A 57,671-nucleotide genomic window follows, 5' to 3' on the forward strand; every position below is an offset into this window, starting at 1 on the left:
AGGCTACTTTTGATGGTGGTGTAGCAATTGGTAAAGGTGCCCGTTCAGAAGCAGAAAATAGTATTGCATTAGGTAAAGATTCAAAAGCAGTCCAAGCTACTGGTGAAAGTTTCTTAACTAAACAATCCGCTCCAACTGGTGTTTTATCAATTGGCGATGTGGGAAGTGAGCGCCGTATTCAAAATGTAGCAGATGGTGCAGCAGATTCTGATGCTGCCACTATACGTCAGTTAAAAGCAGCTCGTACTCACTATGTCAGTATCAATGATAATGGCCAGCAAGGTGGTAATTTTGAAAATGATGGAGCAACTGGACGTAATGCAATTGCTGTTGGGGTGAATACTTCGGCTACTGCTCGTGAGGCAATGGCGATTGGTGCATATGCACAAGCAGCAGGTTCTGGCGCAATTTCAATGGGAAGTAGCAGTCAAACAATTGGTCGTGGTGACGTTGCTATTGGACGTAATGCATCGACTAAAGGGGCAGAAGGAACGCCATCTGGCTATAGTAATCAGTCTATTGCGATTGGTGATCAGACGAAAGCAATTGGTGATCAGTCGGTAGCGATTGGTGCCGACGTGATTGCAAAAGGAAATTCATCAGTTGCGATTGGTGGCGATGATGTTGATAAAATCGCACGTGATGCTGAATTAAGTAAAACCTATACTGAAATTACTGGTGGAGTACTTAAGGCTGGCAGTTATCCAACTACGGAAGCTAATCATGGTTCAACTGCTGTTGGTGTTCAAGCGGTGGGTACAGGAGCATTCTCTTCAGCTTTTGGTATGACCTCTAAAGCAACTGGTGATGCTTCATCTGCTTTCGGTGTGATGTCTAATGCTTCGGGTAAAGGTGCTGCTGCATTCGGTGCTGTTGCACAAGCAACAGGTGATGGCGCATCGGCTATGGGTATTAACTCCTTAGCATCGGGTACAAATTCAACAGCAATTGGCTCTGGTAATACCCCAGGAGAAGGAGCGAAAGCGACGGGGAACAGCGCTGCAGCAATTGGTAGTGGTGCACAAGCAACAGGCGATAATTCAGCTGCAATTGGTAAAGGAGCTGAGGCTACAAACGAAAATGCTGCTGCTGTAGGCGGTGGTGCTAAAGCCAAGGGTAAAAATGCTGCAGCCATTGGTGGCGGTGCTATTGCCGATCAAGAAAATGCAGTTGCAGTTGGTCAAAGTGCTCAGTCATCAGTAGAAGGTGGTGTTGCTTTAGGCGCACGCAGTAAAGTAGAAGCTAAAAATAGTGTTGCTTTGGGTCAAGATGCTGTTGCAACTGAAGCGACAGGAAGTTCTTTCCTGACCAATCGTGATGCTTCTAAATCTAATGGTGTTATTTCTGTTGGATCAGCTGGAAAAGAACGCCGTATTACCAATGTAGAAGATGGCTCAGCTGACTCAGACGCAGTAACAGTACGCCAGCTTAAAAACGTTGATGGTCGTGTCACTCAAAATACAAGCAATATTGGTAAGAATGCCCAAAATATTACAAACTTAAATCAGAAGTTAGATGGTACAAAAACTGATCTAGGTAACCAGATTACCGAGACCAACACCAAGTTAAATACGACTAAAGATCAGTTAACAACTCAGATTAATGATACCAAGACCGAGTTAAACAACACGATTGGAAATACGAAAACTGAGCTGAATAGCAAAATCGACAGTACCAAGAGCGAGCTTGAAAACAAAGGTCTAAACTTTGCTGGCAATAGCGGAGCAGATGTCCACCGTAAACTTGGTGAGAAGCTCAACATTGTAGGTGGAGCAGCTGCATTAACTCCGGCGGCCAAGACCAGCGGTGAGAACGTTATTACCCGTACTACCAAAGATGGCATTCAGATTGAACTGTTAAAAGACTCGAAGTTTGACAGTGTCACTACGGGTAACACGACTTTAAACACAAATGGTTTGACGATTAAAGAAGGTCCAAGCATTACTAAAGACGGCATTAATGCGGGTAGTAAGAAAATTACCAATGTAGCTGATGGCGTCAACGCTAAAGATGCGGTGAATGTTGATCAGCTCACCAAAGTCAAAGAGAACCTAAATGGCAAAATCACTGATACCAATAATCAGTTAAATGATGCGAAAAAAGATTTGGGTAATCAGATCGCTGATACCAACAAAAATCTGAATGATGCCAAGAAAGATCTAGGTAACCAGATTACCGATACCAACACCAAGTTAAATACGACTAAAGATCAGTTAACAACTCAGATTAACGATACCAAGACCGAGTTAAACAACACGATTGGAAATACGAAAACTGAGCTGAATAACAAAATCGACAGTACCAAGAGCGAGCTTGAAAACAAAGGCTTGAACTTTGCTGGCAATAGCGGAGCAGATGTCCACCGTAAACTTGGTGAGAAGCTCAACATTGTAGGTGGAGCAGCTGCATCAACTCCGGCAGCCAAGACCAGCGGTGAAAATGGGACTGTTCTAAATTTTGTGTAAGTACTTAATTTTCATTTATCCTTCAGAGGATAATTACAAAAGGTACTTCACATGGATGAAGCAACAATCAAAAGTATGGCTGCCGAATTGGCTAAAGGTCTAAAAACACCAGAAGACTTAAACCAAATGACAGCAGTCTTTAAAAAATTCATGATTGAAACTGCACTCAATACTGAACTTTCAGACCATCTCGGTTATGAAAAGCATCAGCCCAAGAAAGGCTCAAATAGCCGTAATGGGTTTAGTTCTAAAACCATTACAACTCAAGATGGACAACTGGCTTTAGATATTCCCCGTGATCGAGAAGGTTCATTTGAGCCACAAATTATCAAAAAGCACCAAACACGCATCACCAGTATGGATGACCAAATCCTCTCACTGTATGCAAAAGGAATGACTAATAGGGAAATTGTAGCCTTCTTCAAAGAAATGTACGATGCCGATGTGTCAGCATCTCTCATCAGCAAAGTTACCGATGCTGTGATTGAGCAAGTGACTGAGTGGCAAAATAGAGCCTTAGATAGCCTTTATCCTGTTGTCTATCTTGACTGTATTGTTGTCAAAGTCCGTCAGCACTCCAATGTGATTAACAAGTCCGTATACCTTGCTTTAGGCATCAATATGGATGGGCAAAAAGAATTACTGGGTATGTGGATTGCTCAGACAGAAGGTGCCAAATTCTGGCTGTCAGTCATGACAGAGCTAAAAAATCGAGGAGTACAGGACATTCTTGTTGCCTGTGTAGATGGATTAAAAGGCTTCCCTGACGCGATAGCCTCTGTTTACCCTCATACTGATATTCAACTGTGTATCGTGCATGTTGTACGCAATAGCCTGAGATTTGTAAGCTGGAAAGACTACAAAGCTGTTACGTCGGGTCTGAAAGCGATTTATCAGGCAAGTACAGAGGAAAATGCTTTAAAATCCCTAGACATCTTCTGTGATCAATGGAATCACCAGTATCCCAAAATTGGAGAATCCTGGCGGGCCAATTGGGAAAATATCCGAACGATCTTTAGCTATCCAGCCGAAATACGTCATGCAATTTATACAACAAATGCGATTGAGTCGTTGAATAGCGTAATACGCCATTCAACGAAGAAAAGGAAAATCTTTTCATCTGATGACTCAGTAAAGAAGGTCATTTACTTAGCAACATCAAATGCTGCGAAGAAATGGACGATGCCAATTCAAAATTGGCGTTTAGCAATGAATTGGTTTACGATTCAGTTCGATGATCGATTAAAAGATCATTTATAAAAAATGGAACTTACACAAAATAATTTACAGGCTCGTGAAAATGTCATTACCCGTACTACCAAGGATGGCATTCAGATTGAACTGTTAAAAGACTCGAAGTTTGACAGTGTCACTACCGGTAATACAACTTTAAATACGAATGGCTTAACCATTAAAGAAGGTCCAAGCATTACTAAAGAAGGTATTAATGCTGGCGGCAAACAAATTACCAATGTTGCCGATGGCGTAAATGCTAAAGATGCAGTGAATAAAGGTCAGTTAGATGATCTTGCTGCCAAGCAAAATGCAACTGATGATGCAGCAGTGAAATACGATGATGCCAAAACCAAAGATAAAGTTACCTTAAAAGGTAAAGACGGTACGGTTTTAGATAACGTGAAAGCAGGCAACATTTCATCGACTTCAAAAGAAGCGGTAAATGGTAGTCAGATCCATAATATTTCAAACAGTATTAAAAACAGTATTGGTGGAAATACAGTTGTAAACCCAGATGGTAGCCTGACGACCAATAATATTGGTGGAACAGGTAAAAACAACATCAATGACGCAATCAAGTCTGTAGATGACAAAGTCACAAACGGTATTAAAGATGTTGAAAACAAAGGCCTGAACTTTGCTGCCAACAGTGGAGCAGATGTCCACCGTAAACTTGGTGACAAGCTTAATATCGTAGGCGGTGCGGATGCTTCAACTCCAGCTTCAAAAACAACCGGTGAGAACGTTATTACCCGTACTACCCAAGATGGCATTCAGATTGAACTGTTAAAAGACTCGAAGTTTGACAGTGTGACTACTGGCAATACCACTTTGAACAACAATGGTTTGACGATTAAAGACGGTCCAAGCATTACTAAAGAAGGTATTAATGCGGGTGGTAAACAAATTACCAATGTTGCCGATGGCGTAAATGCTAAAGATGCGGTGAATAAAGGCCAGTTAGATGATCTTGCTGCCAAGCAAAATGCAACTGATGATGCTGCAGTAAAATACGATGATGCCAAAACCAAAGATAAAGTTACCTTAAAAGGTAAGGACGGTACGGTTTTAGATAACGTGAAAGCAGGCAACATTTCAGCGACTTCAAAAGAAGCGGTAAATGGTAGCCAGATTCATAATATTTCAAACAGTATTAAAAACAGCATTGGTGGCAATACAGTTGTAAACCCAGACGGCAGCCTGACGACCAATAACATTGGTGGAACAGGTAAAAACAATATTAATGATGCAATTAGTGAAGTAAAAAATACTGCGACTAAAGCAAAAACGACTGTAACTGAAGGCGATAACATTGTTGTAAAACAATCTGTTAATAAAGATGGTAGTACTAACTACGAGGTAGCGACCAAGAAAGATCTAACTTTAGATAGCGTTACTACAGGCGATAGCATACTTACTAATAATGGCTTAACCATTAAAGATGGTCCAAGCATGACTAAAGATGGCATTAATGCTGGCGGTAAGAAAATTACTGATGTCGCGAACGGTGTAATTGCACAAAACTCTAAAGATGCTGTAAATGGCGGTCAGGTTCATAACATCTCAACAAGTATTAAAAATAGTATTGGTGGAAATACAGTTGTAAACCCAGACGGTAGTCTGACCACTAGCAACATTGGTGGCACGGGTAAAAATAATATCAATGATGCAATCAAGTCTGTAGATGACAAAGTCACAAATGGTGTAAATGACTTGACCCAAAAAGGGCTGAATTTTGGTGCAAATGACCAGAAAGCAACTCAGGGTAAAGCTGTCCATCGTAAGCTTGGTGACACCATTAATATTGTGGGTGGGGCTAATCCAGAAACTGCTGAAGATAAAACCAGCGGTGAAAACATTATTACTCGTACTACACAAGATGGCATCAAAATCGAGATGCTAAAAGATGTGAAGTTCGACAGTGTAAATGTTGGTGGTCATGTCTTGAATCAGCAAGGTCTTATCATTAAAGGTGGTCCAAGTATTACAGTAAACGGCATTAATGCAGGTGGTAAACAAATTACCAATGTTGCAGATGGTGTTAATGCAAAAGATGCAGTGAACAAAGGCCAGTTAGATAAGCAAATTAATGAAGTTAAAGATCAAATTGGTAAAGATATTGGCAAACTTTCTGATCATGCGGTGCAGTATGACAAAGATAAAAATGGCAATGTCGACAAGAACTCAGTCACTTTAGGTGGTGGAGATAAAGGTACCAATCTGAAAAATGTAGCTGATGGTAAAGTTGCTGAAGGTTCTAAAGACGCCGTAAATGGCGGACAATTATGGAATGTTCAAAATCAAGTCGATAAGAACTCGAATGATATTAAGAACATTCAAAACAACATCGACAACATTTCTAATGGTAAAGCCGGTTTAGTTCAACAGCAAAAACCAAATGGTGAAATCACGGTCGGTAAAGACACAGGTGGTACTAGCGTAAATATGGCTGGTAAAGACGGTGATCGAGTTGTTCAAGGTGTCAAAGATGGCGAGATTAAAGCTGGTTCAAACCAAGCTGTAAATGGTGGTCAGATTCACAATATTTCAAACAGTATCAAAAACAGTATTGGTGGAAATACAACTGTTAATAGTGATGGTTCAATTACGACTAAAAACATTGGTGGAACGGGCAAAGACAATATTAACGATGCCATTGGTACCTTAAATCAGTCGAACCAAGAATTGGGTAATAAAATTACCAATCTGGGTGATCAGTTACAACAAGTGTTCTATGACACCAATAAACGTATTGATGATGTTGAGAAGAAAGCCAATGCGGGTATTGCTGCTGCGATGGCCTTGGAAAATGCACCATTTGTAGCAGGTAAATATACCTATGCTGTAGGCGCTGCATATCATGGTGGTGAGAACGCAGTCGGTGTGACCTTACGTAAAACATCTGACAATGGTCGTTGGTCAATCACCGGTGGTGTGGCAGCAGCATCCCAAGGTGAGCCAAGCGTTCGTATTGGTATTAGTGGTGTTATTAACTAAGAAACTGGTTAGGAGAGTAGCAATGCTCTCCTTGCTCGACAGATTAAAGAGATTATAGAAATGAATAAAACAATCCAAAGCTTGGTCGTAGCAGCTTTTGCTGGTTTCGCGGTAACAACTTATGCAAATGAACCAGCTCAGCCACAGGAAATTCATTTTCCAGTGATTGAAAAAAGTTATTTGAAACAAGTAAAACGCTATGAATACCAAGATGTTGCTCGTTTAGACCAAGGGCTGAATAAAGACCAAATTCGAGCTTTACTGGGAAACCCACAGTTTAGTGAAGGACTTTTTGCAGTAAAAGTTTGGAATTATGTATTAGATGTCCGTGTTCCTAATACAAACCAGTATCAACGTTGCCAGTTACGTGTTGATTTTAATAAGCAATACTTAGCAGACCGCTTATCTTGGAAAGGTGAAGCATGTGAAGGTTTAGTTGCTTGGGGTGAAAATAATCAGGCATCAGCACATAGCACTGTAATTGCAGATCGTACAGCAAGCGTATTATTCGCTTTTGATCGATTTGATGTTAATGCTATTGAAGAGGGTGCTGATAGCATTATCAAAATTGCTGAGCAGATTAAGAAAAGCCAAACAACAAATCCTATTATTGTTTCAGGCTTTACAGATCGGTTAGGCAAATTTAGTTACAATCAGCAATTGTCATCACAACGTGCTAATACGGTTGCTAAATTATTGGTACAACAAGGTATTGAAGCAAGCCGAATACAAATACAGGCAAATAGCCAGACCGATTTATACAAGCAATGTAGCGGTAACAATAGTTCACAACTTATTCAATGTTTAGCACCAAATAGACGTGTTAATATAAGTTGGTAAAACGGTCTGTCACGGCAAAGTAATCATCCATAGGGTGGTTACTTTTTCGTTTTTAAGAGGCTAAAAAACCAAAAAAGGATATACTTAAATTTTTATATAAAAATCATCTTTCAAAATTATAAAAGTGTGGTGAGGTTAGTAAGTCATTTAATTTTTGAATCTACCCTTCATGTTTCAAAGAATATCTTTACCAATGAGTTATTAAAAAAATTATTTATCGAAATAATTAAAATTTTTTTAATGAAGTAAAACGATAGTTTTTAAATATAAATTTAAACTCAATATTTTATTTTTATTATCTTTCTAGCCTAAAAAACACAGAACTTAATTGCAAAGTTAAATTTGTAGTAAAAAATCATAATATATTTTTTGTATTTATTTGATTATATATTGTTCTTTTTTCTTGTTTTTCATCGCATTACAGTAAATTTCTGTGATTTACCTCTCATTTTTTCTTTGATATATTTCGCGAAATTTTTCATACCTTTAGTTTTTTGAAACTTTGTGTAGCTTTAGGTAAGTATTGTCTGTTTTTTGTAAAATGCGAGTAAGTATATGAATAAGATATACAAAGTAATTTGGAATGCTTCATTAGGAATTTGGGTTGCTGTTTCAGAAATTGCAAAGGGTCATTCAAAAACTCGTAGTCAAAGAACAAATAATGCTTTGATGCCTTCTACTGAAGCCACCGATTTTCTACAGTCCTCAACTTCAATTAATTTTAAAATTAAACCACTTACTTGGGGCATATTAACTGTACTCGTTCCGTCTATTACTTTTGCTGAAGTTGGAGTTTCTGGCGGTGCTCTTGGTCCTAATGGAGCTACTAATTCTACAGCAATTTCAGCATGTACTGGGACAACATCTGGATCGACCACTGGTCAAGCTTATGTGGGGGGAGACCGATCATTAGCGCTAGGTTGCGGTGCTGTAACAGACTCAGATAGAGATATTGCAATTGGAAGCCAAGCATCTACTGCAAATCCAGCAAATGCCATCGGAAATTATAATGAATCGATTGCTATTGGTGCTGAATCCAGAGCAAGCGGATCTCAGGCTCTTGCAATAGGTGGTCAGGCGACAGCAACAGGTAATTCATCTGTAGCGATCGGTGCTGACGATATGGATAAAGTTGCTAGTACAAACCCGCCAGCTTATAACTACACACCAACTGCCGGAGATAACGCTCTATATAATAATACTGCTACAGCGGCTGCATATAAAAATTTGACAGGCGATTACTTGGTTGATTTTGAAAAAACAAATGGCGGTGCATCTGGGATAGGAAATCGTTATACCAGAGTACAAACAGGTGAAGCTGCAGTTGCAGTAGGCCCTAAGGCTACAGCTACTGATTTGGGTACAGCTTTAGGGGCAGTAGCGACGGCTGGGGCACCAATTTCAGTTGCTTTAGGTGTAAAAGCAGAAGCACAAGGGCAAGGCAGTTTATCGATTGGTTCACTGGCTTATACCAAAAATACAGGTGATGTTGCTGTAGGTGTTAACTCCGCTGCTACAGGAGGTGATTCCATTGCAATTGGTGCTGGAAGTGACTTAAAAGGCACAGCCTATGTTCAATCAGGTGCGTCAGCGAGTAAAAAGGGTGCTAGTGCATCTGGAGCAAACTCGATATCAATAGGTACTAACACTGCTGCGACTGGCACAAATGCGGTAGTTGTAGGTACGCAATCAACAGCATCAAATCTGGCTGTAGCGGTTGGTTCAGTTGCCACAGCTGGCGACCAAAGTGTTTCTATTGGTTCAAATAGTGCGGCTTCCTCTCAAACATCTGTAGCAATTGGTGTAAGAGCACAAACCTTACAAACTAACTCTGTTGCTCTAGGTATTGATTCAGTGGCTGATCGAGCTTCGGGGTCACTCGGATATGACCCTTTAACTGAAACGAGCACGACAAATACGAATAGTACTTGGAAGGCGACAGATGCTGCTGTTTCAGTTGGAAATGGAACTACACGAACTCGTCAGATTACTAGCGTTGCGGCTGGAACGAATGATACAGATGCAGCCAATGTCGCACAGTTAAAGAAAGCAACTTCTAAAGTTTTAGCCGGAACAGGTACGACAGTTGCTCAGGGAACTGATAGTAACGGTATAACGACTTATACTGTAAATGCGAATACATTTACGGTACGTCAAGGAACAACAAATAAAGCAACTATTGGTGATAGTACTACTGATAAAGTCAGCTTTATCAATGGTAAAAATACTATTGCTAAAGTAGCGGACGAATTAAATAGCAATACTGATGTTACTTTTGATTTAGCAGATGATATTTCATTAAATAGTGTAACAACTGGTAATACGACCCTGAATAGTTCAGGGGTTACAGTTAATGGCGGAGCTAATGGTCCAGTAAAATTAACGAATACTGGGCTAGACAATGGCGGAAATAAAATTACCAATGTTGCAGCTGGAACTATTTCAGCGAGTTCTACAGATGCAGTGAATGGTAGCCAGTTAAATACGACTAATCAGAATGTAACGACTGCTCAGAATACCGCAAACACAGCGGTGACCAATGCTGCTGCTGCACAAGCAACGGCAGACAAAGGTCTGAACTTTAGTGTAAATGGTGGTACAGCAGACAACGTGAAGCTGGGTGAAACGGTTAACTTTGCCAATGGCACCAACACCACAGCAGTGTATGACCCTGCCACCAATACCTACAAATACAATCTGAATGACAACATTGCATTAACCAATGCCGGTAGCCTAACAGTTGGGAATAGCAAGGTTGATAACAGTGGATTAACCATTACCGGTGGTCCAAGTGTAACGACTGCAGGCATTAATGCGGGTAACCAGAAAATTACCAATGTTGCAGCTGGAACTATTTCAGCAAGTTCTACAGATGCAGTGAATGGTAGCCAGTTAAATATCACGAATCAGAATGTAACCACTGCTCAGAACACCGCAAACACAGCAGTAACGAATGCGGCAGCAGCACAAGCTACAGCAGACAAAGGTCTGAACTTTAGTGTCAATGGTGGCACGGCTGACAACGTAAAGCTGGGTGAAACAGTTAACTTTGCCAATGGCACCAACACCACAGCAGTGTATGACCCTGCCACCAATACCTACAAATACAATGTGAATGACAACATTGCATTAACCAATGCCGGTAGCCTAACAGTTGGGAATAGCAAGATTGATAACAGTGGATTAACCATTCCCGGTGGTCCAAGTGTAACGACTGCAGGGATTAATGCGGGCAACCAGAAAATTACCAATGTTGCAGCTGGAACAGTTTCTTCTACCTCTACAGATGCAGTGAATGGTAGCCAGTTAAATACGACTAATCAGAATGTAACGACTGCTCAGAATACCGCAAACACGGCAGTTACCAATGCAGCAGCAGCACAAGCTACAGCAGACAAAGGTCTGAACTTTAGTGTCAATGGTGGCACGGCTGACAACGTGAAGCTGGGTGAAACAGTTAACTTTGCCAATGGCACCAACACCACAGCAGTGTATGACCCGACAACCAATACCTATAAATATAATGTAAATGACAACATTGCATTAACCAATGCCGGTAGCCTAACAGTAGGCAACAGCAAAGTTGATAACAGTGGATTAACCATTACAGGTGGTCCAAGTGTAACGACTGCAGGTATTAATGCGGGTAACCAGAAGATTACCAATGTAGCAGCAGGAACTATTTCTGCGAGTTCTACAGATGCAGTGAATGGTAGCCAGTTAAATACCACGAACCAGAATGTAACCACTGCCCAAAACACTGCAAACACGGCAGTGACCAATGCTGCTGCAGCCCAAGCGACGGCAGACAAAGGTCTGAACTTTAGTGTCAATGGTGGTACGGCAGACAATGTGAAGTTAGGTGAAACAGTTAACTTTGCAGATGGCATCAACACCACAGCAGTATATGACCCTGCAACCAATACCTATAAATACAATGTGAATGACAACATTGCATTAACCAATGCAGGTAGCTTAACGGTAGGTAACATCAAGGTTGATAATAATGGCTTAACCATTACTGGTGGCCCAAGTGTAACGACTGCAGGTATTAATGCTGGCAACCAGAAAATTACCAATGTAGCTGCTGGAACCAATGCAACTGATGCTGTTAATGTAAGTCAACTTGGGGCAATAACTACAGCAGCGAATACCAAGACAGATGCTTTAGGTATAAGTACGGCAGGCAATCTGGGTGGAGGAGCAGTCTATAATCCGGTTACAGGTGCAGTCAGTTCACCGATCTATAGCGTGAATGGCACCAACGTGAACAACGTTGGTGATGCGATCACTGCACTGGACAAAGGCTGGACACTACAAAGCAATGGTGCCAATGCAGGTGCAGTGAAAGCTGGTGATACAGTTGACATTGGTACGGTTGCAGGCGAAAGCAACCTGAAAGTAACTAAGACTGGTAACAAGATCCAGTATGGACTGAACCGTGATCTAAATATTGATAGTGTAATGGCAGGCGACAGCAAGCTAGACACCACTGGTTTAACAATTACCGGCGGCCCAAGTGTAACGACTGCAGGTATTAATGCGGGTAACCAAAAGATTACTAATGTAGCGGTTGGAACTATTTCTGCGACCTCTACAGATGCAGTAAATGGTAGCCAGTTAAATACGACTAATCAGAACGTAACCACTGCCCAAAACACTGCAAACACAGCGGTGATCAATGCTGCAGCAGCCCAAGCAACGGCAGACAAAGGCCTGAACTTTAGTGTCAATGGTGGGACGGCAGACAATGTGATGTTAGGTGAAACGGTTAACTTTGCTAATGGCACCAACACCACAGCAGTCTATGACCCTGTCACCAATACCTACAAATACAATGTAAATGACAGCATTGCATTAACCAATGCGGGTAGCTTAACGGTTGGGAATAGCAAGGTTGATAACAGTGGTCTATCCATTGCTGGTGGTCCAAGTGTAACGACTGTAGGTATTAATGCGGGTAACCAGAAGGTTACTAACGTTGCGGCAGGTACGATTTCATCTACATCAACAGATGCAGTGAATGGTAGTCAGTTAAATACCACGAACCAGAATGTAACCAATGCTCAAAATACTGCAAACACGGCAGTGACGAATGCAGCTGCAGCACAAGCGACGGCAGACAAAGGCCTGAACTTTAGTGTGAATGGTGGTACAGCAGACAACGTGAAGCTGGGTGAAACGGTTAATTTTGCAGATGGCACTAACACCACAGCAGTGTATGACCCTGCGACCAATACCTATAAATACAATGTAAATGACAACATTGCATTAACCAATGCGGGTAGTTTAACGGTCGGTAACACCAAGGTTGATAACAGTGGATTAACCATTGCCGGCGGCCCAAGTGTAACGACTGCAGGTATTAATGCGGGTAACCAGAAAATTACCAATGTAGCAGCAGGAACCAATGCAACTGATGCTGTTAATGTAAGTCAACTTGGGGCAATAACTACAGCAGCGAATACTAGAACAGATGCTTTAGGTACAAGTACGGCAGGCAATCTGGGTGGAGGAGCAGTTTATAATCCGGTTACAGGTGCAGTCAGTTCACCGATCTATAGCGTGAATGGCAACAACGTGAACAACGTTGGTGACGCGATCACAGCACTGGATAAAGGCTGGACACTACAAAGCAATGGTGCCAATGCAGGTGCAGTGAAAGCTGGTGATACAGTTGACATTGGTACGGTTGCAGGTGAAAGCAACCTAAAAGTAACCAAGACTGGTAACAAGATTCAGTATGGCTTAAACCGTGATCTAAATGTTGACAGTGTAACAGCAGGTAATAGCAAGCTAGACACCACTGGTTTAACCATTGCTGGTGGCCCAAGCGTGACCAAGTCTGGCATTGATGCAGCTAGTCAGAAGATTACTAACGTAGCAGCAGGTACTGTTTCTGCTACATCAACAGATGCAGTGAATGGTAGTCAGTTACATACTCTCGATAGTCGTGTGACTAAGAATGGTGATTCTATAGCCAATATTTTTGGTGGTGATGCTAAAGCTAATCCAGATGGTTCGATTTCTAACCCGACTTATAATGTTGCAGGTACAAGTGCAAACAATGTTGGTGACGCTTTAACAGCCTTGGATAAAGCAGTTACTGATGCAGGTACAGCAGCGAATGCAGGCTGGACAGTTTCAGCCAATGGTGATGCAGCGACTGCTAAAAACATCAAACCAAATGGTAAAGTGAACTTTACTGGTGATGATAACTTAACTGTTGCTCAGACTAATGAGACAGATAATGAAGGTAATATTAAAGTTGCACTAAACAAAAACTTAAAAGTTGATAGTGTCACGACTGGTACTACAGTTATCGATACGACTGGCGTAAAAGTTGGCGATAACGTTCAGTTAGGATCAACAGGCTTAATCATTGCTGGCGGTCCGAGTATCACTACTTCTGGAATTAGTGCTGGTAATAAAACGATAAGTAATGTTGCGGCAGGTGTTTCTTCTACAGATGCGGTAAACAAAGGACAACTAGATAGCGCAATCACGAACATTAATAACAATGTTGGTGCTTTGGCTAATAGTGCAGTTCAGTATGACAAAAATGCAGATGGCACTGTGAATAAAGATTCAGTGACATTCGCTGGTGGGGCAAATGGTACTGCACTTAAGAATGTAGCGGATGGTACTGTAGCAGCAGGTTCTAAAGATGCAGTGAATGGAGGTCAGTTATGGACTGTTCAACAACAGGTCGACAAAAATACGGGCGATATCTCGAACCTTCAGACTGACATCAGCAATATTAACAATGGTAAATCAGGTTTAGTTCAGCAAGCTAATAAAGATGCTGCGATTACTGTTGGTAAAGATACTGGCGGCACTCAAGTGAATGTTGCAGGAACAGCAGGTGACCGTACGGTAACTGGTGTTAAAGCGGGAGCCGTTACGACGACTTCAAAAGATGCAGTAAATGGTTCTCAACTTAATACCACAAATCAGGCACTTGTAAACTACTTAGGTGGTGGAGCAGGTTATGACAATATTACCCAAAGCTTCTCAAATCCGACATATAACGTAGGTGATAAATCTTACAACAATGTTGGTGATACGATAGGTGCATTGAATCAGGCTGATCAAACATTAAATACCAAAATTGACAGTGTAACCAATAAGCTTGAGCAAGCATTCTATTCGACAAACCAACGTATCGACAAATTAGAAGAAAAAATGTCTGCGGGTATTGCTGCAAATGCGGCACTTGAAAATGCGCCATTTATTCCAGGAAAATTAACGATGGCGGTTGGTGCTGCTTATTACAATGAGCAAAATGCTGTAGGTGTGACCTTACGTAAAACTGCTGATAATGGACGTTGGTCACTTACAACAGGTGCATCGCTTGGAAGTCAGGGTAGCCCATTAGTTCGTGTTGGCGTAAGTACAGTAATTGACTGATTGCCTAGCTAAGGAGAGTTTATCTCTCCTTTAAAATAATATTGTGAGTATGAAAATGAAGCAAAATATTCAAATTTTGGTAATGGGCATCTTGGTAAGTTTAAGTATTACTGGATTTACGGATACTGAAGTAGCAATTCAAAGAAATGAAGTAAAATTCCCAGCAATTGAAAAGAGTTATCTTAAACAAATAAAACGTTATGAGTATGATGACGTTGCACGTTTGGATAAAGGATTAGATAAAGATCAAATTCGAGCTTTACTAGGCAATCCACAATTTAGTGAAGGACTATTTGGAGTAAAAGTCTGGAACTATGTATTAGATATACGTATACCAAATAGTAATCAATATCAACGCTGTCAGTTACGCATTGATTTTAATAAAAAATATTTGGCAGAAAATTTATTTTGGAAAGGTGAGGCATGCGAAGGTTTGGCTACTTGGGGAGGTTATAATCAGTCGCCAGAGCATACTAATTTAATTTTTGAGCGGGCAGCAAGTGTGTTATTCACCTTTGATAGATTTGATAATAATGCTATTGAACAAGGTGTTCATAGTGTGCAGGAAATTGCTGAACAGATCAAAAAAAGCCAGACAACAACACCAGTTATTGTTTCAGGTTTTACCGATCGATTGGGTAAATTTAGCTATAATCAAGAATTGTCTTCACAGCGTGCTAATACAGTTGCCAAGTTATTGGTTCAACAAGGTATTGATCCTACACGTATACAGATACAGGCGAATAGCCAAACTGATCTATACAAGCAATGTTCAGGAAAAAATAATTCACAGCTTATTGAATGTTTAGCGCCAAATAGACGTGTCAATATAAGTTGGTAAATGATCTACCACATAAAAGTAATCCTATTAAAAAGGATTACTTTTATAGATTATAAAAAAATAAGAAAAATTATAATTAATATTTTTATCTATTTGAATTTTTAACTATTTTTATTTGAATTTTCTTATTTACAACTCTGCCAATATTTATATGAAAGATATTAATGCATTGAAAATATTAGAATTTGATCATAAAAAATTGTCTAAATATATCTTATACCTACGTAAAAGTAGAATAAAAATATAAATATCAATAGCTTAAATTTTTTATGAAATAATTAATGAATTTAAATGACAAAAAACACCTTAATCGTAAAAAAATGTAACAAAAGCGTTTTTAATTTTTAACGTTAAGAAAAATTAAAAAATTGATTAAATTACTATTTTTTTCTAAGTATAAAAAAAGTTAACAAAATTTGGCAATTGTTGTGACTTTGTTTGATTTTGATATTTTAAAATGTGATTTACTTCTCAAAATAAAAAAGATATTTTCACAAAAAATAAGCAATTTAACTATTTTGATTGCAAAACTTTACAAATGTAAGCGTCAAGTTTACGGGTGGGATTATGAATAAGATATACAAAGTTGTATGGAATGCTTCTATTGGTACATGGACTGTTGTATCAGAATTGGCTAAAAGTAAAACGAGAACTGGTTCTGTTTCATCATCTTCTGAAATAACTAGTTCACAAAATGAGATCATTTCTAGAGAAAAGAAATTTAGACCTAAGGCCCTTGTATTATCTATCATCTCCTGTTTAGCCGCTTCACATGTGTGGGCTGACTACACAAATTTGTATGGTTCAATTATTGATACAAGCCCAACCATCAGTAATGGTATTGCCATAGGTGCAAACACCGGTACTCCGGCTACTGCAAATGATTCTAACGGATTAGCCGTTGGTTCAAGAGCAAATGCCAGCGCAGCAGATTCAACTGCATTAGGAAATTATGTAAATGCGACAGGGGTAAACTCAACAGTAGTTGGGGGACAAGCAAGTGCTGCTGGCGCGCAATCAATTGCACTTCAAAATAACAGTGATGCAGATCTTGTTGCAGAAGGCTTGGCAACGGGATCATCTTTTACAGCAGTTGATAGTGCTTCTAGTTACAGTGTCGCAATTGGTGCGATGAGCCAAGTTGTTGGTTCAACAGCAGCAATGGCGATAGGAAAAAATGCTCAAGTTAACAGTGGGGCAAATAATGCTACTGCAATTGGTAATACAGCGACGGTAGATACAAACGCCGTTGATGGTGTTGCTATAGGTACTAATAGCTTAACCTCAGCAGCAAATAGTGTATCCCTTGGGCCTAGATCAACCGCAAGTGTAACGAATTCAGTGGCTTTAGGCGCGGGTTCTACAACTACGGTACAAAGTGGTAATTCATATATAACAAATGTTGCAGCATCTACAACCAATGGTGTTGTTTCGGTGGGCTCAGCAACAAATACTCGACGTATTCAAAACGTAGCCGATGGTGCTGCCGATTCAGATGCGGTTACGGTTGCTCAGTTAAAGGATGTAAATAATCGTGCTGTAGGCAATACGACCGCATTGGGTGGTGGTGCAGCATATAATCCTGCAACAGATGTATATACGGCCCCAAGTTATACGATCACTAAAACAGATGGAACAACTTATACTCCTGTTAATACAGTGTCAGGGGCCTTAACTAATCTAAATAATGAAGTTGTAAAACCTATTACTTTCGCTGGTAATACAGGAAGTTCAGCAAATAATTTAGGTACAACACTTAATATCACTGGAGCAGGCTCAACTGCTGGAACCTATTCTGGAAATAACTTAAAAACGGCTGTGACTGGTAACACAGTTAATATTCAGATGGCGGATGCGCCTGTTTTTTCTGGTACTGTCACAGCGGGTAACTTAACGACTGGCGGCTCATTAAATGTTACTGGCGCAAGTAACCTAAATGGCGGCGCTAACCTTAATAATCAAAAAATTACCAATTTAGCAGCCGGTACGATTTCTTCTACCTCTACAGATGCAGTGAATGGTAGCCAGTTAAATACGACTAATCAGAATGTAACGACTGCTCAGAATACCGCAAATACAGCAGTAACGAATGCGGCAGCAGCTCAAAATACTGCAAACACGGCAGTCACCAATGCAGCAGCAGCACAAGCAACGGCAGACAAAGGTCTGAACTTTAGTGTCAATGGTGGCACAGCTGACAACGTAAAGTTAGGTGAAACAGTTAACTTTGCCAATGGCACCAACACCACAGCAGTATATGACCCGACAACCAATACCTACAAATACAATGTGAATGACAACATTGCATTAACCAATGCGGGTAGCCTAACGGTTGGGAATAGCAAGGTTGATAACAGTGGCTTAACTATTACTGGTGGCCCAAGTGTAACGACTGCAGGTATTAATGCGGGTAACCAAAAGATTACCAATGTTGCAGCTGGAACAGTTTCTTCTACTTCTACAGATGCAGTGAATGGTAGCCAGTTAAATACGACTAATCAGAATGTAACCACTGCTCAGAACACCGCAAACACAGCAGTAACGAATGCGGCAGCAGCCCAAAATACTGCAAACACGGCAGTTACCAATGCAGCAGCAGCACAAGCAACGGCAGACAAAGGTCTGAACTTTAGTGTCAATGGTGGCACGGCTGACAATGTGAAGTTAGGTGAAACAGTTAACTTTGCCAATGGCACCAACACCACAGCAGTGTATGACCCAGCAACCAATACCTATAAATACAATGTGAATGACAACATTGCATTAACCAATGCGGGTAGCTTAACGGTTGGCAATAGTAAGGTAGATAACAATGGATTAACCATTACTGGTGGTCCAAGTGTAACCACAGCCGGTATTAATGCGGCTAACCAGAAGATTACCAATGTTGCCGCAGGAACTATTTCTGCGAGTTCTACAGACGCAGTGAATGGTAGTCAGTTAAATACCACGAACCAGAATGTAACCACTGCTCAAAATACTGCTAATACAGCGGTAACGAATGCGGCAGCAGCACAAAATACTGCTAATACAGCGGTAACGAATGCGGCAGCAGCACAAAATACTGCTAATACAGCGGTAACGAATGCAGCAGCAGCTCAAAATACGGCAAACACGGCAGTCACCAATGCAGCTGCTGCCCAGGCGACAGCAGACAAAGGCCTGAACTTTAGTGTCAATGGTGGCACAGCAGACAATGTGAAGTTAGGTGAAACGGTTAACTTTGCAGATGGCACCAACACCACTGCCGTGTATGACCCTGCCACCAATACCTACAAATACAATGTGAATGACAACATTGCATTAACCAATGCGGGTAGCCTAACAGTTGGGAATACCAAGGTTGATAACAGTGGATTAACCATTACAGGTGGTCCAAGTGTAACGACTGCAGGGATTAATGCGGGTAACCAGAAGATTACCAATGTAGCAGTAGGAACTATTTCTGCGACCTCTACAGATGCAGTGAATGGTAGCCAGTTAAATACGACTAATCAAAACGTAACCACTGCTCAGAACACCGCAAACACAGCAGTAACGAATGCGGCAACAGCCCAAAATACTGCAAACACGGCAGTTACCAATGCAGCAGCTGCACAAGCAACGGCAGACAAAGGCCTGAACTTTAGTGTCAATGGTGGCACGGCTGACAATGTGAAGTTGGGTGAAACGGTTAACTTTGCAGATGGCACCAACACCACAGCAGTGTATGACCCTGCCACCAATACCTATAAATACAATGTAAATGACAACATTGCATTAACCAATGCGGGTAGCTTAACAGTTGGGAATAGCAAGGTTGATAACAGTGGTTTAACCATTACCGGCGGTCCAAGTGTAACGACTGCAGGGATTAATGCGGGTAACCAGAAGATTACCAATGTTGCAGCTGGAACTATTTCTGCGACCTCTACAGATGCAGTGAATGGTAGCCAGTTAAATACCACGAACCAGAACGTAACCACTGCTCAGAACACCGCAAACACAGCAGTAACGAATGCGGCAGCAGCACAAGCGACGGCAGATAAAGGCCTGAACTTTAGTGTCAATGGTGGTACAGCAGACAATGTGAAGTTGGGTGAAACGGTTAACTTTGCAGATGGCACCAACACCACTGCCGTGTATGACCCTGCCACCAATACCTACAAATACAATGTGAATGACAACATTGCATTAACCAATGCCGGTAGCCTAACAGTTGGGAATAGCAAGGTTGATAACAGTGGATTAACCATTACAGGTGGTCCAAGTGTAACGACTGCAGGGATTAATGCGGGCAACCAAAAGATTACCAATGTTGCAGCTGGAACTATTTCAGCGAGTTCTACAGATGCAGTAAATGGTAGCCAGTTAAATACGACTAATCAGAATGTAACCACTGCTCAGAACACCGCAAACACAGCAGTAACGAATGCGGCAACAGCCCAAAATACTGCAAACACGGCAGTTACCAATGCAGCAGCTGCACAAGCAACGGCAGACAAAGGCCTGAACTTTAGTGTCAATGGTGGCACGGCTGACAATGTGAAGTTGGGTGAAACGGTTAACTTTGCAGATGGCACCAACACTACAGCAGTGTATGACCCTGCCACCAATACCTATAAATACAATGTAAATGACAACATTGCATTAACCAATGCGGGTAGCTTAACAGTTGGGAATACCAAGGTTGATAACAGTGGTTTAACCATTACCGGCGGTCCAAGTGTAACGACTGCAGGTATTAATGCGGGTAACCAGAAGATTACTAACGTTGCAGCTGGAACCAATGCGACTGATGCTGTCAATGTTAGTCAGCTTGATGCGTTAAGCACCTCAAGCAATAACAAGACTGATGCCTTGGGCAACAGCACCGCCAACAATCTGGGCGGTGGGTCAAGCTATGACAGTACAACAGGTGCGGTAAGCTCACCGACCTATACCGTAAATGGCAACAATGTGAATAACGTGGGCGATGCGATCACAGCACTGGATAAAGGCTGGACCTTACAAAGCAATGGTGCCAATGCCGCTGCAGTAAAAGCTGGAGATACGGTTGATATTGGTACGGTTGCAGGTGAAAGCAACCTGAAAGTGACCAAGGAGCCTGTAAATTATTTTGTGTAAGTTCCATTTTTTATAAATGATCTTTTAATCGATCATCGAACTGAATCGTAAACCAATTCATTGCTAAACGCCAATTTTGAATTGGCATCGTCCATTTCTTCGCAGCATTTGATGTTGCTAAGTAAATGACCTTCTTTACTGAGTCATCAGATGAAAAGATTTTCCTTTTCTTCGTTGAATGGCGTATTACGCTATTCAACGACTCAATCGCATTTGTTGTATAAATTGCATGACGTATTTCGGCTGGATAGCTAAAGATCGTTCGGATATTTTCCCAATTGGCCCGCCAGGATTCTCCAATTTTGGGATACTGGTGATTCCATTGATCACAGAAGATGTCTAGGGATTTTAAAGCATTTTCCTCTGTACTTGCCTGATAAATCGCTTTCAGACCCGACGTAACAGCTTTGTAGTCTTTCCAGCTTACAAATCTCAGGCTATTGCGTACAACATGCACGATACACAGTTGAATATCAGTATGAGGGTAAACAGAGGCTATCGCGTCAGGGAAGCCTTTTAATCCATCTACACAGGCAACAAGAATGTCCTGTACTCCTCGATTTTTTAGCTCTGTCATGACTGACAGCCAGAATTTGGCACCTTCTGTCTGAGCAATCCACATACCCAGTAATTCTTTTTGCCCATCCATATTGATGCCTAAAGCAAGGTATACGGACTTGTTAATCACATTGGAGTGCTGACGGACTTTGACAACAATACAGTCAAGATAGACAACAGGATAAAGGCTATCTAAGGCTCTATTTTGCCACTCAGTCACTTGCTCAATCACAGCATCGGTAACTTTGCTGATGAGAGATGCTGACACATCGGCATCGTACATTTCTTTGAAGAAGGCTACAATTTCCCTATTAGTCATTCCTTTTGCATACAGTGAGAGGATTTGGTCATCCATACTGGTGATGCGTGTTTGGTGCTTTTTGATAATTTGTGGCTCAAATGAACCTTCTCGATCACGGGGAATATCTAAAGCCAGTTGTCCATCTTGAGTTGTAATGGTTTTAGAACTAAACCCATTACGGCTATTTGAGCCTTTCTTGGGCTGATGCTTTTCATAACCGAGATGGTCTGAAAGTTCAGTATTGAGTGCAGTTTCAATCATGAATTTTTTAAAGACTGCTGTCATTTGGTTTAAGTCTTCTGGTGTTTTTAGACCTTTAGCCAATTCGGCAGCCATACTTTTGATTGTTGCTTCATCCATGTGAAGTACCTTTTGTAATTATCCTCTGAAGGATAAATGAAAATTAAGTACTTACACAAAATTTAGAACAGTCCCTGACCAAGACCGGTAATACGATCCAGTATGGCTTAAACCGTGATCTGAATATTGACAGTGTAACGGCAGGTGACAGCAAGCTGGATAGCAATGGTTTAAGCATTGTAGGTGGCCCAAGTGTCACTAAGACTGGTATTGATGCTGCAGGCAACACGATCACTAATGTAGCAGCAGGTACCAATGCTACCGATGCAGTAAACAAAGGCCAGCTTGATGCATTAAGCATCTCAAGCAACAACAAGACCGATGCTTTGGGTAACAGCACGGCCAACAATCTGGGTGGTGGGGCAAGCTATGACAGTACAACAGGTGCGGTAAGCTCACCAACCTATGTCACTACTAAAACTGATGGTACGACCGTTAATGCCAACAATGTCGGTGATGCCTTAACTAACCTGAACAATGAAGTGGTTAAACCGATTACCTTTGCGGGTAACAGCGGCAGTGTTGACCGTAAATTGGGTGAAACCTTAAATATCACAGGTGGCCTGACAGCATCTGGCTCGAACTCGAATGTGAAGACGGTCATCAGTGGCAATACCGTTGACATTCAACTTGCAGATGCACCTGTGTTTGCAGGGAAGCTGACAGCGAACGGACTGGATGCCAATGGTGAGAAAGTTACCAATGTTGGTGCGGGTACAGCAGCAACCGATGCAGTAAACAAAGGTCAGCTTGATGCATTAAGCACCTCAAGCAACAACAAGACTGATGCCTTGGGCAACAGCACAGCCAACAATCTGGGCGGTGGGTCAAGCTATGACAGTACAACAGGTGCGGTAAGCTCACCGACCTATACCGTAAATGGCAACAACGTCAATAACGTGGGCGATGCGATCACAGCACTGGATAAAGGCTGGACCTTACAAAGCAATGGTGCCAATGCCGCTGCAGTAAAAGCTGGAGATACGGTTGATATTGGTACGGTTGCAGGTGAAAGCAACCTGAAAGTGACCAAGACCGGTAATACGATCCAGTATGGCTTAAACCGTGATCTGAAAATTGACAGTGTAACGGCAGGGGACAGCAAGCTGGATACGAATGGTTTAACCATCACTGGTGGACCAAGTGTGACCAAGTCTGGTATTGATGCTGCTGGGAATACAATCAGTAATGTAGCAGCAGGCACCAATGCTACCGATGCAGTAAACAAAGGCCAGCTTGATGCATTAAGTACCTCAAGCAATAACAAGACTGATGCCTTGGGCAACAGCACCGCCAATAATCTGGGTGGTGGGTCAAGCTATGACAGCACTACAGGTGCAGTAAGTTCACCAACCTATGTCACTACTAAAACTGATGGTACGACCGTTAATGCCAACAATGTCGGTGATGCCTTAACTAACCTGAACAATGAAGTGGTTAAACCGATTACCTTTGCGGGTAACAGCGGCAGTGTTGACCGTAAATTGGGTGAAACCTTAAATATCACAGGTGGCCTGACAGCATCTGGCTCGAACTCGAATGTGAAGACGGTCATCAGTGGCAATACCGTTGACATTCAACTTGCAGATGCACCTGTGTTTGCAGGGAAGTTGACAGCGAATGGACTGGATGCGAATGGCGAGAAAGTTACCAATGTCGGTGCGGGTACAGCAGCTACCGATGCAGTAAACAAAGGCCAGCTTGATGCATTAAGCACCTCAAGCAATAACAAGACCGATGCCTTAGGTAACAGCACCGCCAATAATCTGGGTGGTGGGTCAAGCTATGACAGTACAACAGGTGCGGTAAGCTCACCAACCTATACTGTGAATGGCAACAACGTGAATAACGTGGGCGATGCGATCACGGCATTAGACAAAGGCTGGACACTACAAAGCAATGGTGCCAATGCCGCTGCAGTAAAAGCTGGAGATACAGTTGATATTGGTACGGTTGCAGGTGAAAGCAACCTGAAAGTGACCAAGACCGGCAATACGATTCAGTATGGCTTAAACCGTGATCTGAATATTGACAGTGTAACAGCAGGTGACAGCAAGCTGGATAGCAATGGTTTAACCATTGCAGGTGGCCCAAGTGTAACCAAGACTGGTATTGATGCGGCAGGGAACACGATCACTAATGTAGCAGCGGGCACCAATGCTACCGATGCAGTAAACAAAGGCCAGCTTGATCATGTAGATAATCGTGTAACACAGGTTACAAATACAACTGCAAGTATCTTTGGTGGTGGTGCTAAAGCTAATACAGATGGTTCAATTTCTAACCCGACTTATAATGTTGCAGGTACAAGTGCAAACAATGTTGGTGATGCTTTAACAGCACTTGATAAAGCAGTCACTGATGCAGGTACAGCAGCGAATGCAGGCTGGACAATTTCAGCCAATGGTGATGCTGCTACTGCTAAAAACATCAAACCAAATGGTAAAGTGAATTTTACGGGTGATGATAACTTAACTGTTGCTCAGACTAGTCAAACGGACAATGAAGGCAATATTAAAGTTGCGCTAAACAAAAATTTGAAAGTTGATAGTGTCACGACTGGTACTACAGTTATCGATACGACTGGCGTAAAAGTTGGTGATAACGTTCAGTTAGGAACAACAGGTCTAATCATTGCTGGCGGTCCGAGTATCACTACTTCTGGAATTAGTGCTGGTAATAAAACGATAAGTAATGTAGCCGCAGGTGTTTCTTCTACAGATGCGGTAAACAAAGGACAACTGGATAGCGCAATAAGTAGCATAAACAATAATGTTGGTGCTCTTGCTAATAGTGCTGTGCAGTACGATAAAAATAGTGATGGATCAGTTAACAAAGACTCTATTACTTTAGCTGGCGGTGCTAATGGTACAACCATTAAAAATGTAGCAAACGGTACTATAGCAGAAGGTTCTAAAGATGCTGTTAATGGAGGCCAGTTATGGACTGTTCAACAACAGGTCGACAAAAATACAGGTGATATCTCGAACCTTCAGACTGACATCAGCAATATTAACAATGGTAAATCAGGTTTAGTTCAGCAAGCTAATAAAGATGCTGCGATTACTGTTGGTAAAGATACTGGCGGCACCCAGGTTAATGTTGCAGGAACAGCAGGTGACCGTACGGTGACTGGTGTTAAAGCGGGAGCGGTTACAGCGACTTCAAAAGATGCAGTAAATGGTTCTCAGCTTAATACAACAAATCAGGCACTTGTAAACTACTTAGGTGGTGGAGCAGGTTATGACAATATTACCCAAAGCTTCTCAAATCCGACATATAACGTAGGTGATAAATCTTACAACAATGTTGGTGATGCGATAGGTGCATTGAATCAAGCTGACCAAACATTAAATACCAAAATTGATAATGTAAGTAACAAGCTTGAGCAAGCATTCTATGCGACAAATCAACGTATTGATGATGTCGAGAAAAGAGCGAATGCTGGTATTGCTGCTGCGATGGCATTAGAAAATGCACCATTTGTAGCTGGTAAATATACCTATGCTGTTGGTGCTGCTTATCACGGTGGTGAAAATGCTGTTGGTGTGACCTTACGTAAAACTGCTGATAATGGACGTTGGTCACTGACTGGTGGTGTAGCTGCAGCTTCTCAAGGTGATCCAAGTGTTCGTATCGGTATTAGTGGTGTAATTGACTAATTTCGCTAGGCGAGGAAGGCATAGTCCTTCCTCATTCTCCATTTCGAGAGTAAAAATATGAAAAATACAGTTAAAGCGTTATTTATTGCTGTTCTTTCTGGCCTAGCAATGGTTAGTTATGCACAAGAAGAAGCAGTATCTCAAAAAAATGTCACATTTCCTAAAGTATCAGATAGCTATCTTAAGCAAGTTAAGCGTTATGAGTACGATGACGTTGCGCGCTTGGATTTAGGGCTAAATAAAGACCAAATTCGAGCTTTACTAGGCAATCCACAATTTAGTGAAGGACTTTTTGCAGTAAAAGTCTGGAACTATGTACTAGATATACGTGTACCAAATAGTAATCAATACCAACGTTGTCAGTTACGCATTGATTTTAATAAAAAATATTTGGCTGAACGTTTATCTTGGAAAGGTGAAGCATGTGAAGGGTTGATGGCTTGGGGCGAAAATAATCAGCCTCCTGCAAGTAGTACTGCGGTTAATGGACGTACAGCGAGCGTTTTATTTGCTTTTGATCGATCTGATGCTAGTGCAATACAGCAAGGTTTAAACAATATAGACAACGTTGTCGATCAAATTAAGCAAAGCCCATCAACAGCACCTATTATTGTTTCTGGATTTGCAGATCCATTAGGTAAATTTAGTTATAACCAAGAGTTATCATCTAAACGAGCGAATACGGTGGCAAAACTACTTGTCAAACAAGGTGTAGATCCGAACCGTATTCAAATCCATGCGAATAGCCAGACTGATTTATATCAGCAATGTTCGGGTGGACATAATTCACAACTTATTCAATGTTTAGCACCAAACAGACGTGTTAATATAAGTTGGTAACAGCCTGTCACGTAAGAGTAACCATCCATAAGGTGGTTACTTTTTCGTTTTAAGAGGCTAAAAAAACAAAAGAATATATTTAAATTTTTATATAAAAATCATCTCTTAAAATTATAAAAGTGCTGTGGCGTGAGTAAACCATCTAATGGTTGATCCCAACTTTGACGTTCTAAGGTATGTTCAATAAATTGAAATTGATGAGCCAATCCTAAACGATAAGGTTTATGCTTTGCACTTGCTAATGTACGATCATAATAACCACCACCCATACCAATACGTGTTCCGTAGTGATCACAAGCTAAAAGCGGCATAAGTAGCAAATCAAGCTGTGACACATGTCTTCCTCGCGTTGCCATAGGCTCCTTCATACCTAAAGGATGGTGAGAAAAGCGACGACTTAAATACTGGTTTTTATTTATCTTTATCCACACTAAACGTTGATTCATCGAGCAAATCATTGGTAAATAAACTTGTTTATTCTTTTTAAAACAGAATTTGATAAGAAGATCAGTATGAATTTCACCGAAAGCGTGCAGATATAAACCAATTTTTTTGGATGAATGAAAAATAGGAAGGTAATTTAGGTAGTGTAAAACATTAAGCTGAGCCTTTTTTTGCTCAAATTGGGTTAAAGAACGTCTTTTAGATCTTAAATTTTTTCTAATAAAGCTGAGTTCATTCATGGATAAATCTAACAAAGACTTGAGATGATTCGTGCAAAATTATATCCATTTTTCTTTAGCTTCACCGAACTTTAAACGTTATAAAAACAGTCTAGTTGAATCGAAAATAAAAATAACTGTGTTCCTAAAAAGCCTCTATATAATATTTTTTAGTTTTTTTACGTATTTACAGTATTTATTTACATTTAATCAGGATAAGTATATTTAAAGATGAATATGAAACTTTAAAGTCTATGAAGTTAAAAATTTTATTGATGATGCTATGTGCTGCTTTGCTCAGTGCGTGCACGAAACAGGCAGAATCTGAGGCTCCTCAAGTTGATTACAAGACTCAATTCGAAGAGTCTGATCGAAAAATTGGCGAGTTTTTAGATCAATTAGATAGTCCAAAGACACCGCAAGAAGTTAAAGTTAAAATTTTGTGCCATGATTATCCTGATCTCTACAAAAAGCAATACATGCCTGCATTAATAAAAATTTCGCCTAAGCCTTATACCGAAGAAAAATTACTATCAGATCTGAAAAGCGCAACAGATTACTATAAGGGAAGTTTAGGAATAAAATGTGATAATTAAAGTTTGTTGTTTATCACGTAAAAATTAATAATTGTGAGTTGATTGGCATTATTTAGTTGTGCTAAATTTCTTTCTGCTCCTTATTTAAATTTTTCGCTGGACTTAAGATGCAAATATTAAAATTTTTGCAGAGTTTTAATACGGTCGGTAGCTATTTAACACTTGCCTCTATCTTGCTAGCAAATATGCAGAATTACGAAGGGAAATCGTTTTTTAACTAAGTGAAATTTAATAATTAATGTAAGGTAGAGATATGAAATTTAAAATATTATTACTCAGTTTTATTGCCACAGGTTGTTATGCTAACGATAATATAAATGATCCTGATATTTGTAATATCGTAAAAAAAGTCGCTTATAACGTAATGGAAGCAAGGCAAAAAAAAGTACCTGCACAAGATTTACAACAAATTGCTGATGGCCTTACAGAAGAAAAAGCAAAGCAGCTTTATCAAGACTTAATCAACTCAGCTTATGCTGCTAAAGTATTCAAAACAAGCTTCTTTAAACGTAAAGCCATCGAAGATTTTCAGACAGGGTGGTATCAAGAATGCTTACATCGAAATGAGCAATAAGTAGCAACAGAAATATATTTAACTTTTAAGTTTAGCTAATGAGCTAGAAAGGCAAAATACTAAAAATAGACTGACAGGTCTGTCTTTAAATTATAATTATATAATAAAATTAATGCTCCGAAGATGCCGCTGCATGTGTCGTTACCCTGAACCCGACGAGTTCAAGGTGGACGCGACGTATACTTGCTGGGTTTCCTACTCTAAGGTAGGCATACACTCTAAATATACAGAACGCAATCCATAAGTTTAAGTATCGGCAGGGGAATAGACCCGCTGGCGAACATCCCAGAGATAGCTTAAGTATAACCGATCTGGTTCCATTGGCAATCATCTGAGTTTATTGAACTGTAAAGTTAGGCTTCATTTGATGAAGCTTTGTACACTAAAAGTATATATAACAATCATGTGGTACATAAGATAGGTCAATACAAAAATGCCCTGCACTATAAATGAATAGAGCAAGGCATTTTTATTGATACAAGTCGATTAAACAGTTTGTTCAACATCTTCCAAAATAGCCTGTAATAGGCGTTCACAGTGTGTATATTCTTGCAAAGATTTATTTAAACTTAACACTTCTTGGGTAAGCTGTAAGGCAACCATAATAACAAGCTTATTGTGCTCAACACGAGGGGCACTACGGCGCATATCGTTGAATCTCTCATTAAGAAGTTCAGCTGCACGTTCAAGCTCATCTTTTTTATCTGATGTTGTTGCAAGTCTAAATGTTTGCTCAATCAGACGAAGCTCTACCATGACTTGTTCACTCATGATTGGGTCTCCTCACCAGCTTCAGCATTTGGGTGAGCAAGTTGCTGAATTTCTTGCGCGTGTTGATCTTGAGCTGTACCTAAAATTGCTAAACGTTGAATAATTGCTTCAACCTTTGCTTTGGCAAGTTCATTTTTTTGTAACAAACGGTCACGGTCTTGCTGCAAGTCGTGTAACTCTTGTTGAGTTTGACGTTGGTGTGACTGAAGTTTTTCTTTGGTAACGCGTAACTCATTACGCTCAGCCAAAATTTCTTGAAAACGATTTTTTAAATCGGTCGTACTTTTTTCTAGGCGGCTGTAACGCTCGGCAAGTGTGTTAGCATCTTGATTCAATTGTTGAAATTGACCTTGTAGCTGAGTGAGTTGCTCAGTTAGTGTCTCAATTTCCTCTTGTTTTTTAGTGATGATGCTATTTTTTTGCACAACTTGTGCGTGGTGCTCTGTTTCAGCCAGTTCTTTAGCTTCCAAGAGAGTAGAATTTTCACTCTCTAGATGATGTAAGCGTGTTTTTAAAACGCCAATATGCGCTTGTAGCCGCTGTAATTGTTCTAACATAACGAGGTCGCACAGAATTGCAATCAAAGGTAATATATACGAAGTATAGAGATTGGATAAACGAATGCAAGACGATATTTCAGGCTGGACAGAATGGAACGCTCATTTTGAAGGAATTGAAGAAATTTCAAGCCCTAGTGAGTTACATGGTTTACTAACAGGTATTGTTTGTGTGACAGAAGCGCCTACGCGTGAAGAATGGACACAAATTTTAACAACTCTTAATGTTCCTGATTTAAATGAAGAAGCTTTAGCGCTTTTAACCGATGAAACAGAAGATGTAGCACATGCGTTGTCGGAAGATGAATTGGATTATTTGCCAATGCTTCCAGACGATGAACATACGCTTCAAGATCGTGTGCAAGCATTATCAGACTGGTGTGCTGGTGTTGTTCTTGGCTTTGGTTTGGCATCAGGCCATGTTCGTGCTGATGAGCGCGAATTAATTGAACATTTGCAAGATGTGGCAGCAGTAGAGTTTGAAGACTCTGATAACGACGAAGAAGGCGAAAGCAGTTACGAAGAATTGTATGAGTTTGTACGCCTTATTCCAGTGAGCTTATCTATTGGTAGAAAGAAAGTAACAGTGGCTGAAAGTTCATTGTTGAAAAACTTTTATGCAAAAAGTAAAACTTCTACTGTAGGCACTCTAGATCAAAATATTGTAGAAATGTTTACACCACATCGCCCAAGTTAATTGAGGCGATGTGTTATTGGCTGTGTTTAATTTTTTGACTTTAAAATTCTAAATCAAGTAGATCATTATGAAATTGCCTCAAGCTGATTTTCAACATCGCAGAAACCGTCTAGCAGAAAAAATGGGCCCAAACAGCATTGCGATTATTGCGACGCGTGAGGAAATGTATCGTAATCGTGATGCGGATTATAAATTCCGTGCCGATAGTAGTTTTTTCTATTTAACGGGTTTTGCAGAGCCTGAGGCAGTTGCTGTCATTGAAACCTTTGATGACGTTACAGACTATAGCTATAGTCTTTTTTGCCGTGAACGTAATCGCGAGATGGAAATCTGGAATGGATATCGTGCGGGAATTGACGGCGCAATTGAAGAGTACGAAGCAGATGAAGCTTATGCAATTGATCTGCTTGATGAAGAAATTATTGAAAAATTATTAAATAAAGAGCGTCTTTATTATCGAATCGGACACAATGCTGCATTTGATGCCAGAGTAAGCCAATGGATCAAAAAAGCGAATGCCGAGCATCGTCATGAAGCCGCTCCAGCCCAGTTAGTTCAACTTGATCGCATTATTGATGAAATGCGGTTAATTAAATCACCGCAAGAAATTGAGTTGATGCAAATTGCCTCAAAAATTAGTGCTAAAGCACATACCCGTGCGATGCAAACTGTTCGCCCTGGCATGATGGAATATGCACTAGAAGCCGAACTCAATTATATATTTGGGCAAAACGGCTGTGTGCCTTCATATAACAGTATTGTTGGTGGTGGGGCTAATGCCTGTATTTTGCACTATGTTGAAAATAACCAACCACTCAAAGATGGTGATTTAGTTTTAATTGATGCTGCTTGTGAATATGAGTTCTATGCATCGGACATTACCCGTACCTTTCCTGTAAATGGAAAATTTAGTCCCGAACAAAAAGCATTGTATGAGGTGGTATTGGCCTCTCAATATGCGGCGATTGATGCAGTACGTATTGGTAATTCGTACCGTGAGCCTCATGAGGTTGCGGTCAAAATTTTAACGGAAGGCTTAGTTGATTTAGGTTTGCTCAAAGGTGATGTGAGTGAACTGATTGAAACCGAGGCATATCGTCAATTTTATATGCATGGTACAGGCCATTGGTTAGGTATGGATGTACATGATGTCGGTTCTTATAAGAAAGATGACGACTGGCGCCAATATGAAGAGGGCATGGTTGTTACTGTTGAGCCAGGTTTATATATTGCGCCCGACGATGAAACAGTAGATAAAAAATGGCGTGGTATTGGTATTCGTATTGAAGATGATGTAGTCGCAACTTCAAAAGGCCCACGAGTATTAACGGCCGACGTGGTTAAAGATATTGCAGATATTGAACATTTAATGGCGCAAGCTAAAGCATAATTAAACGTATTCGCCAAAGGAGCAAAACTCGATGCAACAACAAGTGATTATTGTAGGTGGGGGTATGGTGGGTTTAAGCCTTTCCCTCATGCTGGCGAAGGCTAATATCGCGGTAAAGCTATTAGAAGCTGTGAAATACCCAAACTATGATGATCAAAATGTTGCCCCTTATCATTCCAGTTTTGATGCACGTAATACGGCTTTATCGCGTCGTAGCGTACAGATCTATCAGAAGCTAGGGTTATGGGATGCATTACAACAGCATGCCACTCCAATTTTGCAAGTTCACATTACTGAGCAAGGCAGTTTTGGTAAAGCACGTTTAGTTGCAGAACAAGAAAAAGTCGAAAGCTTTGGACAAGTCATTGAGAATGCGTGGCTTGGTCGAGTTTTGTTAACGCAAGTACGCCAACAACCTTTGATTGAACTGATTGATGGCGTACAAGTAACCGCTTTAACTCAAGACGCTGAACAGGTACATATTGAAGCTCAGCGTGGTGATGAACTTTTAAAGCTTGAGTCAAAATTATTAATTGCAGCAGATGGTCGTGATTCTTTCTGTCGTCAAGCAATTGGTGTGGGTGTTGATGTCCACGACTATGATCAGGTTGCGATCGTTACGACTGTTCAGACTTCAAAACCGCATGAACAGGTAGGGTTTGAACGTTTTAGTGCATTAGGACCTTTAGCTTTATTGCCGTTACCAGGTGAATATCGTCGCTCAGTGGTATGGCCTGTTAAAAAGGGCACTGAATATGAGTGGTTGGGCGAAGAAAATGACCAACACTTTTTAGATGCCTTGCAAAAAACTTATGGTGACAGAGCGGGTAAATTTGAAAAAACAGGCAAACGCTTTAGCTATCCGCTTTCACAAGTACTTGCGCATAAACAAGCTGTTGGACGCGTTATTTTAATGGGTAATGCAGCGCATACAATCCATCCGGTTGCAGGGCAAGGTTTTAATTTATGTCTGCGTGATGCAGATGTATTGCTTCGTTATTTAGTAAATCAGTTAAGTACATCTGATGATATTGGTAATCCAGATAATTTACTTGCCTATGAACAAGCCCGTTTATCTGACCAACAGCGCGTGATTAAGTTCTGCGATGCGGTCGTTCGGGGCTTTAGTAACCAAAACCCATTATTAAAATTAATCCGTAATACGGGATTAATTGCATTTGATGTCATTCCGGGTGTTAAGCCATTGGTAGCGAACTATGCAATGGGGTTAAAAGCATGAGTGAAGTGTTAGATGTCGTCATTGTTGGTGGTGGACTGGTTGGTGGCTTAACTGCTTTATTACTTGCACAAGGTGGAGTACAGGCTACCGTGCTTGATGCTGCCCCTGTACTTGATGTTGAAAAGACATTGAGCGTGATGAATCCGCGTGTTTTAGCGCTCAGCCAAGCGACGATTCATTTACTTAAAACAGTGAATGTTTGGGATGATCTGGCACGCCAAATGCCTTATACCGGCATGCAAGTGTGGAACCTAAATGGCTATGGTGAAATTAATTTTTGCCATGAGTCTGTACAAAGACCAATGCCAGAGCAAGCTTTGGGCTCTATGGTTGAGCCAAGTGTATTGAATGTTGCTATTCAACAAAAAATGCTTGAGCAGCTAACAGATTATCGTACTCAAGTCCGCGTGACACGTATTGAGCAAGGTGTTGGGTGTTGGCATATTCAATTGGCAGATGGCACAACACTTAAAACTAAACTGCTTATTGGCGCAGATGGCGCCAATTCATTTGTACGTGAACAAGCCTTTATTGATCTAGACGTACTAGATTACAAGCAAGCAGCGATTAGTTGTGCAATTAAGACTTCTAAGCCTCATCACTATGTTGCTCGTCAAATCTTTTTACCTAGAGGCCCTTTGGCATATTTGCCGATGGCAAGTCTTGAAGAAAGTGAAAACGGCTATTGGCAGTCTATTGTCTGGACACTGCCAGATGATTATGCAGATGAATATTCGGCTTTAAGTGATAGCGAGTTTATGCAGCTTTTAACTCGAGAAAGCCAACATATGTTGGGTGAAGTGTTAGATGTTCGTTCAAGAGCACAATTTCCATTGAAAGCGCGCGCTGCAAAACAATACGTTAAAGCTGGCCTAGCCCTAATCGGTGATGCAGCTCATGTGATTCATCCACTTGCTGGACAAGGGGTGAATATTGGTTGTTTAGATGCAGCGGTACTCTGTGATGCACTATTGCATGATTTAGGCCGTGGCGTATGGGCGCATGAACAAACCTTAATGCGTTATGAACACCGCCGTAAAGGACAAAACGATGCGATGATGCATAGTATGTCGGCTATCGGTTGGTTGGAAAGTTCTGAGCTATTTCCATTGATTTGGGCCAGAAATGCCGGACTCAAGCAGGTTGAACAAATTTCACTCTTAAAAGAGCGTTTTATGCAACAAGCAAATGGTTTAGGGGCTTTACAAAACACCCAGTATAGTCGTTAAAATAATTACGAAGTTTATGCTCTACTGGTCTAAATAAATATCAGTAGATATTTTTTAAACAATCATTTATATATCATTACCAAATCGGTCAGAAAAGATACGGATTTGACCAATTTGGCTCTTTGCTAAATGCAAAGAGATTGCTAAATTTCTGAGGTCTCAAAGACCATAGCGATGATGCAATACAAATCATTGTGGGGAGTGTAAATATGACAGATATCAATGATTATGAAGATGCAGAAGATTCTGCTGTAGATGAAGATGAAGCCAAAGCGGCTGAGAGTGGCGCGGCTGACGAAGAAGCAGGCAACTTAACTGATGCTGATCTTGCTGAAGCAGAAACGCTTACCGTAACTGCGAAACAAAAACAGCGCCAAGCATTGGAAGATGAAGTTGCTGCATTTTTAGCTCGTGGTGGGAGAATTACTGAAGTTCCGCCAGATGAACATAGCGACCTTTAATAATAAAAAAGCATCACATGAGTGATGCTTTTTTATTGGCTTTTAGGTTGAGTTAAAGGTTGTTTTGCAGCTCTTTTAAAATGCCGCATTCGTCTACTGTACGGTCGGTCGAGCAATGTTGTTTTAAATCGATGAGTGTTTCTTTTAAAAGCAAAAGTCGTTCAATTTTTTCCGATACTTCAATCAAATATTTATTCACCAAATTATCAATTTCCGTACATGCCTGCTTTGGCTGAGCTTTCATTTCTTTTAACGTTTTAATATCACTAAGAGAAATATCTAATTCGCGGCAATGTTTAATAAATAATAGGTCCGCAAGTGTTTGATCTGTGTAAACACGATAATTATTTTCTGAGCGTTGAATACGGTCGAGTACACCTACTTTTTCGTAATAACGAATAGTGTCGATTGGAACATCTGCTTTTTTTGATAATTGGCCAATAGAAAGACTCATAAGACTTGACTCTGGAGCTACTCAAGGGTTTTTAATGACTATAAAAGAGTTCTTGAGGAAATAAAATGGCCGGATGTGGATGTGCTTCAACATGTTCACCTACAAAGAAAGTCAGCCCACGCTTTAAAAAAGCGCTATGGATTGCACTTGTGATTAATGCACTCATGTTTGTAGTTGAAATTGTAGGTGGCTACAAAGCTCAATCTGTTTCATTATGGGCAGATGCATTAGATTTTGCAGGAGATGCAGCAAATTATGCTTTGTCTTTAGTTGTACTCTCGATGAGCCTTTATTGGCGCGCAACCGCAGCTCTTATTAAGGGTATTACGATGGCCGCTTTTGGTTTCTTCGTCATTGCAAAAGTGGTATGGTCATTTTTTCATGGTGTTTCACCTGAACCGATGGTTATGGGGGCAATTGGGGTAATTGCTTTAATTGCTAACGTTTCAGTTGCTTTAATGCTTTATGCATTCCGCGATGGCGATGCGAATATGCGCTCTGTCTGGTTATGCAGTCGAAATGACTCTATTGCCAATATTGCTGTAATTTTAGCGGCGGTTGGCGTATTTGGAACAGGCACTGTATTTCCGGATTTATTAGTAGCCTTTGTGATCGCATATTTAGGTGTTTCTTCGGGTTATGCTGTGATTAAGCAGTCATTACAAGAAAGAAAACAATCAAAGATAATGTTGAGCTCAGAAGCTTAATTTTGATCGTATAAACAAAAAAGTACCATTTAAGCATGGTACTTTTTGTTTTTGAATGCATTAGATGAGAATTGATATTGCAATACTCCACATAACGCAACCAATAATAAAATCTAAAATTTTCCAAGCTTTGGGATTGATAAATAATGGTTTTAGGAATCTTGCACCATAACCCAAACTGAAAAAGAAAATCCAAGAAGCAAGTATGCTGCCTAAAGCAAAACTAATTTTATCTTCTAGCTGTGTTGCAACCGAACCAATCAGCACAATAGTATCTAAATAAACATGTGGATTGAGCCAAGTAAATGCCAGACAAATCACAAGTGCTTGGGTTAAAGTCTGCTTTTGGCTGCTATCAAGTTCCATGCCTTGATTCGTTTTAAACGCGGCATAGAAGGCTTTTGCACCATAGACAAATAAAAACGTTGCTCCTAAATATTTCGCGACTGTAATTAAGATAGGTGAAGCTGTCATAATTTCGGCAAAACCTAATACACCGCAAGCAATTAAAATCGAATCGGACAGTGCGCAGATTAAACATAACCAAAATACATATTGCTGTTTGAGCCCTTGTTTTAGAACAAAAGCATTTTGAGCACCAATCGCTACAATTAGGCCGCTACCAATACCTAAACCTTTAAAAAATACACTCAGAGAAAGCATAACCATTAAGTAGAAAAAATCAGATGCGGGAATTATCTGTCTTTTTATAAAGAAATAAGTAAAATTAAGAATATTTAGGTTTGGCTAAAAATAATTTAGGTTTTATATGTTGGATAGTAAGCAGTGTGAAGCTTTTCTTGCGGTTGCAGAAGTCGGAAGTTTCGATGCAGCAGGAGAACATTTATGTATCACTCCATCTGCTGTATCACTACGTGTACAAGCACTAGAAAAATATTTAGGGCAGATTTTAATAATACGTGGCCGTCCATGTGTGCTTACACAAGCAGGGCAAACCTTGCTACAACATTTAAGGCATACAAGATTAATGGAGCAAAATCTATTACAGGGCTTAATGGGAAAATCATCCGAATCGGAATTTTATAAAATTGCGTTGGCTTCAAATGCAGACTCATTAGCAACTTGGCTTTTACCCAGTATTCAGCAAACACTTTTTAAAGAAAAAATAGTGTTAGAGCTAAAAATTGATGATCAATCACACACACATACTTTGCTAGAAACAGGGCAGGTCAATGCATGTATTACAGCAGAAGAGCAAGTGATGGCGGGTTGCTTAGCTCAGCCTCTTGGTAAAATGCGCTATAAAATGCTGGCATCGGCCGAGTTTGTAAATCGGTGGTTTAGTGGTGGAATTAACCGAGAAGTTTTAAGAAAAACACCGGCGGTTATTTTTAACCATAAAGATTTAATGCATTCAGAGGTTTTATTAAAAGGATACGGTTTACCAATGCAGAGTTATCCTTATAGTTTTATTCCGGCAACAGATGCTTTCGTTAAAGCAATTCAACTAGGTTTAGGTTATGGCATGGTGCCCGAGCTTCAGGTTCAACCATTACTCGAAAATGGAACACTTATTGATATTATGCCTGAGGCTCAACTTGATGTTCCTTTATATTGGCATCACTGGAAAAGACAGTCGAAGCAACTCGATGTACTGACTGAAACGATTGTTCAGTCAGCAAAAGAGATATTGAGATAATTTTAGATCTTAGTTCTTAAATGACGATTTGAGATGTGTTGAACATAAAATTCTATATCTTGTACTGAGTAACCTAAAAGTTGTCCGATTCTACGGTCGAGTTCTAGGCGCTCTTCAAGTTGAGTTGCTTTTAATGAATTTTCAATACATAACATGAGTTCATTCAAATCTGCTAAAGAAGCATCTTTATAGATCAGCATAATTGAAAAGGGGAAAGGCAGAGAAGTTTCAATGTCTTTACTGATCATAGATAAAGACCCTTGCTCAAGATGTTTTATAAATTCAATAGGTAATAACTCATAAAAATAAGCGATAGGTTTTTTGCCTGAAAGTAATAATTCTAGTTCTTGCCCTTCATGTGGGCCAAGCTTTCCAAGTGACTCAGTCATATCACTACTCTTGTTTTTATCTTTAATATTGTTATGCAAAATTCATGCACGGTGATGACATAGGCGTTGGTCATCACCGTTTAGTTAATAAATTAAGATTGTGTTAACTCAAGCGCACGTTGATAAGCGACTTTTTTCTTAATACCCGTTAAATCGGCAGCCAGTTGAGATGCCGCTTTAACTGATAAGTCTTGAAGTAAGCGCTTTAAAAGTTCATCTAGTTTTTCTTGTTCCAGATCTGTTTTTTCTGGTGCACCGCCAACTACAAGAACAATTTCACCTTTTTCTTGGTTATGGTCATTTTCAATAAAACTGACCAGATCTTTTAAGGTCATTTTTTTGATCGTTTCAAAAGTTTTGGTAATTTCACGTGCGAAACCCACAGGGCGGTTTTCACCAAATACTTCAGCCATATTTTTGACGCATTCTAAAATACGGTGTGGTGCTTCATAGAAAATTAAGGTCTGAGTTTCATTTTTAAGCTTTTCGAGTTGCGAAATACGTTGAGAAGCTTTTGATGGCAAAAAGCCTTCAAAACTAAAACGGTCACTTGGTAAGCCCACAGCACTTAACGCAGCAATTGCAGCACATGCACCCGGTACAGGCACAACTCTAATGCCATTTTCTTGAGCAGCTCGAACCAGTTTGAAACCTGGGTCACTAATAAGTGGTGTGCCTGCATCACTAATCAAAGCAATATTTTCACCAGCAAGTAGCTTTTGAACTAACTGCTCAATTTTATTACTTTCATTATGGTCGTGGCATGCGGTAAGTGGGGTAGATATATTATAGTGTTTGAATAATTGAGCTGACTGGCGTGTATCTTCGGCAGCCACAACAGAAACTGATTTTAAGATATCAATTGCACGGAAAGTCATATCATCTAAGTGCCCGATTGGGGTGGCTACAACAAATAACTGAGCACTCATTTGGTTTTTACTCCGTACAGATAAACAATTTTAATCGGTTAGTGTACCCGAAATTCTGTTTTTGGCGTGAACAATGTCAGTAGGCTTTTTATTTTTCAAAACATTTGCTTTTGATTTACTCAATTCAAAATATAAAAACGCAGAATCGGTATTAAGAGCATTTACATTTAAAAAAGGGGGAAACAAAAAAATCATGTTAGTTGCACAGCAGTTGGGCCAATGGGCTGAACAAACAGCACTAAAACTTTTAAAAGAACAAAATTATGAATGGGTCGCTAGTAATTATCATTCACGCCGTGGAGAGGTCGATCTGATTGTAAAACGCGGTAACGAATTGATTTTTGTTGAGGTAAAAGCGCGAGGGCAGGGAAATTATGGTCAAGCTTGTGAAATGGTGACTTTAAGTAAACAGAAAAAAATAATTAAGACGGCGATGAGGTTTTTACAGCGCTACCCATCTTATCAGGATTTTTATTGTCGTTTTGATGTGATTTGTTTTGATTTTCCACAGAAAATTGCAAAAACAGTACAGCAAGACTTTTCGAAATTCCATTATGATCTGCAATGGATCGAAAATGCATTTACTTTGGATTAAGAGTTCATTACTCTTTTGAGCAAATTAAAACCGATGTTTATGATCAAGCCAAGAAGAGATTGATAGGAGTCTGGTGGAGTGTTGAAACGTATTGCTGTAACAGCGCTTTGTGTCGCAAGTTTGTCAGGTTGCGCAAGTTTTATTTCTGGTGGAACAGGTACAGCTCCAGTTGGAACAGATAGTGGTGTACGTAGCTTAGGCCAAGTATTTATTGATTCTTCAATTAAGCGTACAGCGAATATTAACCTCTATAAGCTTGATCAGCGTTTTAAACAATCTCGTATTAACATCGAAAGCTTCCATAGCACAGTATTGTTAACTGGTCAGGTGCCAGATCCATACTTGAAACAGTTGGCAGAAGATAACGTTAAAGCCATGAGTGATGTGAAAGCTGTACATAACTATATTACAGTGGGTAACAAAGTAAGCTATAACACGATCATGCAAGATGCTGGGGTAACCGCAAATACACGTGCTTTATTAATGAAAGCGCCAGTTGTATCGGACAGTAAAGTACTTGTCCATACCGAGGATGGTGTTTTATATGTAATGGGTCGTTTAAACACAGCTGAAATTAATGACTTAAACAATGTGCTGCAAAATGTCGGTAACGTGACTAAGATTGTAACGCTTATTGATAACATTGATTTAGCGCCTGCTCCGGCAGCATCGACTGGCAACACAACAACTACGCCGGTAATTAATAATGTTCTTGCTCAACCAACAGTTCAAACTCCTGTTGCAATTGATCCGGACCAAACAGATCCAGCATCATCTACTGCACAATAAAATATGAACCTGATTGAACAATTACAAAGTAAAATTGAGCAGGCGAGAACTCTTTATAAAGAGTTCCGCCTGTATGATTTGGGGAGCTTTGCTTTAAACCGTTTTACACCAAAAGATGGTTTTGAGCAGGTTTTAAATGTGCGTTATGGCTTAAAGCCTCGCCATCGTCTAGATATTTATCGTTCTACTAAACGCTTAGCTCATCGACCACTCATTGTTTTTGTACACGGTGGTGCTTGGCAACATGGTAATAAACGAGACTATTTATTTATTGGCGAAGCATTTACAAAAGAAGGTTATGACGTTGCTGTCATTAACTATCAACTTGCGCCAAAAAATATTTTTCCAAGTTATGTAGATGACTTAACGCAAGCGTTAAATTATTTGCATCAAAATCAGGAAAAACACGAAATCTCGACTGAGAATATTGTGCTTATGGGACATTCGGCAGGTGCATTTAATGTAATGTCGGCTGTTTATCACCCTGACTCACCTAAGATTGAATGTTTAGGGAAAATTAAGGCAATAGTCGGATTAGCTGGTCCGTATCATTTTGATTATAAGGGTGATCCGCTTGCTGAAGATGCTTTTGATCAAGGTGTTTCTTATAAAGAGGTGATGCCTTATTATCTTGTAAAACAAAATAATATTAAGCATTATCTACTCATGGCTGAAAATGATCAGCTCGTAAAGCAGCATAATACTTTGGATATGGATCAAGCCCTTAGAGAGAAGGGAAATCATAGTCATATTGCTATTATCCCTAAAACTGGCCATATAACGATTTTGGCCAGTCTATCGAGTTTTGTAAGTCACTACTTCAGAACAAAACGAACCATTTTGCACTTTCTTGATGAAGTATTCTAAAACATCTGTTTGAGAGCGCGCAGATTACTTTGCTTGAGTAATCTGCGTAATCATTGCGTGTGCAATACTGCCTTTAAATGGAATTTCAGGAAGCTGATCAAATTTAAAGAACTGCGCATCGGCAATTTCATCTTCCTGCAAAGAAATTTCACCTGACTCATATTCAGCTCTAAACGCAATCATAAGATTACTTGGAAACGGCCAAGGTTGACTTGACATATATTGGATATTTTTGAGTTTAAGCCCCACTTCTTCTAAAGCTTCGCGTTGAACAGCTTCTTCAAGAGTTTCGCCAACTTCGACAAAACCTGCAATCAAACCATACATGTTGGTTTTATTGTGAATTGATTTTGCTAATAAGATTTCATCATCACCTTTAGTAATGATAGTAATGATACATGGGTTTACGCGAGGGTACTGATGATAACCGCAAGCAGGGCATACCATTGCATATTCGGTTGAGTGGACTTCGGTAGCGTGTCCACAGTGGCTACAAAATTTGTGATTACGTCGCCATTCGAGCAACTGTACAGCACGACTTGCCTGTAAAAATTGCTCTTTTGACCAGTTGGAAATAAGTTGACGAATTGGAACGAGTTGCAGACCTTCCGGTATAGCTTCTTCACTCAGCAGGTCACGTGCAATGACCTGTTCGTCATGAGTGAAAAGCAGATCACTTGCTAACTTTTCGACTTTGGGTAATTGGAAGTTTTGGTCAACCAATAATTGTTGGTGATGAAAAATATAAGCAAGTGATAATTCAGACATTAAGCTGCCTTTTTTTGAAGTTGTTGACTACTTAGCAATGCTACATCAAACATGGATTGTAGAACAGGCTGTTTATTTTTTAAATTGTCAACTAACATATCTAGTCCAGCTAATACGTTAAAAATACAGTGAATCTGGTCGTGACTAAAAGGTTGGTTCTGTTCGATTTGCTGCTGTACAAATTTAGCAGTTTCAAGCAGAGCATTTTGTTGAACCGTACTTCCTAAAAATTCAGCCGCGCCAGCCAATTCTTTTAATGAGCCTGCAATCGCTTCAATATTTTGAGTTTGATCGTTGGCATATAAGGTCAAACTTTGGCATACAAAATCGATTAAATTTTTTGTCTCATTTAATAACATTTCATGTGCTTCATCTAAGCGATCTAAAGAAATATTAGTGTTGTTCACACGAATTTGTAGACGGTTGGATGAATAATTGCGTACTAAAATACCAATAGCGTTCATAGCAGATAAAATGCTCTTCATGAGCTGCTGAGCATAGTTTTCATTACTCAATATATTGATTTGACTTAAACTGCTGGCTTGTTGGGAAAGCTCTGAAGCAGCTTCATTTAAGTTAAGTAATTTAAAAGTATGAGCAAGTTGCATAAGGCTGCTTTGAAGTTGCTGAGCCTTTTCTGGCGACATGTTTTGGTAGTTATATTCAATATCATTACGAACTTTATTCATTTCGCTTAAGATTAATTGACTGACCGTTTGCATGGTATCAAAGTCTGGTCCATACAAATGTTGGCTCAGTGCTTTAAGTTGAGTGTCGGTGAGAAACTCATGACCAATGTTTAGTTGCCCACGAATTTGCTTTGCGAGGTGATCTTCTTGTCCAATTACAATACTGATGATATCTGCTAATGCAGTTAATTTTGCTTCAAAGCTTTCTGGCGATGCTAAAAATAGGCCTATAGCATTTTCAAGATTAATCAATACACGTAAGCGAGCATCATTTAAAACAAGTTCATCAATATGATTAAAGGTGGAGTTCACTAATTGCCAATATTGTTGGCTTGGTTGACCATGAGCCATACTGATTAAATAGCTACCAACAAGTTTGAATGCCTGAAAGTCTCGAGCACTTTCAGTTTTATTTAAAAACTGATGCAAAGATAATTTATAAAGTTGATGGATAAATTGAGTTTTTTCATTGATGAGCACTTCGGGTAACGGTAACTCAAGTGAAGTTGTTGTAAGGTTTGAAGCAATCTGCTGGCCAGATGAAGTTAATGGCTTGTTTAAGGCTTTTTCTAAATTGTTTAGAGTGTCCAAAAGAAACTGAGGGACTTCAACTTCACGTAAACAAATAAACTCAATATAGCGTTTCACCATAGTCGTGCCTTCACTTAGAGCAACAACCTCATCGGTGTTGATGTGTTCGGGCTTAGCCATAATTTTTTGCATCAACTCGGTTGAATATTGAGTGATTTTTGCTAAATAGGGGATATCAATGAGGCGTAATACTTGAGTGCATTGTTTAAATTGTTCTAATGCATCATCAATACCAAAAGGGAGAGCCTGCTCTTCAATTAATGTACTTACAGCACCTTCCACCAGTTTTATTGAGTTATCAATTTCATTCTTGATAATAAGTAACGCTGTTGGATCAAATTGGATCGAATTATGCTCAGACATAAAAATTCCCCTTTGCAAAAAAAATCAATTGTTATATTCGTCATGGCTCAATATTTTGAGCTAAAAATCTATATGACTAATATAACTTAACTTGCAAAAGGGGAAACTAAAAAAACATTAGAGAATCAAAAATTTATTTTGCAAAAAAGCAAGGTTCTCCATGTTTTTTCTCAAATTCTTTGACCCAAGTCTCATGTATGTTCAACTCTTCATCTGAAGGGTAAATAACGGGTAAATCAATTTGAATTCTAGCTTTGGTTGTTTTTTGTTGATCACTTTCGCTTTGAGAGAGCGCATCCATATCAAAGGAAACTTGACCACCAGTCATTGCCAAGTAAACATCAGAAAGAATTTCAGCATCGAGTAACGCACCATGGAAGGTACGGTCGCGCGCTGGAATTTCATAACGTCTAACTAAGGCATCAAGTGAGTTTTTCTGTCCAGGATGCTTATTTTTGGCTAAAGCTAAAGTATCGGTAACTTCACAAACTTCTGAAAGAGCAGGTAACCCAACACGTCTAAACTCCATATCTAGGAAGTTCATATCGAAGGTTGCGTTATGAGCGATAATTTCTGCACCCTTTAGATACTCAAATAAAGTATCTGCAATGTCCGCATAGACAGGTTTATCTTTTAAGAAATCATCACTGATACCGTGAATGTTTTCTGACTCACCCACTGGTTTTTCAGGGTTAATATAAATATGAATCGAACTGCCTGTAAGCTTACGGTTAATCATTTCGATGGCGCCGACTTCAATAATACGGTCGCCATCTTGGAAATAAAAACCAGTCGTTTCAGTATCGAGAATGAGCTGACGAGGGCCTTGTAATTTAAGCTTTGCTTCGGTAACAATAATTTGAGGATGAATATTGCTACTTTGTTGCTTTGTTTCTTGCTCTACAGCTTCAATCTCATTTACTTCTTCGTCTAAAGTATTCATCTCAACTTCTTGTGATGGTTCAAGAGCCACATCTTCATCTTCGCTTGTTTCAACCAGATCAAACCCGAAAGGATCATCTAGCAACCAGTCCTGTTCAGGCTTTTTTATATCTTGCGGTGCAGCCACAGACTGTGGTTGCTTGATTTCTTGAGCTGTTTTATCTGCACCTAAATTTGCAAGTTGGTCTGCCATTTCATTGCCAGGATGTCCTGCATGACCTTTAATCCAGTTCCATTCAATATTTCTACCTGCGCAAACAGCATCAAGTTTTTGCCATAGGTCAGGATTTTTAACATCTTTCCAATTTTTCTTTTTCCAGCCATGAATCCATTCTGTAATGCCTTGCTTTACATAATTTGAGTCTGTCCAGACAATTAATTGTGCATCAGGAGGGCAAAAAGAAATTCCTTCAATAGCCGCAGTAAGTTCCATACGGTTATTGGTTGTGTCGGGTTCGCCGCCAAATAATTTATGTTCACCCTGTTCGGTAATGACATATGCACCCCAACCACCTAAACCGGGATTGCCACGACATGCACCATCAACATACAGTGTGATTGTTTGAGACATAAATCGAAACCTAAACTGAAAGAAAAAGAACTGAATATGGTGTATTGTATACGCAAAAAGTTCGGTTCCATCGTTACAAAGCAAGCTTTTTTTAATTTCTTGTAACATTTCCATGCAAATGACATTAAATTATTGCCTTGTCTATCTTGCATGCTTTACTACAATGGCATCGAAGACCTAGGGTTTGTGGGCAGACCCCAAGAAATATTACGCGAGTTGTTTGGAAGTTTTTATGTATAAACCAACCACATTTGTGTGGCAGCCATCTGCAGCATCATTATTCAAAATTACAGTACTTAGCTCTGCTTTAGCTGCGTTGGGTATTACAACAGGCTGTTCTTCGACTCCGCAATCTGCAAAAACCTCGAAAACAAAACAGGTCAGTGGAGCAGGCTATCTTGATGCAAGCAGTCTGGACTCGTTAGAAGATTTACTTTCAGCAACGGATATGCGTGCTGTAGAAGGCGACCGTTTACTTATTTTAAAACACGGTGACGTCTGGAAGCGTATGGCTGTAGGCTTCAAAATGGACCTCAATCATTGGGATCCACGCATTGAAGCGCAGCGTAGTTGGTTTATCTCACGTCAGCCCTACCTTGACCGTTTAAGTGCTCGCGCAAGTCGTTATTTATATCATACTGTGAAAGAAGCAGAACGCCGTGGTCTTCCAACCGAACTTGCATTATTACCCGTGATTGAAAGTTCATATGACCCTGCTGCAACAAGTAGTGCAGCAGCAGCAGGCTTATGGCAGTTTATTCCAAGTACTGGTCGTATTTATGGTTTACAACAAACGGGTATGTACGATGGTCGTCGTGATGTTGTTGAATCTACACGTGCTGCGTATGAGTTTTTAGGAAGCTTATATAACCAGTTTGGTTCATGGGAGTTGGCTTTAGCAGCTTATAACGCTGGTCCGGGGCGTATTCAACAAGCGATTAACCGAAATCAGGCTGCAGGTCTACCAACGGACTACTGGTCACTAAAACTTCCACAAGAAACCATGAACTATGTTCCACGTTTCTTGGCAGTTGCTCAAATTATTAAAAATCCGCGTGCTTATGGGGTTTCATTACCGCCGATTGCAAACAGACCCCATTTCCGTGAAGTCACGTTATCTGCACCATTGTCTTTAAATGAAATTGCATCAGTAACTGGTCTTAGCCGTGCTGAGCTATATGCATTAAACCCAGGCTATCGTGGTGAAACAGTAGACCCTGCAAGCCCAATGCGTATTTTAATTCCAGCTGATGTAAGCCCGTCAGTTGATAACAAATTAAAAGCCATGAAAGCTGGTGGTAGCAGTTCAGGTTGGTGGGCAAATGTCACATCTCCATCTAAACCAACTACAACCACCTCAACTTCAGTTACTGTTAAAACTACACCGGCGACACAGGTTCAGCCTGTAAGACCAACTACACCTACCAAAACAACCGGTAGCTCTGTAACGGTAAAAACTTCTACACCTCGTGGATCTGATGCTTTAGCTGCTTTTGCCGCCTCAGCTGATGTACCGAGTGCACCACGTATTCCAGTTGCAGTCACACCTGCGACCAATGTAAAACCTGTAAGAACAGAACCGCCAATTTCAGCAGTTGAGCGTGAGAAAATTTTAGCGGCAGTTCGTGCTGAAGGTGAGAAAGAAACAGTTGAGCAAGCTTTACAGCCGCAAGCTACACAAGCTGAAAAAGACCAAGTGGTTGCCGAGCTAAAAGCAATTGCACCGCAAGGTACCGAAATTGTTGATCCTTATGACGGTAAAATTAAGCTAACTGCGATTCAAACGAGTTTGTCAGTTGCTGAACAGCAAGGTAAAGAATTAAGTAAAGGCTTTGCTTACCCGAAAACTTTAGCTGAAGATGCAAGTGTTGCGAACTCTGAAGATGGTCAGCGTAATAAAGATAAGCCTTACATTAAAACGGATACTGATGTTGTTGTTGTACAGCCTAAAGGTAAGCGTAGTACCTATACCGTACAACCGGGTGATACATTAGCAATTATTGCGATGAAAAATGGTGTGAACTGGCGCGATGTCGCTAAGTGGAACCAGATTGATCCTGAAAAGACATTATTTGTAGGAACTAGCCTGTATTTGTATGATGCTAAACCGCAAGAGGTTGAATCTACTGCAAAATCGGCAGCTAAACCTGATGTATATGTTGTTCAAGCAAATGACAGCTTAACGGGAGTGGCAAATCAATTTAATTTGTCTGTGAAACAGCTTGCTGAATACAACGATTTATCGGTAAGCGATGGTCTATTTGTTGGCCAAAAGTTGCATTTAAAAGAGCCTAAAGGCAACCGTACTTCTGCTAAAGCAGAACAACCTAAAGCAGTTCAGGCAAGTACACGTCGTATTGCAACAAAAAGCTATACAGTTAAACGCGGCGAATATTTGAAGTTAATTGCAGATCGTTACGCATTATCTAACCAAGAATTAGCAGAGCTAACGCCAGGATTGTCGGCTGGTAGTAACTTAATGGTTGGTCAGAAAATCAATGTACCTGCAAAAGAAGTTACTGTCGATGAAGTTGATGATAATAAAGCTTCTGGTAAATATGAAAAACTTGCAGCAGGACCGTCGTATAAAACTGAAAGCTATAAAGTGCAGCGTGGTGATACATTATCAAGTATCGCGATCAAGTCTAAAATTAGCCTAGCTGAACTTGCTGAACTAAATAACTTAAAAGCCAATAGCCATGTACAGCTTGGTCAAAACTTAAAAGTACCTGCTGGTGTAAGTGTTCCAGATCACTATGTTGTTCAATCTGGCGATAGCTTGCATGCGATTGCAGCTAAATATAACTTACAAACCAGTTATTTGGCTGATTTAAATGGTTTGTCGCGTACAGCAGGTGTTCGTGCTGGTCAGCGTTTAAAATTGACAGGTGAGGTTGAAACACCAAGCAAGACTTCTACTAAAAATGTCAAAGAAGAAACGCCAGAGACTTATACGGTCAAATCTGGTGATAGCTTAGGGAATATCGCCAACCGCTATCATTTGCAGTTAGATTACCTTGCCTCATTGAATGGTTTATCTCGTAACAGTAATGTTCGTGTTGGTCAACGTTTAAAATTAACAGGTGATGTGCCACCAGTAGAAACAGCAAAAGTTGATACGGCGAAATCAGCAGCTAAACCTGTTGCAGCCGGAAAAAATACTGAAAAGTATACGGTTAAAGCTGGCGAGTCGTTACATACGATTGCAAGCCGTGCAGGTATTTCAGTTCGTGAACTTGCTGAAATGAATGCATTAAAAGCAAATGCAAACTTACAGCGCGGACAAAATATTGTAATTCCAAAAACTGTTGTGGAATACAAAGTTAAACGTGGTGATACTTTAATTGGTCTTGCAAGTAAATATGGTTTAGAAACTACTTTACTGGCGGAACTCAATAACTTAACACCGTCGACTCAATTACGTATTGGCGATATTATTAAAGTGCCTAATTTATAGAATAATTAGAACTTTATGCAAAAGTTATATCCTCAACTGAGCCTGCTAGTCGGGCTCAGTGTCTTTTCACAAGTTGTATTCTCTGCACAGCAAATCACGCCTTATATCGCAATTCACTCTAAGCCTAAATATTTAACAATGGCTGCAATGCCTTATGCCAATCCGAATGCACCAAAAGGTGGAGTATTGAGTCGGGCTGCGCAAGGGACTTTTGATAATTTAAACAGCATGAACGGTAAGGGGAACGCGACAGAAGGAGTAAATTATCTTTTTGATACTTTAATGACTCAGTCACTCGATGAAGTTGGAGTTTTATATCCACTTTTAGCTGAGAGAGTTTCCTATGATCCAGAAAGAACGCAATCGATTACCTTCTATTTAAATCCCAAAGCACGCTTTAGTAATGGACAGCCTTTAACAGCAACGGATGTAAAATTTAGCTTTGATATCTATCAAACCAAATCTAATTTTGGCCTACAAATGTATCTTGCCGACTTGGCAAAAACAGAAGTTATAAATCCTCATCAAGTTAAATTCACTTTTAAGTCTAGCCATAATCCAAAAATGCCATTTGTTGTGGCGAGCTTACCGATTTACTCAAAAGCAGACTGGCAGAACCGTGACTTTACTCGTATTACTTTGCAACCGATTATAGGTTCAGGGCCGTATGTGGTTGAGAAGATTGATGCTGGACGTAGTATTAGCTATAAACGAAACCCAAATTATTGGGCAAAAGATTTGCCTATTAATAAAGGGCGCTATAACTTCGACCATTTAAAATATGTTTATTACCGAAATTGGGATATTGCATTCGAAGGTTTTAAATCTGGGCAATATACCTTGCATGAAGAAACTAATCCTAAAAAATGGGTCACTGACTACAAGTTTCCAGCGGTAAAATCAGGTTTAATCACGCTATATAAGTTTAGACACCATAATCCGATTGCAACTGAAAGTTATGTGTTTAACACACGACAAAAACCTTTAAACGATATTCACTTTAGACAAGCCTTAACCTATGTCTATGACTTTGAATGGCAAAATAAAGCTTTGTTTTATGGACAATATCTAAGACTACAAAGTTATTTTGAAAATAGTGAGTTGTCAGCAACAGGACGTCCTTCAAAGAGTGAGCTCACTATATTAAAGCCTCTTTTGCCAAAGCTTTCTCCAGTCATGCAAAAAGCTGTTTTGACAGACTGGAAATATCCGGTCTCGGATGCCAGTGGTTTTAACCGTCAAAACTTATTAATCGCAAGACAATTACTCATTCAAGCAGGCTATAAAATCAAAGAAGGGCAGTTATATACTCCTGAAGGCCAGCCTGTAAAAATTGAGTTCCTCATTCAGCAAGATGGCAAACAAAGAACACTGATGCCATTTGTAAGAAATTTAAAAAAATTAGGAATTAATATTAATTTACGGCAGGTTGATGCGCCGCAATATTTAGAGCGTACACGCCGTTATGACTTTGACATGACTACGATGAATTTGCCGCAATCTTTAAATCCGGGCAATGAACAGGCTCAGTTCTGGGGAAGTGCCGCAGCAGTTCAAGATGGTAACTATAATTACGCTGGTATTCGTAATCCGGTTATTGATGAAGTCATTTCAAAACTGGTGACTGCCAAAGACCGTGATCAGCAAATCACTTATACTCATGTTCTTGACCGATTGCTTCGCGCAGGATATTACCAGATCCCGACTTATGGGAAAGGGGATTATTGGTATGCGTACTGGAATATGTATCAGCAACCTAAAGTGAAACCTGTGCTCTCGGCTGGTATAGAGTATTGGTGGAGTAATCCAAACCAAGCCAAAAAAATTGCCCAATATTTACATCAACAATAAAAGCACGTATCTAAAGGAAATCCTGTTATATGGGTTCATATATTCTTAAGCGACTTCTTTTAATGATTCCAACGTTGTTCATTATTTTATTGATCAACTTTGTGGTCGTGCAAATTGCACCGGGTGGACCTGTAGAACAAGCAATCCATGAGGTAGAAAGTGGCGTAGGAGCAGGGCGGATATTAGGTACTGAAATGTACTATCAGGGTGCTAAAGGATTAAGCCCCGAAATGGTAGAGCAAATTAAAGCACAATACGGTTTTGACCATCCTCCAGTAGAACGTTTTTTACTGATGTTAAAGGGCTATTTGACTTTAGACTTTGGACAAAGCTTTTTTAAAGATAAACCAGTAGTTGAGTTGCTTTGGGAAAAAATGCCTGTGTCGATCTCGATTGGGCTATGGAGCACTTTGCTGATTTATCTTATTTCAATTCCACTTGGAATTAAAAAAGCGAAACAACAAGGTTCTTGGTTTGATCGTTCCACTTCTTTATTGCTAGTGGTGGGTTATGCGGTACCCAGCTTTGTCTTTGGCATACTGCTTATTGTTTTTTTTGCGGGTGGGTCATATTTTCACTGGTTTCCATTGCAAAGCCTGGTATCAGATAACTTTCATCAATTGAGTTTTTTTGGAAAAATTACGGACTATTTATGGCATATGACTTTGCCACTTATTACGATGGTCTTAGGTGGTTTTGCGAGCCTAACTTATTTAACTAAGTATTCATTTTTAGAAGAACTCAATAAACCTTATGTCTTGGCAGCTTACGCAAAAGGCCTAAATAGCCAGCAAGTTTTATATAAACATGTATTTCGCAATGCCATTTTAGTGGTACTCGCCGGATTGCCGGAGACTTTGGCAGGTATTTTCTTTGTCGGAAACCTTTTCATTGAAATTATTTTTCACCTAGATGGTGTGGGATTATTAGGTTTTGAAGCGATTGTTCAACGAGACTATCCGGTTATTTTCGGCGTATTGTTTTTCTTCACGCTGTTTAGTCTACTTTTACGACTTATTTGCGATGTGCTGTATCAATGGATTGATCCGCGTATTCACTTTGACGCACAAGGAGGCAAATAATGTCTTTAATTGTGCAGTCACGGCTGCAAAAGTTTAGGCAACATAAATTAGGTTGGGCAAGCTTTGTTTTGTTTAGCCTCATTTTGGCGATGTCTTTAGCTGCTGAGTTCATTGCTAACGATAAACCATTGTTGGTGAAATATGAGGACGCTTATTATTTGCCTGTTTTTAAATCATATCCCGAAACTACTTTTGGTGGCGTGTTTGAAACAGAAGCAGATTATAAAGACCCCGCTGTACAAGAGCTTATCAATCATAACGGATGGGCAATTTGGCCCCTTATAAGATTTTCTTACCAGACTCCTAATTTAGACTTGGCTGTACCTGTGCCATCGCCACCTTCTAAGCAGAACTGGTTAGGGACAGATGACCAAGGGCGAGACGTGCTTGCACGTATTCTCTATGGGCTTAGAGTCTCATTACTTTTCGGCTTGGCTTTAACAGCTTGTGCAGCACTACTTGGTATTTTTGTGGGTGCTATACAAGGTTACTATGGTGGCTGGGTTGATTTGTTGGGGCAACGACTGGTAGAAGTCTGGAATGGTTTACCCATGCTCTTTATGGTCATGATTTTAGTCAGCATGTTTACCCCAAATGTATATTGGCTATTTTTTATTATGCTGTTCTTTAGCTGGACTGTACTGGTAGGAATTGTCCGTGCCGAATTTTTAAAAGCGCGTCAACTTGACTATGTGCGTGCGGCTCAGGCTTTAGGTGTAACTGATAGAGCAATTATCTTTAAGCACATTTTGCCAAATGCCATAAGTTCTAGCCTGTCGCAATTACCTTTTATTTTGACTACTAATATTATTGCTTTAACCGCACTCGATTTCTTGGGCTATGGTTTACCGCCAGATGCTGCCTCTTTAGGTGAGTTGTTGTTGCAAGGTAAAAATAACTTAGATGCACCGTGGTTGGCTTTATCGGGCTTTTTTAGCTTGGCTTTTGTGTTGTCATTATTAATTTATATTGGGGAGGCGGCACGCGATGCATTTGACCCAAGAAAATAACTTAAATGTAGATGCTACATTGCTAAATATAGAAAACCTTTCAATCTCTACACAAGATCAGCTTTTATTGGAGGGTCTCAATTTAAATTTGCAAGCTGGAGATACGCTTGCAATTGTAGGGGAAAGTGGTTCAGGTAAGACAATAAGCTGTTTGGCAATGATGGGATTATTACCAGAAAAATTAAAAACATCTGGTCGTATTATTATTGATTCAAAAAATATTTTAGAAACAGATGAAAAGACAAAAACACATATACGTGGCCGCCAAATTGCCATGATTTTTCAGGAGCCTTCTACGGCTTTAAACCCATTGCATCGTGTTGAAAAAATTGTCGGTGAACATTTCATTTTACAAGGTTGGTCAAAGGCAAAAGCTCAGCAGCAGGTAATTCAATTATTAAAAGACGTAGGAATTGCTAATCCAGAGTACATTTTAAAACGTTATCCACATGAGCTTTCAGGTGGACAAAAACAGCGGGTGATGATTGCGGCTGCGCTAGCGCTTCAACCTAAAATTTTAATTGCAGATGAACCAACTACCGCGCTTGATGTGATTTTACAGACGCAAATTTTAGAGTTACTGAGGTCTTTGCAAAGTAAATATGGCATGGCGCTAATTTTGATTAGCCATGATTTAAATTTGGTACGCCGTTATGCCAATGAGCTGATTGTATTACACGAAGGACAAGTTGTAGAGCAAGGTCAGCTTCAGCAAATCTTTAAAAATCCTGCGTCAATTTATACTCAGCAACTGTTAGATCATGATCTTGGTTTTGCTGAGCAGCCTTCAATCAGTCATAACATTTTATCTGTTCAACAACTCAATGTTAAATATCCAATTCGACGTGGTTTCTTTAACCGTATTCAGGGTTATACCACTGCTATTGAAAATGTAAGCTTTGAGCTTGCCCAAGGCGAAGCATTAGGCGTTGTGGGGGAGAGTGGTTCGGGTAAAACCTCATTGGCTTTGGCTCTGGTTCGATTAATTAAAAGTGAGGGGCAAATTATCTTTTTAGGGCAAGACATAAACTACTTAGAACAAAAAGCTTTGCGTAAGATTAGGTCAGACTTACAAATTGTTTTCCAAGACCCATTTGGTAGTTTAAACCCGCGTATGACGGTAGGGCAGATTATTGCTGAAGGCTTAAAAGTGAAAGCTGTAGCCGATCACGAGATCAAACAGCAAGTTAAATCTGCTTTAGTAAAAGTTGAGTTGGCTAAAGACTTTCAACACCGCTATCCGCACGAGCTTTCGGGTGGACAACGTCAACGCGTTGCTCTAGCACGAGCTTTAGTGGTTCAACCTAAACTTTTAATTTTAGATGAGCCAACGTCCGCCTTAGATCGAACGACTCAAAAAGCCATGATTCAATTATTGCGACGTTTACAACAAACTGAGCACCTAAGCTATATTTTTATTAGTCATGATTTAAATGTGGTTAAAGCACTGTGTCATAAAGTGATGGTATTACGGCATGCAAAAGTTGTTGAATATCAGCTGACTGAACAGTTATTTAATGACCCTAAAACTGAATATACCAAGCAATTAATTACGGCGAGTCTTTAATTTATTTAAATAAGTCTATGTTTTATAATAATAAATATTATTTAAATTTTTTATGCAAAAAGTTGCATTTCTCTATACTTTTTAAATTTGACATGTGCTATTGTCAGTTATCGATTTTCCCTTGACATGACCTATAACTCATCTAAATTAGAGTAATTACTCTAAAGTATTAAAAGAGGTTAACCATGAGCCAGATTGCACAACCAATCACAATTCGAAATACCACATTTAAAAACCGAATTATTAAAGGTGCAATGAGTGAGGCACTTGCAAACTATGAGGGGCAGCCAAATGATTTACATTTAGGTTTGTATGGTGCATGGGCCAAAGGTGGTTTGGGCTGTGCGATTACTGGAAATGTTATGGTCAATGTAGAGGCTAAAAACGAACCAGGCGTGGTGGTGATTGAAACCGAGCGTGACCTAGAGCGTTTAAAAGAATGGGCAGCGGTTGGTAAACAATATGGAATGGTACAGCTCATTCAATTGTCTCATCCAGGCCGTCAGTGCCCTAAAGGCTTAAATAAAGAAACAGTTGCACCTTCGGCAGTTCCTTTTAGCCCAGCTTTAGCGACTATGTTTGGTACGCCACGTGCGCTTACACATGAAGAAATTCTAGATATTATTAAACGCTTTGCAACAGCTGCCCGCATTTGTGAGAAAGCAGGTTTTGAAGGGGTGCAGTTACATGGTGCACATGGCTATTTAATTAGCCAGTTTTTATCACCATTAACCAATAAGCGTACAGACCAATGGGGTGGTTCAGTTGAAAACCGTACTCGCTTTTTACTAGAAGTTTATAAGGCTGTACGTGAAGCAACCTCAGAGAATTTTATTATTTCAGTTAAGCTTAACTCGGCTGACTTCCAGCGCGGTGGTATTAGCGAAGAAGATGTGATTTCAGTATTTAAAGCCGTTGATGAAGCCGGAATTGACTTAATTGAAATTTCAGGTGGAACTTACGAAGCACCAGCAATGGCTGGCGTCAAAGCTGATAAACGTAAGGCAAGTACCATTGCACGTGAAGCATACTTCTTAGACTTTGCTGAAAAAATCCGTCAGCATGTAAAATGTAAACTTATGGTGACAGGTGGCTTCCGTACAGTCGAAGGTATGAATGCTGCTCTGGCAAGTGGTGCATGTGACTTTATTGGCATTGCTCGTCCACTTGCAGTCGAAACGGATTTAACTGATCGTTTAATTGCAGGCCAAGACGTTCGCTATGCCGTAAAACCAATTAAAACAGGTTTGCCTTTTGTCGATAAGATGGCGATTATGGAAATCATTTGGTACGCAGCACAATTTAAAGCTATTGGACAAGGTAAAAAGCCAAATCCTAAACTGTCACCTTTAATTGTGTTTTTAAATTATGCCAAGGGCAATATTAAGGCTGTTGTTCAAGGACGCGTGAATTCGCGTAAATCTGCATAAATAAATTACCAAGCAATAGCCCAGTAAGTTTGAAAAGTAGAAGCAGACCATTGACCTTTAATTAGAGCATTTTTAAAGGCGGGTCTGTTTTCTATCTGGGCAAGATAACGCTGTATATGTTTAAAGTGGCTGTAATTTGGTGAGCAAGCCAATAATGGAAACCACATCAAAATATCAGCAGTAGTAAACTGATCTCCCGCGAACCATAAGTGACGTTCTAAATGTTTATCAATCATGCTCATGTGTCTTTGTAATGATTGATTGAGATAGCCTTGATCAAATCCATATTTTAAAAGCTTAGGAACGAAACGGACCAGAAAAGGCGTGCGTTCTGCAATTTGGTGAAAGATTTGCTTGAGTACCAGATCTGGAATGAATGTCGCCTCACAATAATTCTTCCAATAATAAAAGTTTTGAAGTTGTTGGCTTAGTAAATTGTTCTGGCTCAGTTGTGGGTGTAAATGAGAGAAATAATCTAGAATTGCTGAGGTTTCAGCCAAAATTGAAGTTTGCTCTTGTTCAATAATTTCGAGAGTTGGAAATTTTGATAGTTGATGCGGTGAGTTATTATTTTTGTCTTCGTCCGAATGATATTTAGTGATGAGATCATAGTTGAGCCCTAATTCTTCTAAAAACCAAATAATGCGTTGAGAGCGTGAATTTTGTAAATGAAATAATCGAATTTGCATGTCATGTTCAAATTATAGTTTTGATCTATTTTTAGTATAGGGTAGAACATAGCTTAAGTATAATAAAATATTTATAAATCATAAATTTATAATATTTTATATGAGGAAATAAAGGCCACCGTATTTTTAGACAGTGGCTTTTTTAATGACTAATATCCCTAGTGAGATCTTACGCGGTAAAAGGCTGATGTTTGGTTCTTTTAATTTAGAACGTATAGCTTATACCTAATTGAACAGTACGTGATTCACCAGGATAGGCATATAAATTAAAAGCACTTTCATCATAAACTCTGTCAAAAATATTCTTCACGTCTAAGTTAAGGCGTAATTTTGGCGTTGCCTGATAATAAGACACGAGGTCAGTAACTGCATAGCCTTTCATGGTGTAGGTACTAATGGCTGTTTGACCTGCACGTTTATCAATATATTTTTGATTGATACCTAAGCCCAACCCTTGTAAAGGCCCATTCTGAAATTCATAAATATTTAAAAGATTAAAACTATTTTTTGGAATGTTGGCTAGAGCCGTCCCTTTTTGCAAGCTATTGTCTTTAGTTACTTCTGCATCTGTATAGACATAGCCGCCAATAATTTTCCAAGCAGGCGTAATTTGCCCTGCAATATTTAACTCTATACCACGGCTACGAACTTCACCTGCTGCTACTTTATAGACTGAATCAACAGGATCTAGGGTTAAGACATTTTCTTTGTTGGCATAAAAAATAGCGGAATCAATTGATAACATATTATCAAGTGCTTGCCATTTAAAGCCTAACTCGTAAGCTAAGCCTTCTTCAGGATCAAACCCGTCTCCATTACGGCTAGCACCAGTGTTTGGCTTAAAAGATTTTGCAGCATTACTGTAGATGGAAAGATCGTCACTGGCTTTATAGACTAAACCTAAACGTGGAATAAATGCATTATGACTGGTATTCCAATTTGCGGTATTCGGTAATAGGTTCTTATAGTCATGCTCATAATGTTCAAAACGTAAGCCTAGTAGCGCGCTTAAACGCTCATTTAAATCGACTTGGTCTTGTAAAAAAAGGGCAGTGGTTTTTAAGTTTTCACGGTCATGTGTAGTTACACGATAAAGCTCAGGCAGAGGCTGCCCTAAAACAGGGTTGTAGATATTAATAGGGTAGCTACCGACATCTCCACTTGAGCGAATAATGTATGACTTATAATCATAGTTTTCATATTCAAGCCCAGTCACTAAGGTGTTTGCTAAACCCAAAAACTGGAATTTACCTGTTAGGTTAATTTGAGCATCGGTATCTTGCCACTTTAGTTCACGGTAGTTGTAATTTCGACTTAGCGTTTCCCCATCATTTTGAATTCCATTTGCTTCTACTGCATAGCCATGTAACTTGCCATTTAAATATTGCACACCAGCATTGAGCTTCCAGTCATTTCCAAGCTCGTGTTCAACTCTTAATTGAGCCATATTGTTGTCATTGTAAAGTCGGTTGTTGTCT

General features: G+C 39.9%; 36 protein-coding genes, 1 other RNA gene and 5 pseudogenes (2 of these 42 running past the window's edge). 28 read left to right on the forward strand and 14 right to left on the reverse strand.

Features of this window, described 5'->3' with window-relative positions; all coding sequences use genetic code 11:
* The 7 genes and pseudogenes from CSB87_RS14900 to CSB87_RS14930 form a co-directional block, all read left to right on the forward strand.
* Positions 1–2,441 (forward strand): annotated as a pseudogene (locus tag CSB87_RS14900) (hypothetical protein); its annotated part reaches 160 nt to the left of the window's first position; the annotation flags it as partial.
* A 75-nt stretch (positions 2,442–2,516) separates the two neighbouring features.
* Positions 2,517–3,725, forward strand: coding sequence for an IS256-like element ISAba26 family transposase (locus tag CSB87_RS14905; RefSeq protein ID WP_000343018.1), 1,209 nt, complete (start codon positions 2,517–2,519; stop codon positions 3,723–3,725).
* Positions 3,726–3,821: 96 nt separating this feature from the next.
* Positions 3,822–6,698 (forward strand): annotated as a pseudogene (locus tag CSB87_RS14910) (YadA-like family protein); the annotation flags it as partial.
* Positions 6,699–6,758: 60 nt separating this feature from the next.
* Positions 6,759–7,538, forward strand: coding sequence for a trimeric autotransporter adhesin/peptidogylcan-associated protein TpgA (gene tpgA / locus CSB87_RS14915; RefSeq protein WP_006582062.1), 780 nt, complete (start codon positions 6,759–6,761; stop codon positions 7,536–7,538).
* 555 nt (positions 7,539–8,093) lie between these two features.
* Positions 8,094–14,948, forward strand: coding sequence for an ESPR-type extended signal peptide-containing protein (locus CSB87_RS14920; protein WP_031952401.1), 6,855 nt, complete (start codon positions 8,094–8,096; stop codon positions 14,946–14,948).
* A 55-nt stretch (positions 14,949–15,003) separates the two neighbouring features.
* Positions 15,004–15,789 (forward strand): trimeric autotransporter adhesin/peptidogylcan-associated protein TpgA, encoded by a 786-nt coding sequence (gene tpgA / locus CSB87_RS14925; RefSeq protein WP_004888186.1) that lies wholly within the window; start codon positions 15,004–15,006, stop codon positions 15,787–15,789.
* 567 nt (positions 15,790–16,356) lie between these two features.
* Positions 16,357–20,599, forward strand: a pseudogene (locus CSB87_RS14930) (ESPR-type extended signal peptide-containing protein); the annotation flags it as partial.
* A 306-nt stretch (positions 20,600–20,905) separates the two neighbouring features.
* Here CSB87_RS14930 and CSB87_RS14935 read toward each other — a convergent pair.
* A complete protein-coding gene (locus CSB87_RS14935; protein WP_000343018.1) occupies positions 20,906–22,114 on the reverse strand; it encodes an IS256-like element ISAba26 family transposase in 1,209 nt (402 codons plus the stop codon).
* A 128-nt stretch (positions 22,115–22,242) separates the two neighbouring features.
* Between CSB87_RS14935 and CSB87_RS14940 the strand changes: the two are divergent.
* Positions 22,243–25,776: pseudogene (locus CSB87_RS14940) on the forward strand (YadA-like family protein); the annotation flags it as partial.
* A gap of 57 nt (positions 25,777–25,833) precedes the next feature.
* Positions 25,834–26,616 (forward strand): trimeric autotransporter adhesin/peptidogylcan-associated protein TpgA, encoded by a 783-nt coding sequence (gene tpgA, locus CSB87_RS14945; protein ID WP_004888180.1) that lies wholly within the window; start codon positions 25,834–25,836, stop codon positions 26,614–26,616.
* A gap of 98 nt (positions 26,617–26,714) precedes the next feature.
* Here the strand turns inward: tpgA (CSB87_RS14945) and CSB87_RS14950 are convergent, their stop codons facing one another.
* Entirely contained in the window at positions 26,715–27,299 is a 585-nt protein-coding gene (locus CSB87_RS14950; protein ID WP_002049562.1) for a 5-formyltetrahydrofolate cyclo-ligase, read from the reverse strand.
* Between the two features lie 233 nt (positions 27,300–27,532).
* On the opposite strand from CSB87_RS14950, the gene CSB87_RS14955 reads away from it, so the two are divergent.
* The 3 genes from CSB87_RS14955 to CSB87_RS14960 all read left to right on the forward strand — a co-directional run bounded on the left by CSB87_RS14955 (position 27,533) and on the right by CSB87_RS14960 (position 28,448).
* Positions 27,533–27,874 carry a hypothetical protein gene (locus tag CSB87_RS14955; RefSeq protein WP_004710011.1) on the forward strand — a complete coding sequence of 114 codons (342 nt, stop codon included), beginning with the start codon at positions 27,533–27,535 and terminating at the stop codon, positions 27,872–27,874.
* Between the two features lie 107 nt (positions 27,875–27,981).
* On the forward strand, positions 27,982–28,095 hold the full coding sequence (locus tag CSB87_RS20090; RefSeq protein WP_099143572.1) for a hypothetical protein: 114 nt from the start codon (positions 27,982–27,984) through the stop codon (positions 28,093–28,095).
* A 32-nt stretch (positions 28,096–28,127) separates the two neighbouring features.
* On the forward strand, positions 28,128–28,448 hold the full coding sequence (locus CSB87_RS14960; RefSeq protein WP_004710010.1) for a hypothetical protein: 321 nt from the start codon (positions 28,128–28,130) through the stop codon (positions 28,446–28,448).
* Positions 28,449–28,558: 110 nt separating this feature from the next.
* On the opposite strand, the gene ssrS is transcribed toward CSB87_RS14960, so the two are convergent.
* The 3 genes from ssrS to CSB87_RS14975 all read right to left on the reverse strand — a co-directional run bounded on the left by ssrS (position 28,559) and on the right by CSB87_RS14975 (position 29,776).
* Positions 28,559–28,743, reverse strand: a non-coding RNA gene (gene ssrS / locus CSB87_RS14965) — 6S RNA.
* Positions 28,744–28,934: 191 nt separating this feature from the next.
* On the reverse strand, positions 28,935–29,219 hold the full coding sequence (locus CSB87_RS14970; RefSeq protein ID WP_002049540.1) for a cell division protein ZapA: 285 nt from the start codon (positions 29,217–29,219) through the stop codon (positions 28,935–28,937).
* Positions 29,216–29,776, reverse strand: coding sequence for a hypothetical protein (locus CSB87_RS14975; RefSeq protein ID WP_004710008.1), 561 nt, complete (start codon positions 29,774–29,776; stop codon positions 29,216–29,218). Before CSB87_RS14975 ends, CSB87_RS14970 begins: the two co-directional genes overlap by 4 nt.
* 64 nt (positions 29,777–29,840) lie before the next feature.
* Here CSB87_RS14975 and CSB87_RS14980 point away from each other — a divergent pair, with 64 nt between their 5' ends.
* The 5 genes from CSB87_RS14980 (at position 29,841) to CSB87_RS15000 (ending at position 34,793) form a co-directional block, all read left to right on the forward strand.
* On the forward strand, positions 29,841–30,473 hold the full coding sequence (locus tag CSB87_RS14980; protein WP_002049531.1) for a UPF0149 family protein: 633 nt from the start codon (positions 29,841–29,843) through the stop codon (positions 30,471–30,473).
* A 67-nt stretch (positions 30,474–30,540) separates the two neighbouring features.
* The gene (pepP, locus tag CSB87_RS14985) at positions 30,541–31,863 is read left to right on the forward strand and encodes a Xaa-Pro aminopeptidase (protein WP_004888177.1); all 1,323 of its coding nucleotides are present in this window, start codon (positions 30,541–30,543) and stop codon (positions 31,861–31,863) included.
* Between the two features lie 31 nt (positions 31,864–31,894).
* Positions 31,895–33,103 carry an FAD-dependent monooxygenase gene (locus CSB87_RS14990; protein ID WP_004888175.1) on the forward strand — a complete coding sequence of 403 codons (1,209 nt, stop codon included), beginning with the start codon at positions 31,895–31,897 and terminating at the stop codon, positions 33,101–33,103.
* Positions 33,100–34,332, forward strand: a complete 1,233-nt coding sequence (locus tag CSB87_RS14995; RefSeq protein ID WP_004888173.1) for an FAD-dependent monooxygenase — start codon at positions 33,100–33,102, stop codon at positions 34,330–34,332. The genes CSB87_RS14990 and CSB87_RS14995 overlap by 4 nt, the downstream gene beginning before the upstream one ends.
* 209 nt (positions 34,333–34,541) lie before the next feature.
* A complete protein-coding gene (locus CSB87_RS15000) occupies positions 34,542–34,793 on the forward strand; it encodes a hypothetical protein (protein WP_002049530.1) in 252 nt (83 codons plus the stop codon).
* Positions 34,794–34,845: 52 nt separating this feature from the next.
* On the opposite strand, the gene CSB87_RS15005 is transcribed toward CSB87_RS15000, so the two are convergent.
* A complete protein-coding gene (locus CSB87_RS15005) occupies positions 34,846–35,247 on the reverse strand; it encodes a MerR family transcriptional regulator (RefSeq protein WP_004888171.1) in 402 nt (133 codons plus the stop codon).
* A gap of 65 nt (positions 35,248–35,312) precedes the next feature.
* Here CSB87_RS15005 and CSB87_RS15010 point away from each other — a divergent pair, with 65 nt between their 5' ends.
* Positions 35,313–35,954, forward strand: coding sequence for a cation transporter (locus CSB87_RS15010; protein WP_004888170.1), 642 nt, complete (start codon positions 35,313–35,315; stop codon positions 35,952–35,954).
* Between the two features lie 60 nt (positions 35,955–36,014).
* On the opposite strand, the gene CSB87_RS15015 is transcribed toward CSB87_RS15010, so the two are convergent.
* The gene (locus tag CSB87_RS15015) at positions 36,015–36,617 is read right to left on the reverse strand and encodes a LysE/ArgO family amino acid transporter (protein WP_106105147.1); all 603 of its coding nucleotides are present in this window, start codon (positions 36,615–36,617) and stop codon (positions 36,015–36,017) included.
* Between the two features lie 106 nt (positions 36,618–36,723).
* Between CSB87_RS15015 and CSB87_RS15020 the strand changes: the two genes are divergently transcribed.
* Entirely contained in the window at positions 36,724–37,614 is an 891-nt protein-coding gene (locus CSB87_RS15020; protein WP_004888167.1) for a LysR family transcriptional regulator ArgP, read from the forward strand.
* Positions 37,615–37,616: 2 nt separating this feature from the next.
* On the opposite strand, the gene CSB87_RS15025 is transcribed toward CSB87_RS15020, so the two are convergent.
* Positions 37,617–38,003 carry a hypothetical protein gene (locus CSB87_RS15025; protein ID WP_004888165.1) on the reverse strand — a complete coding sequence of 129 codons (387 nt, stop codon included), beginning with the start codon at positions 38,001–38,003 and terminating at the stop codon, positions 37,617–37,619.
* A gap of 92 nt (positions 38,004–38,095) precedes the next feature.
* Positions 38,096–38,932 (reverse strand): 16S rRNA (cytidine(1402)-2'-O)-methyltransferase, encoded by an 837-nt coding sequence (gene rsmI / locus CSB87_RS15030; RefSeq protein WP_001275992.1) that lies wholly within the window; start codon positions 38,930–38,932, stop codon positions 38,096–38,098.
* A gap of 193 nt (positions 38,933–39,125) precedes the next feature.
* On the opposite strand from rsmI, the gene CSB87_RS15035 reads away from it, so the two are divergent.
* The 3 genes from CSB87_RS15035 (at position 39,126) to CSB87_RS15045 (ending at position 41,183) form a co-directional block, all read left to right on the forward strand.
* Complete coding sequence (locus CSB87_RS15035; protein ID WP_000959396.1) at positions 39,126–39,527, forward strand: YraN family protein; 402 nt, start codon at positions 39,126–39,128, stop codon at positions 39,525–39,527.
* 78 nt (positions 39,528–39,605) lie between these two features.
* Positions 39,606–40,316 (forward strand): BON domain-containing protein, encoded by a 711-nt coding sequence (locus CSB87_RS15040; protein ID WP_004709989.1) that lies wholly within the window; start codon positions 39,606–39,608, stop codon positions 40,314–40,316.
* Between the two features lie 3 nt (positions 40,317–40,319).
* On the forward strand, positions 40,320–41,183 hold the full coding sequence (locus tag CSB87_RS15045) for an alpha/beta hydrolase (RefSeq protein ID WP_004888162.1): 864 nt from the start codon (positions 40,320–40,322) through the stop codon (positions 41,181–41,183).
* Between the two features lie 24 nt (positions 41,184–41,207).
* Here CSB87_RS15045 and nudC read toward each other — a convergent pair whose 3' ends face one another.
* The 3 genes from nudC to dnaQ form a co-directional block, all read right to left on the reverse strand.
* Positions 41,208–41,951: an NAD(+) diphosphatase gene (gene nudC / locus CSB87_RS15050; RefSeq protein WP_004709985.1), complete on the reverse strand. Its 744-nt coding sequence runs from the start codon at positions 41,949–41,951 to the stop codon at positions 41,208–41,210.
* Positions 41,951–43,594 (reverse strand): hypothetical protein, encoded by a 1,644-nt coding sequence (locus CSB87_RS15055; RefSeq protein ID WP_004888161.1) that lies wholly within the window; start codon positions 43,592–43,594, stop codon positions 41,951–41,953. Before CSB87_RS15055 ends, nudC begins: the two co-directional genes overlap by 1 nt.
* Positions 43,595–43,727: 133 nt before the next feature.
* Positions 43,728–45,107 (reverse strand): DNA polymerase III subunit epsilon, encoded by a 1,380-nt coding sequence (dnaQ, locus tag CSB87_RS15060; protein ID WP_004888160.1) that lies wholly within the window; start codon positions 45,105–45,107, stop codon positions 43,728–43,730.
* A gap of 232 nt (positions 45,108–45,339) precedes the next feature.
* On the opposite strand from dnaQ, the gene CSB87_RS15065 reads away from it, so the two are divergent.
* The 6 genes from CSB87_RS15065 to CSB87_RS15090 all read left to right on the forward strand — a co-directional run bounded on the left by CSB87_RS15065 (position 45,340) and on the right by CSB87_RS15090 (position 55,504).
* Positions 45,340–48,564: a lytic transglycosylase gene (locus CSB87_RS15065; RefSeq protein WP_004888159.1), complete on the forward strand. Its 3,225-nt coding sequence runs from the start codon at positions 45,340–45,342 to the stop codon at positions 48,562–48,564.
* 15 nt (positions 48,565–48,579) lie between these two features.
* A complete protein-coding gene (locus CSB87_RS15070) occupies positions 48,580–50,415 on the forward strand; it encodes an extracellular solute-binding protein (protein ID WP_004888157.1) in 1,836 nt (611 codons plus the stop codon).
* Positions 50,416–50,444: 29 nt separating this feature from the next.
* Positions 50,445–51,497, forward strand: coding sequence for a microcin C ABC transporter permease YejB (yejB, locus tag CSB87_RS15075; protein WP_004888156.1), 1,053 nt, complete (start codon positions 50,445–50,447; stop codon positions 51,495–51,497).
* On the forward strand, positions 51,497–52,507 hold the full coding sequence (locus tag CSB87_RS15080) for an ABC transporter permease (protein ID WP_004888153.1): 1,011 nt from the start codon (positions 51,497–51,499) through the stop codon (positions 52,505–52,507). Before yejB ends, CSB87_RS15080 begins: the two co-directional genes overlap by 1 nt.
* Complete coding sequence (locus CSB87_RS15085; RefSeq protein ID WP_004888152.1) at positions 52,485–54,074, forward strand: ABC transporter ATP-binding protein; 1,590 nt, start codon at positions 52,485–52,487, stop codon at positions 54,072–54,074. Before CSB87_RS15080 ends, CSB87_RS15085 begins: the two co-directional genes overlap by 23 nt.
* A 185-nt stretch (positions 54,075–54,259) precedes the next feature.
* Positions 54,260–55,504, forward strand: coding sequence for an NADH:flavin oxidoreductase/NADH oxidase family protein (locus tag CSB87_RS15090; RefSeq protein WP_004888149.1), 1,245 nt, complete (start codon positions 54,260–54,262; stop codon positions 55,502–55,504).
* Between the two features lie 5 nt (positions 55,505–55,509).
* Here CSB87_RS15090 and CSB87_RS15095 read toward each other — a convergent pair whose 3' ends face one another.
* Entirely contained in the window at positions 55,510–56,193 is a 684-nt protein-coding gene (locus CSB87_RS15095; protein ID WP_004888147.1) for a glutathione binding-like protein, read from the reverse strand.
* A 205-nt stretch (positions 56,194–56,398) separates the two neighbouring features.
* Positions 56,399–57,671: pseudogene (locus CSB87_RS15100) on the reverse strand (TonB-dependent receptor); its annotated part runs 140 nt beyond the window's last position; the annotation flags it as partial.

This window comes from Acinetobacter sp. AR_0276, assembly GCF_003000705.1.
Taxonomy (GTDB): Bacteria; Pseudomonadota; Gammaproteobacteria; order Pseudomonadales; family Moraxellaceae; genus Acinetobacter; species Acinetobacter nosocomialis.

Coding starts and splice junctions, on each gene's coding strand:
- CSB87_RS14905 (WP_000343018.1), top strand. CDS start 2,517: ATGGATGAAGCAACAATCAAAAGTATGGCTGCCGAATTGGCTAAAGGT.
- tpgA (WP_006582062.1), top strand. CDS start 6,759: ATGAATAAAACAATCCAAAGCTTGGTCGTAGCAGCTTTTGCTGGTTTC.
- CSB87_RS14920 (WP_031952401.1), top strand. CDS start 8,094: ATGAATAAGATATACAAAGTAATTTGGAATGCTTCATTAGGAATTTGG.
- tpgA (WP_004888186.1), top strand. CDS start 15,004: ATGAAGCAAAATATTCAAATTTTGGTAATGGGCATCTTGGTAAGTTTA.
- CSB87_RS14935 (WP_000343018.1), bottom strand. CDS start 22,114: ATGGATGAAGCAACAATCAAAAGTATGGCTGCCGAATTGGCTAAAGGT.
- tpgA (WP_004888180.1), top strand. CDS start 25,834: ATGAAAAATACAGTTAAAGCGTTATTTATTGCTGTTCTTTCTGGCCTA.
- CSB87_RS14950 (WP_002049562.1), bottom strand. CDS start 27,299: ATGAATGAACTCAGCTTTATTAGAAAAAATTTAAGATCTAAAAGACGT.
- CSB87_RS14955 (WP_004710011.1), top strand. CDS start 27,533: ATGAAGTTAAAAATTTTATTGATGATGCTATGTGCTGCTTTGCTCAGT.
- CSB87_RS20090 (WP_099143572.1), top strand. CDS start 27,982: ATGCAAATATTAAAATTTTTGCAGAGTTTTAATACGGTCGGTAGCTAT.
- CSB87_RS14960 (WP_004710010.1), top strand. CDS start 28,128: ATGAAATTTAAAATATTATTACTCAGTTTTATTGCCACAGGTTGTTAT.
- CSB87_RS14970 (WP_002049540.1), bottom strand. CDS start 29,219: ATGAGTGAACAAGTCATGGTAGAGCTTCGTCTGATTGAGCAAACATTT.
- CSB87_RS14975 (WP_004710008.1), bottom strand. CDS start 29,776: ATGTTAGAACAATTACAGCGGCTACAAGCGCATATTGGCGTTTTAAAA.
- CSB87_RS14980 (WP_002049531.1), top strand. CDS start 29,841: ATGCAAGACGATATTTCAGGCTGGACAGAATGGAACGCTCATTTTGAA.
- pepP (WP_004888177.1), top strand. CDS start 30,541: ATGAAATTGCCTCAAGCTGATTTTCAACATCGCAGAAACCGTCTAGCA.
- CSB87_RS14990 (WP_004888175.1), top strand. CDS start 31,895: ATGCAACAACAAGTGATTATTGTAGGTGGGGGTATGGTGGGTTTAAGC.
- CSB87_RS14995 (WP_004888173.1), top strand. CDS start 33,100: ATGAGTGAAGTGTTAGATGTCGTCATTGTTGGTGGTGGACTGGTTGGT.
- CSB87_RS15000 (WP_002049530.1), top strand. CDS start 34,542: ATGACAGATATCAATGATTATGAAGATGCAGAAGATTCTGCTGTAGAT.
- CSB87_RS15005 (WP_004888171.1), bottom strand. CDS start 35,247: ATGAGTCTTTCTATTGGCCAATTATCAAAAAAAGCAGATGTTCCAATC.
- CSB87_RS15010 (WP_004888170.1), top strand. CDS start 35,313: ATGGCCGGATGTGGATGTGCTTCAACATGTTCACCTACAAAGAAAGTC.
- CSB87_RS15015 (WP_106105147.1), bottom strand. CDS start 36,617: ATGCTTTCTCTGAGTGTATTTTTTAAAGGTTTAGGTATTGGTAGCGGC.
- CSB87_RS15020 (WP_004888167.1), top strand. CDS start 36,724: ATGTTGGATAGTAAGCAGTGTGAAGCTTTTCTTGCGGTTGCAGAAGTC.
- CSB87_RS15025 (WP_004888165.1), bottom strand. CDS start 38,003: ATGACTGAGTCACTTGGAAAGCTTGGCCCACATGAAGGGCAAGAACTA.
- rsmI (WP_001275992.1), bottom strand. CDS start 38,932: ATGAGTGCTCAGTTATTTGTTGTAGCCACCCCAATCGGGCACTTAGAT.
- CSB87_RS15035 (WP_000959396.1), top strand. CDS start 39,126: ATGTTAGTTGCACAGCAGTTGGGCCAATGGGCTGAACAAACAGCACTA.
- CSB87_RS15045 (WP_004888162.1), top strand. CDS start 40,320: ATGAACCTGATTGAACAATTACAAAGTAAAATTGAGCAGGCGAGAACT.
- nudC (WP_004709985.1), bottom strand. CDS start 41,951: ATGTCTGAATTATCACTTGCTTATATTTTTCATCACCAACAATTATTG.
- CSB87_RS15055 (WP_004888161.1), bottom strand. CDS start 43,594: ATGTCTGAGCATAATTCGATCCAATTTGATCCAACAGCGTTACTTATT.
- dnaQ (WP_004888160.1), bottom strand. CDS start 45,107: ATGTCTCAAACAATCACACTGTATGTTGATGGTGCATGTCGTGGCAAT.
- CSB87_RS15065 (WP_004888159.1), top strand. CDS start 45,340: ATGTATAAACCAACCACATTTGTGTGGCAGCCATCTGCAGCATCATTA.
- CSB87_RS15070 (WP_004888157.1), top strand. CDS start 48,580: ATGCAAAAGTTATATCCTCAACTGAGCCTGCTAGTCGGGCTCAGTGTC.
- yejB (WP_004888156.1), top strand. CDS start 50,445: ATGGGTTCATATATTCTTAAGCGACTTCTTTTAATGATTCCAACGTTG.
- CSB87_RS15080 (WP_004888153.1), top strand. CDS start 51,497: ATGTCTTTAATTGTGCAGTCACGGCTGCAAAAGTTTAGGCAACATAAA.
- CSB87_RS15085 (WP_004888152.1), top strand. CDS start 52,485: ATGCATTTGACCCAAGAAAATAACTTAAATGTAGATGCTACATTGCTA.
- CSB87_RS15090 (WP_004888149.1), top strand. CDS start 54,260: ATGAGCCAGATTGCACAACCAATCACAATTCGAAATACCACATTTAAA.
- CSB87_RS15095 (WP_004888147.1), bottom strand. CDS start 56,193: ATGCAAATTCGATTATTTCATTTACAAAATTCACGCTCTCAACGCATT.